Source organism: Aeromonas sp. 600282, from assembly GCF_049175755.1.
Classification (GTDB): Bacteria; Pseudomonadota; Gammaproteobacteria; order Enterobacterales; family Aeromonadaceae; genus Aeromonas; species Aeromonas veronii_A.
Genome location: NZ_JAAKVR010000019.1, coordinates 56,828 through 113,302, shown reverse-complemented (window position 1 = coordinate 113,302; position 56,475 = coordinate 56,828). Strand labels below are relative to the sequence as shown.

Below are 56,475 nucleotides of genomic sequence, written 5' to 3'. Positions count from 1 at the left end.
GCGCTGGACGATCCCGCTCAGGTGCTATGGGCCGACTGGCCCAACAAGGAAGGGGTTGTATTCAACGAGTTGGGGCAGGTCGCCTGCAAGGTCTACAAGACCATGCCAGCCCGCAAGCTGTGGAATGTCATCATGACCTCCACCTATGACTATGCAGAGCCCGGCTTCATCCTGATCGACAAGGTCAACCAGATGAACAACAACTGGTTCTGTGAAGAGATCCGCGCGACCAACCCCTGTGGCGAGCAGCCGTTGCCACCCTACGGTGCCTGTCTGCTGGGTTCGGTCAATCTGACCAAGTTTGTGCGCGACCCTTTTACTGAAAACGCTGCGTTCGATTGGCAGGCGTTTCGCAAGGTGGTAGCCATCTTTACCCGCATGCTCGACAATGTGGTAGAGATCAACCAACTGCCACTGGCCAAACAGCGCGAGGAGATCACAGCCAAGCGCCGGCATGGCATGGGTTTCCTGGGTCTTGGTTCGACCCTCACCATGCTGCAGATCAAGTACGGCTCTGCGGCATCCGTAGCCTTTACCGAGCAGGTATCCCAGGAGCTGGCGATGGCCGGCTGGCAGGAGTCCCTGCGTCTTGCCAGGGAGAAGGGCCCAGCCCCCATCATGGAGCAGGAGTTCGAAGTGACCGGCAAGATGCTGCGTCTGCGCCCGGAAATGGCGGCTGATGGCATCAAGGTAGGCGACAAGGTGAAGGGCAAGGTTCTGCACGCACGCTATAGCCGCTACATGCAACAGGTTGCCGAAGTGGATCCTGCGCTGGTCGCCGAGCTGGCCGAAGTGGGTGGGCGTTTCACTCACCACAGCAGTATTGCGCCCACCGGCACCATCTCGCTGTCACTGGCCAACAACGCCAGCAACGGCATCGAGCCGAGCTTTGCTCACCACTACAGCCGCAACGTCATCAAGCCGGGCAAGAAGAGCAAGGAGAGCGTGGATGTCTACTCCTTCGAGCTGCTGGCCTATCGCGAGCTGGTGAATCCGGCCGCCATGCCCTATGCCGATGATGAAGCGAGCCGTCTGCCGGACTATTTCATTACTGCCGATGACATCAGCCCGGCGCAGCATGTGGACATTCAGGCGGCGGCCCAGCGCTGGATTGACTCCTCCATCTCCAAGACCGCCAATGTGCCGACCGATTTCCCGTTCGAGCAGTTCAAGGACATCTACATGTATGCCTCGGACTCTGGTCTCAAGGGCTGCACCACCTTCCGCTTCAACCCGGAGGCCTTCCAGGGCGTGCTGGTGAAGGAGAAGGATCTGGAGAACACCCTGTACGATTTCACCCTGGAGGATGGCTCCGTCATCTCCGTCAAGGGGAACGAAGAGATCGAATACGATGGTGAGCTGCACACTGCCGCCAACCTCTACGACGCCTTGAAAGAAGGCTATTACGGTAAATTCTGAGAACGACATTATGGTCAAAAAGATCGACAAAAAAATCGTCGCCTACAAGGTGCGTACCAAGGATGAGCCGCAAGAAGATCTCTCTGCGCAGGATGACGTGGTGCACATGCACGAAACCGTGCTGCGCCCGGAGCGGCTGATGGGCACCACCTACAAACTGAAGACGCCGGAGCATGTCTCCGAGCACTCGCTGTTCATCACCATCAACGACATTATTCTCAACGAGGGCACGGTTCACGAAACTCGCCGTCCGTTCGAGATTTTCATCAACTCCAAGAGTCTGGAGCACTACCAGTGGATCGTGGCGCTGACCCGCATCATCTCGGCGGTATTCCGCAAGGGGGGGGATGTCACCTTCCTGGTCGAGGAGCTGCGTTCCGTATTCGATCCCAAGGGCGGCTACTGGAACAAGGGCAAGTATGTGCCGTCGCTGATCGCCGAAATTGGCAACGTGATCGAGAGCCATCTCACCGAGATCGGCATGCTCAAGGCGCCGGGGTTGGATGAGCATCAGCAGGCGTTTCTGGCCGAGAAACAGGCCGAGTTTAAAGCCGCTCAGGAGGCCGAAGAGCAGCAGGCTGGCAGTGGTTTCCCGGCCAATGCCGCGCTCTGCTACAAGTGCCACACCAAGGCGCTGGTGCTGAAGGATGGCTGCATGACCTGCCTCAACTGTGGCGACTCCAAGTGCGGCTGACAGACATGCCCAAGTAGTTGAACGATAGAAAAAAGACCGGCCACAGTGCCGGTCTTTGGATTGCTGTTTTTATGCGCAATCAAATCAGGCGGCCAAGTGATTTGTTGCGCGATAGTAAAATCGGGCGTAGCGTTGAGGGTAATAAAACTGTCACGGCCGTGTGGTTTCAATGACATCTGAGATTCACACACGTGGCCCTTCAGTGCCAAGGAGGATGCTTATGGACAATACGGACCGAAAGCTGTTTATCCTGGATACCAACGTTCTGCTTCACGAACCCCTCGCTATCTACTCCTTCAAAGAGCACGACGTGCTCATCCCCATGACGGTGCTGGAAGAGCTCGATAACATCAAGGATCGCAACAAGGATGTCAGCCGCGACGCGCGGGTCGCCATCCGTGCGCTGGAAGATGTGTTCCGCGATGCAACCCCGGATCAGATCACTCAGGGCGTTCCGCTGGCTGGCGAAGCGAGCGGCAATATCAGCATCTTCAGCGATCACCATCTGCCGCAGGATGCCGAGGTCTTTACCGACAAGGAGGCCGACAACCGCATCATCAACGCGGCCCTCTATCTGCAAAAGCACGAGTTGAAGCGTCAGGTGGTGCTGGTCACCAAAGACATCAATATGCGCCTCAAGGCTAAAGGGGCAGGGCTTGCTCACGTTGAAGATTACCGCAGTGACCAGCTGATCGATGATATCCGCCTGCTGGCCAAGGGCTTTCAGGTGGTGCCCGGCAGCTTCTGGGAGCGGGTTGGCGAGTGCGAGAGCGAGACCCATGGCCGCGATACCATCCATGTGATCGATGCCAATCTGCTGGAAGGGGTTCACGTAAACCAGTATCTGGTGGATGAAGAGAATTTCTTCGCAGCCCGGGTGCTCAGCAACGATGGCAGCAAGATCCGCATCAAGGATCTGGGCCGTGAGCGACTGATGTCCCGCAAGGCGTGGGGTGTCCATCCCAAGAATGTCTATCAGGGGATGGCGCTGGATGCACTGCTCGATCCGCACATCGATCTGGTGATCCTGACCGGCCCGGCCGGTTGCGGTAAAACCTTGCTGGCAATGGCGGCGGCCTTGGAGCTGGTGATTGAGAAGGGCATTTACGAGAAGGTGATCGTCACCCGGAATACCCCGGAAATTGCCGAAAGCATCGGCTTCCTGCCCGGCACCGAGGAGGAGAAGATGATGCCCTGGCTGGCGGCGGTGACTGACACCCTGGAGGTGCTGCACAAGCAGGACGAGAACATGAGCGGCTCGCTCAGCTACATCATGGAGAAGGCCAACATCCAGTTCAAATCGGTCAACTTTATGCGCGGGCGCAGCATCCAGAACACCTTCGTGCTGCTGGATGAGTGCCAGAACCTGACCGCATCCCAGATCAAGACCATCATCACCCGCTGCGGCGAGGGCACCAAGATCGTCTGCTCCGGTAACCTGGCCCAGATCGACTCCAACTACCTGAGCCCGGTGACCTCGGGTCTCACCTACATCGTCGAGCGTTTCAAGGATTTCGACGGCAGTGCCAACATCTTCCTCAATGGCGTGGTGCGCAGCCGACTGGCTTCGTTCGCCGAGGAAAATCTCTGATTTAGCTGACTATCTTCATATGAAAAAGGGAAGCCACTTGGCTTCCCTTTTTTGATCCCGTCACCAGTTCAGTGTCCTTGGGTCACTGTCCAAGGTAGCGCAGCAGCCCCGGGTGGTTGCTGTGTTGCAGAATATCCGGCTTTCCCTGCAGGGCGATGCGCCCCTCGTCCACAAAGAGCACCTGATCGGCGATAAGCTGGGCATCCTCAGGATTGTGGGAGACCATCAGTACGGTAATGCCTTGCTCGCAGGCTAGCCTCGCCACTTCCGCCAGCATCTCCCGGCGCAGGGCCGGATCGAGGGCAGAGAAGGGCTCATCCAGCAGCAGCAGCGGTTTGCCGCGCACCAGCGCGCGAGCCAGCCCGACCCGCTGCTGCTGGCCGCCGGAGAGCTGTTCAGGCTGGCGGTCTAACATCTCACCAAGGCCAACCCGCCCGGCTGCATCGATCACCTGTGCCCGTTGGGCGGCACTCAGGCGCAGGCCCGGGTGCAAGCCGATGGCGATATTGTCGAACACCGACAGATGGAGGAACAGGTTGTGATCCTGAAACAGGGTGGTGATCGGTCGCTCGGCGGGGCCCAGTGGCAGCAGGTCTTCACCATCGAAACTGAGGCGGCCTGATTCCACCGGCACGAAGCCGGCGATCATCCCGAGCAGGGTCGACTTGCCCGCGCCGCTTGGGCCAATCAGCGCGGTGATCTCCCCCTTGGGCAGGGTCGCGCTGAAGCTGACGCGCCAGTCGGGGTAGCTGGTCGCAAGCGTATCAATGTTCAGCATGTTTTCCTCCTCAAAGGGTCCGTTCCACCAGCCGGAACAGCCGCAGAAACGCTGGCACAGGGGCGCAAGGCGTTTAGTATCTCAATGTTGCTCGCCATTTTTTCCTCCAAGTCCCCGCTCCACCAGCCAGAACAGGGAGAAACAGAGTGTCAGCAACAGCAGAGCGGTGGCGGCTGCCTCGGTCAATCGATAGCTGCCAAGCTGTTGATAGAGCAGCCAGGGCAGGGTGGTGAGCTCCTGACTGCCAAACATGGCGATGGCGCCGAGATCCCCCAGCGAGAGGATCATCGACAGCGCCATCGCCAGTGCCAGCGGGCGGCGCAGCAGCGGCCACTCCACCAGTCGCAGGCGATGCAGGCCGCGTACCCCCAGACTATCCGCCAGCCGGTCGTATTGGCGCACCACCAGCTGCATGGGGGCGGAGAGGGTGCGCAGCACGTAGGGTAGCGCCATCAGGGCGTTGACCAGCACCACCAGCCAGGGGCCGAGGGCGAACACATCGGCGAACGGCATAAACAGGATGAAGAGACCGGTGGAGAGCACCACCGCCGGGATCATCAGGATCATCGAGCCGCTGGCCTCCCACAGGGCCGCAGCCCGCCGCTGGCGGGTGCGCACCTTGAGGTGACGGCTGGTGAGCAGCAGGCCGCTGCCGAGCAGGGTCGCCAGGGTGCCTGCCGCCAGCGCAATCAGCAGCGACTGGCCGCTCGCCTGCCACAGTTTGCTGGAGGTGAGAGCCGTCAGCAGGCCGGGGTGAAGGCCGGCGACGACGATGGCCAGCAGTGGTGGCAGAAAGATGGCGAGCCCGATACCGAGCGAGAGCAGGTCCACCACGGCCGTGCCCGGCTGATGACGGTCCGGTCGCAGGCAGGGACGACGGGGGGTCACCCGACTGGCCGGGGTGCTCTGCAGCTTGTGTTGCAGGGCGAGCAGGGCGGCGGTCAGGATCAGCTGCACCAGCGCCAATCCGCCCGCGGTGGCGAGATCGAAGTCAAAGCGCAGCGCCTGATAGACGGCCACCTCCAGGGTGGTGGATTTCGGCCCGCCCCCCAGTGCCAGCACGGTAGTGAAGCTGGTGAAGCAGAGCATAAAGATGAGGCTGGCCAGCCCGGGCAATATGCCGCGAATAAGCGGCCACTCCAGCAGCCGGAAGATGTGGGATGAGCGCATGCCGAGCTGGCTGGCGAGGCGCCAGCTCGATTCGGGGATGCTCTCTATACTCTGCAGCATCAGGCGGGCCGCCAGCGGCATGTTGAAGAAGACGTGGGCCAGCAGGATGCCGAACAGGCCGTAGAGGTAGTTGCCGGGATCCAGCCCCAGTGACCGTAGCAGTTGCGGTAGCCACCCCTGTTTGCCGTGTACCGCCACGATACCGAAGATGGCGATGATGACCGGTAGTACCAGCGAGAGGCCAAACAACTTGATCAGCAGGGTTCGGCCAATGAAGCGCCGCCGTGCCAGCGCGCGAGCCATCGGAATGGCGAGCCCCAGGCTCAGCAGGGTGGAGAGCAGTGCCTGCCCCAGACTGAAGCCCAGCACATGGCGCAGATAGGGGTCTGCCAGCAAAGTGCGCGGGGCCAGCGAACCGGCCTGCCACAACAGTGCCACCAGCGGCCCGAGGGATAACAGCAGGATCAACAGGGTGGCTGCACTGCCCGGCAACCACCAGAGGGGACGAGCCTGTGGTTTCAGATGAAGGCTCACTGGGTGACGGCTTGCAGCCACTCGCGGATCCATCCTTTGCGATTGGCTGCCACCTCATCGCTGCTGAAGGCGAGCGGCTTGGCTACGGTGATCATCTGCTCGAAGCCCTTGGGTAGCGGCGTGTCGATCACCGGATACATCCAGTTGCCGGTCGGGATTTCCTGCTGGAAGGCGGGGCTCACCATAAATTGCAGGAACTGGTCAGCCAGCTTCTCCTGTTTGGCGCTCTTCAGCTTGGCAGCCACTTCTACCTGACGGTAGTGACCCTCCTCAAACGCCGCAGCCTGATACTGGGGCTTGTTCTCGGCTATCAGGTGATAGGCCGGAGAGGTGGTGTAGGAGAGCACCATGTCCGCTTCGCCATCGAGGAACATGCCATAAGCCTCGGACCACCCCTTGGTGACGGTGACCGTCTTCCTGGCCAGCTTGGCCCAGGCTTCAGGAGCCTTGTCACCGTAGACAGACTTCATCCACAGCATCAACCCCTGCCCCGGGGTAGAGGTGCGGGGATCCTGATAGATCACCTTGAGATCGGGACGCTCCACCAGCTCTTTCAGGCTTTTTGGCGGCTGCTTGAGTTTGTCTTTGTCATAAACAAAGGCAAAGTAGCCGTAGTCGTAGGGGACGAAGGTGTCATCCTGCCAGCCCCCCGGCACCTTGATGCCATCCAGCTTGGCGGGGTGGGGGGCGAACAGGCCGCTCTGCTTGGCTTCGCTGATGAGGGCATCGTCGAGCCCCAGCACCAGATCGGCCTTGCTGTGGTTGCCCTCCAGTCGCAGCCGATTGAGGATGGCGACCCCATCTTCGAGGGGAACCAGATTGAGGGTGCAGTCGCACGCTTTCTCGAAGGCCTGTTTGATCTTGGGCCCCGGACCCCACTCGGCAGTGAAGGAGCTGTAGGTGTAGACGGTGAGAGCATCGGCGGCGAACACATTGGCCGACAGCAGGCCGGTGGTGACCAGCAGCAGGGTCTTCATGGGTGGCATTCCCTATTACTTGTTAATAACGAGGTGCCAGCGGGTGAGGGCGCAAAAAATGAGCGCCATGCCTCAAATTCCTCCGCCAGCATTATCTGGATCAGGTACACGGGTATAATCTCAGCGGTAAACCGCACCCCGTTTGAGAAACGAACCGCATTGTATTAACGTTCTTTTGGGTAGACCAGCACAATTGTGCAATACCCATGAGATGACGCCCACCCAACAGAGGATGTTCGCGTGCTTACCAATACCAAGGAAAGGCGTGCCTTTGCGCGCATGGTCATCAATGCTCCGGTCACCGTCTATCAGCAGCAGCTGGTGCTGGAGGGGATCTGCCGGGATCTCAGTGCCAACGGCATGGGAATTGCGGTCTCTGAACACCAGCTCGACATCAATCAGCCCATCCGGATCAGTCTTGCCACCAACAACAACCTGTTGCCTCCCTTTGAAGCTCATGCCCGTATTATCCGGGTGCTGGAGGAGGAGAGCGGGTTGCTGCTGGCGGTGGAGTTTCTGCCTCAGGGTTAATCCTCTCTCCTCATCGGCAGAGGGAGGGGGTTAGCCTTTTTCCTGAACCGGTTGCAAACTCAACTGCTTGCTATCGACCAGCGTTTTGCTGGTCGAAGCTATTTGGCCCGCAGGCAAGGTGGCGGGGCCTGTGGGTTCGAGCAGCAGGTAGTTTTGCCCCTGCCAGTTGAGGGTCGCATCCCCCGGCTTGGCGGGCAGGTCAACAGCCAGCAGGGCATGGCCGGGGACGAACACCATGGCCTGTTTCAGCTCGGGAAAGAGCTGGGCCAGCATGGCGGCCATCAGGGTTACCTTGCTGTCGCAATCACCCCGGTTCTGTTCCAGTACCTGACGGGGCGGGAGGAAGCCCTTGCCCTGTCTTCCATTCAGGCTGTCGAGCTGCTGATAGGGGATGCTCTGGATAAAGGTGAGCATATGGGCCACGGTTTTCTGGCGCGCTTCTGTTTCGGTACTGCCCTGCTGTTTGAGCTGATCCGCCAGCGGAGCCAGCCCGCTGCGACTCTCCAGCGCGATGCGCACATGATCTTGCTTCACCGCCAGCTGCCCGTCGGGGGTGTTGAAGTACTGGAAGTAGTGTTTGGTCAGCCACGCCTGCTCCTCTTTGCTCCGCTTGGACTGCAGAAAGGCCATCGCCTCGCGCGCCTTGTCCTGATTGCGGCTTTTCAGATGCAGCTCCAGCGAGGGGCGGGAGAGGGTGAACTGCACCTCGGGGTAGTTCTGGCGCACCTCCCGCAGCAATACCTGCAATACCTCCTCCTGCATTCTGGCCGGGCGATAGGCGATAAGGGGCGGTAACTTGCCCTGTTCGAGCCGGTAGGTGAGCTGTTGGGATTTGCCTTCGCTATCCTGCCAGCCGACGCTGATCTGGCCGAGGCTGTTGTTGAAGCTGGTTTGGCTGGCCCCCGCAGGCAGGGCAAGCAGCAGGGCACAGAGCAGAGGAATTGCCGTCGGTCTCTTCATCATCCTTTCCTGTGGCACGGGCCAGTTCCGGTGGTCCAAAGTGGGAAGCGTCGCGGACAGTAAAACAGGGAGCCGAAGCTCCCTGTTGATTCTACTCGTTTTTTGCAACTGGCTGATTAAATCCAGCTCGGCTGCTTTGCCTCAAAGGCGCTGATGGCGGCCTCGTGCTGCAGGGTCAGGCCGATGGCATCCAAGCCGTTGAGCAGGCAATAACGGCGGAATTCGTCGATCTCGAAACCGAAGCTGAGGCTACCTGCACGTACCTGATTCGCTTCCAGATCCACTTCGATCTGGATGCCCGGCTGGGCGGCGACCAGCTGGAACAGGGCGTCGACCTCCTCCTCCTTCAGACGCACCGGCACCATGCCGTTGTTGATAGCGTTGCCGTAGAAAATATCGGCAAAGCTCGGGGCAATGATGGTTTTGAAGCCGTAGTCCGCCAGCGCCCAAGGGGCGTGCTCGCGGCTCGAGCCGCAGCCGAAGTTCTCGCGGGCCAGCAGAATGCTGGCACCGGCGAATTGCGGTTGGTTGAGCACGAACTCGGGGTTGGGCTGCTGGCCGGCATCGTCCAGGAAGCGCCAGTCGTGGAACAGGTGCTTGCCAAAACCGATGCGGTTTACTTTTTGCAAAAACTGTTTGGGAATGATGGCGTCGGTGTCGACGTTGGCGCTGTCGAGGGGGACGACGATCCCTTTATGCTGTTTGAATCCTGTCATCATTGGTTCCTCTTACAGTGCACGAATGTCGGCGAAGCGGCCGGTGACGGCGGCGGCGGCGGCCATGGCCGGGCTCACCAGATGGGTGCGGCCGGCGCGGCCCTGACGTCCTTCGAAGTTGCGGTTGCTGGTGGAGGCGCAGCGCTCCCCCGGTTGCAGCCGGTCGTTGTTCATTGCCAGACACATGGAGCAGCCGGGCAGGCGCCACTCAAAACCGGCCTCGATGAAGATCTTGTCGAGCCCCTCGGCTTCGGCTTGTGCCTTCACCTGCTCGGAGCCAGGCACCACCAGCGCCTGCACGCCAGCGGCCACCTTGCGACCGCGGGCGATGGCGGCGGCAGCACGCAGATCCTCGATGCGGCTGTTGGTGCACGATCCGATAAACACCTTGTTGATGGCGACGTCGGAGAGCTTCTGACCAGGCTGCAGATCCATGTAGGCGAGTGCCTTGCGGGCGGATTGCTGCTCCATCAGGTCGCTGAAGGATTCCGGCGCCGGAATGGGTTCATTGACGGCGATCACCTGACCCGGATTGGTGCCCCAGGTGACCTGCGGGGCGATGTCGGCGGCGTCGAGCACTACCTCGGCATCGAAGTGGGCACCTTCGTCGCTCTTGAGGCTCTGCCAGTAGGCGATGGCCTGTTCCAGCGCCTCGCCCTTGGGAGCGAACTCCTTGCCACGGATGTAGTCGATGGTGGTCTGGTCGGGGGCGATCATGCCGGCCTTGGCGCCAAGCTCGATGGCCATGTTGCACACCGTCATCCGCCCTTCCATGGTGAGGCCTTCGATGGCCTCGCCAGCGAATTCCACCACATAGCCGGTACCGCCGGCGTGGCCGACCCGGCCTATAATGGCCAGCACCACGTCCTTGGCGCTGATGCCCTCGGCCAGTTTGCCGTTAACCGAAATGCGCATGGTCTTGGCGCGGCCCTGTTTCAGGGTCTGGGTGGCCATCACATGCTCCACCTCGGAGGTGCCGATGCCGAACGCCAGCGAGCCGAAGGCGCCGTGGGTGGCAGTGTGGGAGTCACCGCAGACGATGGTAGTGCCGGGCAGGGTAATGCCGAGCTCGGGGCCCATCACATGGACGATCCCCTGATATTTGTGGTTGAGATCGTAGAGGCGAACCCCGAACTCTTTACAGTTGTCGGCCAGCGTCTCCATCTGGATGCGGGCCATCTCGCCGGAGGCGGCGATGTCCTTGGTGGTGGTGGAGACGTTGTGATCCATGGTAGCCCAAGTCAGATCCGGGCGGCGCAGCTGGCGATTCATGGCGCGCAGGCCGTCGAATGCCTGCGGGCTGGTCACTTCATGCACCAGATGGCGGTCGATGTAGATGAGGGGGGTCTCCCCTTCCACTTCCCGTACCACGTGGGCGTCGAATACTTTCTGATAGAGGGTCTTGGCCATTGCTTCTCTCTTCCTTGTTCTCTGTTATGCGGCTCAGATCCGGGCGGCGATCTGGCTACCCATCTCGGACGTGCTCTGCACCGGATGGCGGGCGCTGGCCTGATGCAGGTCGGCGGTGAAGTAACCCTCGGCCAGGGTCTGGGCCACGGCCTGCTCAATGGACTGGGCGGCAGCCTCTTGACCCAGGCTGTAGCGCAGCATCAGGGCGGCGGAGAGGATCTGGGCGATGGGGTTGGCAATCCCTTTGCCGGCGATATCCGGGGCCGAACCACCGGCCGGTTCGAACAGGCCGAAACCCGATTCGTTGAGGCTGGCGGAGGGGAGAAGTCCCATGGAGCCGGTGATCATGGCGCACTCGTCGGAGAGGATGTCACCGAACAGGTTGGAGCAGAGCAGCACGTCGAACTGGGACGGATCCTTGATGAGCTGCATAGTGGCGTTGTCGATATACATATGGTTCAGTTCGACATCGGGATAATCCTTGGCAACTTGCGTCACCACCTCACGCCACAGAATGGAGGAGGCGAGCACGTTGGCCTTGTCGATGGAGGTGACCTTGGCCTTGCGCACGCGGGCGGATTCGAAGGCTATCTTGGCGATGCGCTCGATCTCGAAGCGATGGTATACCTCGGTGTCGAATGCCTTCTCGGTGGGGCCTTCCCCTTCACGCCCCTTGGGCTGACCGAAGTAGATGCCGCCGGTCAGCTCGCGCACGCAGGCGATGTCAAAACCGCGATCGGAGATGTCGGCACGCAGCGGGGAGAACTGTTCCAGACCGGTATAGATACGGGCCGGACGCAGGTTGCAGAACAGCTTGAAGTGGGCGCGCAGGGGCAGCAGGGCGCCACGCTCAGGCTGATCGTTGGGGGGCAGATGTTCCCATTTCGGGCCGCCCACCGAGCCGAACAGCACGGCGTCGGCCGCTTCACAGCCAGCGATGGTGCTCTGCGGCAGCGGGGTGCCGTGGTTGTCGATGGCGATGCCGCCCACGTCGTGGCGATCATATTCGAAGGCAAAGCCGAACCTGGCCTGCACCTTTTCCAGCACCTTGACGGCCTCGGCCATCACTTCCGGGCCAATGCCGTCACCCGGCAATACTGCGATCCGATAACTGCTCATACTGTCTCCGTCTTGATAGTGTTATTTCGTTCCATCTGTTCGGCCACCTGATCGGCGCGCCAGATGCTGTTGATCACATGGAGCAGGGCGTGGGCCGAGGATTCGATGATGTCGGTGGCCAGCCCCATGCCGTGGAATTTGCGCCCCTTGTACTCGGCGACGATATCGACCTGACCGAGGGCATCTTCCCCTTCGCCCTTGCTCTTGAGGGCATATTTGTCGATGCGGATCTCATAGCCGGTGATGCGGTTGATGCACTGGTAGACCGCATCCACCGGGCCATTGCCGGTGGCCGCTTCGCAGATCAGATCCTGCCCCACTTTCAATTTGACCGAGGCGGTGGCCAGCACCGAGCTGCCGCTCTGGACCCCGAGGTACTCCAGCTTGAAGTGCTCGGGCTCTTCGTGGATCTGGCTGAAGAAGGCCAGCGCTTCGAGGTCGTAGTCGAACACCTGCCCCTTCTTGTCGGCCAGGGTCAGGAACTTGCCGTAGAGGTGGTCGAGGTCGTAGCTGCTCTCGGCGTAGCCCATGGACTCCATCCGGTGCTTGATGACGTGACGGCCGGAGCGGGAGGTCATGTTGAGGTTGTTCTGGGTCAGGCCAATGCTCTCGGGAGTGATGATTTCGTAGGTATTTTTCGCCTTGAGCACCCCATCCTGATGGATGCCGGAGCTGTGGGAGAAAGCGTTGGCCCCGACGATCGCCTTGTTGGGTTGCACCGGCATGTTGCAGAGCTGGCTGACCAGCGTGCTGGTGCGATGAATTTCGCTGTGGCGGATATTGGTTTGTACCCCGAGCAGGTCGGCGCGGGTTTTGAGGATCATCGCCACCTCTTCCAGCGAGCAGTTGCCCGCCCGTTCGCCGATGCCGTTGATGGTGCACTCGATCTGGCGGGCCCCCATCTGCACCGCGCCGATGGAGTTAGCCACCGAGAGCCCCAGATCGTCGTGGCAGTGGACCGAGATGATGGCCTTGTCGATGTTGGGCACCCGGTTGAACAGGGTGTGGATGATGCCGGAGAACTCGGTCGGTACCGTGTAGCCGACGGTGTCCGGGATATTGATGGTGCGGGCCCCCGCCTTGATGGCGGCCTCCACCATGCGGCAGAGATTATCGATCGGCGTGCGGCCCGCATCCTCGCAGGAGAACTCCACATCATCGGTGTAGCGCAGGGCGTGCTTGATGGCGCCGACCCCCATCTCCAGCACATCCTCAAAGCTCTTTTTCAGCTTGCTCTCCACATGGATGGAGGAGGTGGAGATAAAGGTGTGGATGCGAAACGCCTCGGCGACCCGCAAGGCTTCACCGGCGGCATCGATATCCTTGGGCAGGGCGCGGGCGAGGGCGCAGACCCGGCTGTTTTTGATGTGGCGGGCGATGGTTTGCACCGATTGAAAATCGCCGGGAGAAGAGACCGGGAAGCCCACCTCCATGACGTCGACACCGAGCCGCTCCAGCGCCTGGGCTATCTGCAGCTTCTCCTTGACTGTCAAACTGGCCGCCAGGGCCTGCTCACCATCACGCAAGGTGGTGTCGAATATGATGACCCGATCTGACATGTGACTTCCCTCTTCCTAAGTTCGGTAACGTGCATCCTGCGGCGGCATAAAAAAACCCGTGCAGGGTGCACGGGTTTTTGTAAATTCCGGCTATGCCTTAGCCCGGCTACAAGGATCCCGCGCGAGTTAACGCGATTAGGGAGATTAGTAGTAGCGGGGTGGCGATACGCATGACGTTGTTATTCCTTCCAGTCGATAACGCTTTTACCAATATCGAGATTTTTATGCTGTGTCAACACGGAAGGTCAGGGGCAATCTGCTGACGTATTTAATCGGATTGTAAAGGATTGCAAATTTCCTTGTCCCATATTCGGCCCATGACCGATTATCTGGTCATTCCTGCTGTGCTCTATTCTCTGCACAACCAGATCGACTTATCAGCATTGGCTGAATTATCTGAGGTGTTAAATGGAAAAACGTAGACCTGGTCGTCCGGTCGGACGTTCTGACATTCGTGACAAGTTGCTTGCTGCCGCCCGTGAGCGTTTTCTCAATACTCCCTATAGCAAGGTGACTACACGCGAAATCGCGGAGCTTGCTGGCTCCAATCTGGCAATGATCCACTACTACTTCGGCAGTAAAGAGGGTCTTTACAAAGCGGTGCTGGGCGATGTCGCCGAGCCCCTCGACCATGCCTGGCAAGATGAACACAGCAATCACAGCCTCAACGAGCTGCTCAACACCTACTATCAGGTGATGGCGCCCAACAGCGAGCTGACCTCTGCCATCTCCAGCGCATTGTCGACCGAGAAGAGCCCGGGCCGGGATTTTGTGCTGAACCGCCTGCTGGAACGTCAGTTGCCGCAGTTCGATGCCCTGCTGGAAACCATGAAGTCCAACGGTGAGCTGGGTGACAACCTGGATCCCGACATGCTGAAGATCTCCTTCCTCAGCATGATGTGGCAGCCATTCGTGATGAAAGATCTCTACGAGCAGGTGTTTGGTCTGAAAGTGGATGAGCACTTCATGGCCCGTCTGGCGGACCACAACTGCCGTCTGATGGAGACCGGTCTGCGCGGCAGCCACTGATTTTGCCGCAACATCGAGATTAAAAAGGGCCATTCGGCCCTTTTTTCATAAATCTGTTATCCCTTGTTCAACGTAACGTCATCCCGCCTTCTTACTCTGCAAGCAGAATTCAGGGAAGGAGGGGATATGAACAAGATCCAGCAATGGGACCTGCAGGTGTGCCGGGTCTGCCTGCTTCACGGCTACAACCGGCAGCAGGCGAGGGTGAGTCGTCTCATTTCCCGCACCGGTGATGGTCCGCTTTACGCCGTGCTGGCCGCCCTGCTCTGGTGGCAGGGGGAGGCAGAGCGGGAGCTGGTGCGACTGGCGCTGCTAGCCTTTGCCATCGAATTGCCCCTCTATCTGCTGCTGAAAAACAGCCTGAAACGGCAACGGCCGGTCGGCTTGCCGGTCTTTATCACTCCTTCCGATCGTTACAGTCTCCCCTCCGGCCACACCGCCGCCGCTTTTCTGATGGCCACCATACTGGCCACCGGCTTTCCGCTCTGGGCGCCCCTGCTGTTTGGCTGGGCGGCGCTGGTGGGGGCATCCCGGTTGCTGCTCGGGGTGCACTACCTGAGTGATCTGGTAGCCGGTGCCCTGCTGGGTGGCGGGTGCGCCGTGCTGGCGCTCGGCTGGAGCCACTCATGAGGATACTGTTCGGGGTGCAAGGCACCGGCAACGGCCATATCAGTCGCAGTCGCACCCTGGCTCGGGCGCTGCGCACGGCAGGGGTCGAGGTGGATTATCTCTTTAGCGGCCGCCCCGCCGACCGCTACTTCGACATGGAAGAGTTTGGCGCCTACCGCGCCTTTCCCGGCCTCACTTTTGTCAGTCACGAGGGGCGAGTTTCTCCATGGCGTACCCTGCAAGCCGCCTCGCCGCTCACCTTCTGGCGGGATCTGCGGGCTCTCGATTGCAGCGAATACGATCTGGTGGTGAGCGATTTTGAGCCGCTAACCGCCCACGCCGCCCGCCGCTATGGCAAGCCGAGCCTCACCGTCAGCCATCAGGCCAGCTTCAACTGGCCCATTCCGCGCTGGGGGGAGGATGGGGTAAGCCGTCAGCTGATGCGCCACTTTGCTCCTGTGGATCAGCCGCTCGGGCTGCACTGGTTTCACTTTGGTCACCCCTTGTTGCCGCCGGTGATCGACCCTATCGCCGCTGCGCCGGATAACGGCGAGATCCTGGTCTATCTACCGTTCGAGCAGACCGAGGCGATCGCCGCCCTGTTGTCGCGTTTTGGTCAGCAGCGCTTCGTCTGCTTTCACCCCGCCATTCGCACCCCCAGCCAATGGCGCAACCTGCGCTTCGAACCGCCGTCGCGCCACGGGTTTATCGCCGTGCTGGCCGGTTGTCGCGGCGTGATATCCAACGCGGGTTTCGAGCTGGCTTCCGAGGCGCTCACCCTCGGCAAGAAGCTGTTGGTCAAGCCCCTCGGCGGCCAGTTCGAGCAGCTGACCAATGGCAAGACCCTCGAGATGATGGGGCTGGCGACTCTGATGGATGTGCTCGATGCCAATCTGGTGCGTACCTGGCTCGACAGCGCTTCGCCAGGGGCGGTTTGCTACCCCGATGTAGCGGGGGAGCTTGCCCGCTGGCTGGCGGCGGGCGCTGACGAGAGCGTGGCCTCTCTGTCGCGGCGGCTCTGGGCGCGCACCCTGTTTCCGGAGGAGGTGAGTGATCGTCTGAGCGAGCTGGATGGCGGCGACTGTTTATCCAGTTGCTGGTTATCGCAAGTGAGCGTTGTTGACTAGACTGAAAGGCGATCCCACCAAGGAGAGGACGGAGCAAATGCGCTTTACCAATGAAAACGGCGAAGTCATGAACCTGGCTGACAATCTCACCCTGCACGAGTTGCTCGATATGGGGGTCAGCATCTCGGTCAGTGAAGAGACCGATCCGGATCAGCAGATCTGGCTGGCGGAGCCGGATCAGGAGAGCTGAGTCATCATTCGGCATCAAGCCCACCGCTGAGCGGTGGGCTTTTTTGTGGCTGTTTTTCCCCTCTGCGGAATGATCCGCTGGCCATTCCCCGACTTCCTTCCCTTTTGTCTCATGGTCGCTGCGGCAAGTCATTGAATGTTAATAGCCGGTTGAAATGTATGACTGTTATGGTCAGATAAAGCCGTGGACAAGCGTTATGAAGCGGGTTAAGTTGGTTTTTCACCCTATTTTCGGGTGAATGACGGAAAAATCCTTTTTTTCTACTGTCGACGGGGCTGAATTGGGCCGATCTGCATTCAGATAACAACAAGAAACGGATCGGGCCGTGCCGGGAAGCACGGCATCGTCGGCGGGATTCGCTAAACGGAGCAAAGCCTGGAGGGCTTTATCATGGAGATGTTATCAGGCGCCCAGATGGTGGTTAGAGCGCTGGAAGATCAGGGAGTTGAGCACGTCTTCGGCTACCCTGGTGGCTCAGTGCTCGACATCTATGACGCTCTCTTCGAAAACGGCAAGATGGAGCATGTCTTGGTGCGGCACGAGCAAGCCGCGGTTCACATGGCTGACGGTTACGCCCGTTCCACCGGCAAGGTGGGGACTGTGCTGGTAACGTCGGGCCCGGGAGCGACCAACTGCATTACCGGTATTGCCACCGCCTATATGGATTCCATTCCGCTGGTGATCCTCTCCGGCCAGGTGCCGACCAGCATGATCGGTGAGGATGCGTTCCAGGAGACCGACATGATCGGTATCTCCCGCCCGGTGGTGAAGCACAGCTTCCTGTGCAAGAAGGCGAGCGATATTCCCGAGGCCATCAAGAAGGCCTACTACATTGCCGCCAGCGGCCGCCCGGGGCCGGTGGTGGTGGATCTGCCCAAAGATGTGCAGAACCCGAAAGAGAAATTCCCCTACCAGTATCCCGAGACGGTCTCCCTGCGCTCCTACAACCCGACCAAGTCTGGCCATAAAGGGCAGATCAAGCGGGCAGCCAAGCTGTTGGTAGAAGCCCAGCGCCCGGTGATGTATGTGGGCGGTGGCGCCATCAACGCCAATGCGGACCATCTGGTGACCAAGCTGGCGGAGCTGCTGAATCTGCCGGTGACCACCACCCTGATGGGGCTGGGGGCCTTCTCCGGCGTCCATCCGCAATTTATCGGCATGCTGGGGATGCACGGCACCTTCGAAGCCAACAAGACCATGCACAACGCGGATCTCATCTTCGCCGTCGGTGCCCGCTTCGATGACCGCGTCACCAACAACGTGGCCAAGTTCTGCCCCAATGCGACCGTGGTTCATATCGATATCGACCCCACCTCCATCTCCAAGACGGTGCAGGCCCATGTGCCCATCGTCGGCTCGGTGGAAACCGTGCTGGAGCAGATGCTGGAAGTGATCCGCGAGTGTGGCTTCGATAACGACAAGGAGGCGCTGGCGGACTGGTGGAGCCAGATCAATCAGTGGCGCGCCCGTCACTGTCTGGCCTACGAAAAGTCGGCCACCCAGATCAAGCCGCAACAGGTTATCGAGACCCTCTACAAGGTGACTCAGGGTCAGGCGTTCGTCGCCTCCGACGTCGGCCAGCACCAGATGTTTGCCGCCCTCTACTACCCGTTTGCCAAACCGCGCCAGTGGATTAACTCCGGTGGCCTCGGCACCATGGGCTTTGGCATTCCGGCCGCCATGGGGGCCCAGTTTGCCAACCCGGATGCGGTGGTCTGCTGCGTCACCGGCGATGGCTCGGTGCAGATGAACATTCAGGAGCTCTCTACCTGCATGCAGTACGGGGTGCCCATCAAGATCATCTCCATCAACAACCGTGCGCTGGGCATGGTCAAGCAGTGGCAGAAGATGTTCTACGGCGGTCGTCACAGCCACTCCTACATGGAGTCTCTGCCGGACTTCGTCAAACTGGCGGAAGCCTACGGCCACGTCGGTATTGCGGTGAGCGATCCGGCCGAGCTGGAGAGCGCCATGGAGAAAGCCTTCGCCATGAAGGATCGGCTGGTGTTCATGGATATCTCGGTCGACCCGGATGAGCACGTCTATCCGATGCAGATCAAGTTTGGCGCCATGGACGAGATGTGGCTGAGCAAGACGGAGAGGACCTGACGATGGAGCATATTATTTCGGTCGTGCTCAAGGAGCTCAAGTTTGGTTCCATCAAAGACGAGATGTGGCTGAGCAAGGCGGGAGAAATATCATGAGGCATATCATTTCGGTACTGCTGGAGAACGAATCTGGCGCCCTGAGCCGGGTGGTGGGCCTCTTCTCCCAGCGCGGCTACAACATCGAGACCCTGACGGTGGCACCGACCGAGGATCCCACTCTGTCGCGCATGACCATAGTCACCATGGGTGACGAGCGGGTGCTGGAGCAGATCCAGAAGCAACTGCACAAGCTGGTGGATGTGCTCAAAGTGTGCGATTTGAGCGAAGGGGAGCATATCGAGCGGGAGATCGCGCTAGTCAAGGCGCGCGCCGCCGGTGGGGCCCGTGACGAGCTGAAACGGCTGGCGGATATCTTCCGTGGCCAGATCGTCGACGTCACCCCCGAGCAGTACACGGTGCAGCTGGTGGGCACCAGCGAGAAGCTGGATGCCTTTATTAAGACTGCCGCCCAGACCAACGAGATCATCGAAGTGGTGCGCTCCGGCGTCTGCGGCATCTCGCGGGCGGACAAGGCGCTGCGGCCCTGATGGCTGGCGGGACAGCTGATGATGCGTCAGCTGCCGCAGAGTGAAAGGAAAGAGGGCTCTGCGGAGCCCTTTTTGTTTGGTTTTTCTTTACGAGGGGAGGGATGATGTTCGGTATTCATGATCTTGCACTGTTTATGGTCTCGGGGTTGCTGCTCAATATCATGCCGGGACCCGACTCCCTGCTGGTCATGCTGCGCAGCGGCTCGCAAGGGTGGCGTGCCGGTTCGGTCGCGACGTTGGGCATCGGCACCGGTGTCATGGTGCATGTGCTGGCGGCGGCCCTCGGTCTGTCGGCCCTGCTTAGCGCGTCGGCCGAACTGTTTGCCCTCATCAAGCTGGCTGGTGCCATCTACCTCATCTATCTGGGGTTCTCCCTGCTGCGCCAGCAGGCTACGGGTGCAATGGAGAGAGGGGCCACCCTGCCTGCCCTCTCATATGGCCAGATTTACCGGCAGGGAGTGCTGACCAATGTGCTCAACCCCAAGGTGGCGCTCTTTTTCCTCGCCTTCGTGCCCCAGTTCATCGCACCGGATGCCCCCGACAAGGCGTTCGCTTTTATCCTGCTCGGCTGCATCTTCAACCTGGGCGGTATCATCTGGTGTCACCTGCTGGTCTTTACCACCGTCTATGCCAGCCACAGGGTACGCTTGTCACAGCGTCTCGGCCGCTGGCTCAACCGGGGCATCGGCACCCTGTTTGTCGGACTCGGGATCAAGCTCGCCTGCGACTAGCGCGCGGCTTTCTGACCTGGGGCAGATTATCGTGCGCCGTGCTGTGGTATGGTCGGCAGTCAGCTGCGGGGCCAGCCCCGCTCTCTCTTTTTCAGGTCAGGCCCACTGGCCGCAGCAGCGAGATCCCTTGCCCAGATGAACATCGCCCGGCTCAAGAACTTTACCGAGATAGTGAAGAACAACTTCAACATCTCGGCGACGGCGGAGAAGCTCTACACCTCCCAGCCAACCCTCAGCAAGCAGATGAAGATGCTGGAAGATGAGCTGGGGCTCGCCCTCTTTACCCGCAAGGGGAAGAATCTGGTCGGCTTGACCAGCGCAGGCGAGCAGGTGATGGAGTTGGCCAAGGGGGTCGTGGCGCAGGTGGAGCAGATCAACCAGTTGTCGCTGGGGGAGCAGCTGGCCACCAGCGGGGTGCTGCGTATCGCCACCACCCACACCCAGGCTCGCTACAAGCTGCCAGCGGTGATTACCGAGTTCAGCCGTCGTTATCCCGATGTGGCGATCCAGCTCCATCAGGGGGCACCTGCCCAACTGGCCCAGATGGTGCAAAGCGGCGATGTGGATATGGCGATCGCCACCGAGTCCATGTATCTGTTCGACGAGCTGGCCGCGGTGCCCTGCTATCGTTGGGGGCGCAGCGTGGTGGTACCCCACGGTCATCCGCTGCTCGACTGCCAGCCGCTGTCGATGGCGGATCTGGCTCGCTATCCCCTCATCACCTATGTATTCGGCTTTACCGGCCGATCCAAGATGGACAAGGCCTTCAGCCGCCACGGCCTCTCGCCGAAAACCGTGCTGACCGCCACCGATACCGATGTGATCAAGCACTACGTCCGGCTCGGGATGGGGGTCGGGGTGATTGCCAGCGTGGCCTTCGACGAGGGGGATCGGGAGGATCTGGTGAGTCTCAATATCGACCACCTGATCGCCTCGAGCGCGACCCACATCTGCCTGCGCAAACATGCCCACCTGCGTGACTACATGTACGACTTTATCCACCTCTACGCCCCCCATATCAGCCGGGAGACGGTGCAGCTGCACCTTATCAACCAGCCGCCCGCTGCCAATATGGCGGAGTTGCCATGGCTCTAGCCGCGGGGTGTCTGCCGCGTACAGAGCAAAAATACAGAGACAAAAAAAGAGAGGCCTTGGCCTCTCTTCTGGTTTTATCGGTATGCGGGATTAAGCGCTGCGGGTCGCCAGATTGATAAAGATCTGGGCTCCGACCAGCAGGCAATCGTCATCGAGGTAGTAGGGATTCGCATGCAGGTAGTTGCAGATCCCCTTGGCCTGACAGCCGCTGCCGAGGAAGAACATGGCCCCCTTGCGGCCACGGCAGGCGTTGACCATGTAGCTGAAATCTTCGCTGCCGGTCATCGGCTGCCCCTGAGCGTTGATCCCCTCAGAGGGCAATACATCGGCGGCCGCTTGCAGCAGACGGGCGCAGGCATCGGCGTGGTTCTCGACAGCCGGATACCCGGCATAGACCATCTTGGTCTTGAAGCCGCGCAGTTCGCTCTGGGCCACAATCTCCTTGAAGCTGTTCTTCAGGATCTGGTCGGTCTCGGCATCCATGGCGCGGATGGTGCCGCGCGCCTGCACATGGTCGGCGATGGCATTGGGAATGGTGCCGCCGTTGATCATGCCGCAGCCGAATACCGCCGGACTGAACGGACTGGTGCGCTTGGCGACGATGTAGTCCATGTCCTCGATGATCCGCACCGCTTCACGGATGGCATCCAGCCCCTTGTGGGGGGTCGAGCCGTGGGCGGAGATACCGTGCACATCCAGTGTCCAGGCGGAGCCCCAGGAGGACATCACACCGTGGTTGAACTTGATGGTGCCGGTCTCCATGGCGCCGTCGTTATGGAGGGCATAGACCTCGTCCACCCCCTTCATACAGCCCAGTTCGACCATCTTCTCGGCGCCCGGCACCCGCATGTCCTCTTCCGCCATCTGGAAGATAAAGCGGACGTTGTAATGCAGGCGATCGCGGTTGGCGGCCAGAAACTTGGCTGCGGTCAAGGCGATCGCCATATGGGAGTCGTGACCGCAGTTGTGAGCCATTCCCTCGTGGGTTGACTTGAACGCAACGTCGCTCATGTCGTGCATCTCGAGGCCATCCATGTCGGCACGGAAGGCGATGGTCGGCAGCACAGGATCAACCACCAGATCGCCGTGGAAACCGGTGAAGCCCGGGTAGTCGGTGAGACGGTAGCCGAAGTTTGCCATCAGCTCGCGGCAGTAGGCCGAGGTCTTGAACTCGACACCGGAGGCCTCCGGAATGGTGTGCAGATGGTGGCGTACTTCGTGGCTGAAGTCGCGCAGGGCCAGCAGGGCCGGTTCAATGTGGATGTTGTTCATCAGATGATCCCTTGAATGGAGAAGCCGAGTTGGGCCACCAGCGAGGCGCCGAAGAAGCAGCAGGTGGAGACGATCATGAAGATCAGGATCACTTTCCAGGACATCTTCTTCAGCTCTTCCAGCTGACCGCCCACCGAGAGACCGGCGAAGGCCAGCAGCGGTACGCAGCAGGAGAGGAAGGAGATCTTGGCAACGGCGTCGATAAAGAGACCGCGCACCGGGGTCTCCGGCAGGCAGATCAGAATGCCGATGATGGTGGCATAGGCAAATGCCGGCAGGGAGGAGGGCAGGTAGCGCTTGGCAATCAGCGAGGCGAACACCACCAGCGACATGGCGATAAAGCTGTCACCCATCAGCCAGAGCGGAGTGCCGGTGGTCAGGGTCTGGGTAAACATGGCCAGCAGGATCGCCAGAAAGACGAACCGCATATCCATTACGATGCTTTTCATGCTTTCTCTCCTTTGGCAGTCAGGGCATAGATTTTTTCAGCGAGCGGCAGACCCAGATAGGTAAGGGAGAGGGCGCCGAGGGCAGACGAGAGCAGGTTCGAGGCTGCCGCGATACTCAGCACCTGCTGAGCCAGCGCTTCGTCGAGACCGTTGATCAGGGCGCCGGAGGCGGCACTCAGCATGGAGCCTGAGCCCACGCCGGAGCCGGCAGCCAGCGCCAGCGGGTGCAGGCCGGTGAGCGGGGCGATACTGCCCAGTACGCTGAACCAGAGGGTGCCGATAACGGAGCCGCACAGGTAGATAGCCAGCACGCCGATGTACTCCTGAGAGCCGGTGCCGAACTTGCCCTGAATTACCGCGACTGACGGCTCACGGCTGATGGAGGAGCAGGCCCCGATGGCGCGGCGGCCAAAGCCGAACTTCACAGCCAGCGGGATGGCGATCAGGATCGGCAGCAGGTTGCCAATCTCCTGCAGGAACAGCGGTACGCCGACGCTCAGGATCATCTTCAGGTTGGGGATGATCATCCCCGCGTACTGGGTACCCAGGATCAGCAGGCTGAAGCCCACCATCTTGCCGCAGAAGCCCTCTTCTTTCTCGGTGAAGAGACTCTTCCAGCCGGGGATGCGATCCTTGACCGGCTTGGCGGAGACAATCATGCCGATGATGACGGCAAAGAGCATCGGCAGGATCGGAATGATGGCGATGCCTATCTTGATCTCCTGCTTGCCTATCAGGTACTGGGCCACAAAGATCAGCATGGCGGTTGCCAATATGCTGACCGTGACCGTCTTGAGGGGGCTGGTTTGCTGCATAGTCTTTTCTCTTGTTATTCCCATGTGTGGCCATCGTCAGGATTGTCCAGACCGATGATGGGGGAATCATAGGGAGCGAAGAGGGGCAGGAATGTGACCTTCATCAAGCTGGCCATATGGCATTTTTTCATGGGGTATGCCCTTTAACCCTATGGATACCAAGGGTTAAATGTCGTTAACAGAGCGTCAGCATTGGCAGGACAAGATAAGCAAACAGGAGGGAAATGGTGACACCGCCCCGCAGGGCGGTGACGCGGATCAGACGGGCGTTTTGAGCCGTGCACTGCGCAGCAGCAGGGGAAGCTGGTAGAGCACCAGAGCGCCGAGCACCAGTCCGGCACCGGCCAGTTTGGCTCCGCCGAGCGGCTCGCTATAGAAGAGGGTGCTCAGGATCAGCGTCCAGACCGGTTCCAGCAGCATCATCAGGGCGGCATGGGCGGTGGTCATCTTGCTCAACGCATGGGTGAGCAGCCAGTAGCGCAGGGTGGTGGCGATCAAGACGCTCACCGCAAACCAGCCCCAGATGCCGTGGCTGACTCCAGCCTCGGGCCACTGTTCGGTCAGCAGGGAGAGCAGGGTGCCGAGCAGGCCGGTCATCGCCAGCTGGATGCAGGTGAGCCAGGTGGGGGCAATGGATTGGGCGAAGTGGCGATGGACGGCAAGCTGGATACCGAGGGTGGTGGCCGCCGCCAGAAACCAGAACAGCGAGAGCGACACGCCCCAGTGGGTACTGCTGGAGAGCAGCAGCAAACCGGCGATGGCGATGGGTAGGGTGAGCCAGTAGTGGCGGCCGGGTTTGGCCTGAAAGGCTCCCCAGGCGGCCAGCGGTGCCATCAGGGTCGCGACGCTCATGATAAAGGCGCCGCTGCCCAGCGCATCGCTCTGGCTGATGGCGGTGACCCACAGCAACAGGCTGGCGCCGAGCAATGTGCCGCAGCCGGCGGCGCGCAGCAGTTGGGCGCGAGTCGGCGGTGGCTCGCGCAACCAGGCCAAGGGCAGCAAAAGCAGCGCCGCCAGCAGAAAACGGCTGCCGATAAAGGCGGCAGTGGGCAGTTCGCGGATCGCCTCTTTCGAGAAGAGCCAGCCAGCTGCGGCCAGCAGGGTGACCAGTACCATCAGCAGCAGGGGAGTGCGGTTCATCGGGGTCGTCATGGTGAAATGGAGGGGAGAGCATAAAGGAAAGGCGCCAGGTATTGCTACCTGACGCCTTTCGCATCTGCCTTGAACCGCCGTCGCGGCTCGCGGCCAGCAATCAGTTCATGCCGTAACGCTTGAGCTTCTTGCGCAGGGTGCCACGGTTGATACCCATCATCACGGCAGCGCGAGTCTGGTTACCACGGGTGTACTGCATGATCACGTCCAGCATCGGCGCTTCGACTTCGGAGAGAACCATATCGTACAGATCAATCACTTCCTGACCGTTCAACTGGGCCAGGTAGTTACGCAGGGCCTGTTGCACAGAGTCACGCAGGGGGCGCTGGGTCGGCTCGGCAGCGTGATTGTGAGTAGTTGTTACCAATGCATCAGAAGTCAGGGTTTGTTCGAACATATTCGGTCGGCTCTTTAGTTATCTTGTTAACCTAATCCATCGAAATACGCTTCGAGTGCCTCAAGTTGCGCGTCTGCGCAATCCAGGGCATTGAAGTGCTTACGGAATTCTCGGCCCGTCTCTTCTTCATCCAGATACCAGCCCACGTGTTTACGGGCTATGCGCGCTCCCAGATATGCACCATAAAACCGGTGCAGGTTGGTTACATGCTCGTTCATCAGGGTGCGAACCTCTTCCCTCTCGGGAGGCGGCAGCTTGGTGCCCGTCTCAAGAAAATGACGGATTTCCCGGAAAATCCAGGGTCGTCCTTGCGCAGCTCGGCCGATCATCACGGCGTCTACACCGGTATAGTCGAGGACATACCGGGCTTTCTCCGGGCTGTTGATGTCACCATTGGCGACAACAGGAATCGATACGGCCTGCTTAATCGCCCTGATCGTGTCGTACTCCGCTTCGCCCTTGTAGAGGCATGCACGGGTACGACCATGCACGGCAAGGGCCGCGATACCGCAATCTTCGGCGATTCGGGCGATCTCCACGCCATTGCGGTTATCCGGATCCCATCCTGTGCGGATCTTCAAGGTGACAGGCACCTCCACTGCATCCACCACGGCCCGGCAAATTGCTTTGACCTGATCGGGGGCACGCAGCAGGGCAGAACCTGCCAACTTCTTATTCACTTTTTTTGCCGGACATCCCATGTTGATGTCGACGATCTGTGCGCCCTGCTCCACGTTGTAGCGGGCAGCAAACGCCATCATCTCGGGGTCGGCTCCGGCAATCTGGACCGATCGCAATCCGCCTTCTGCAGAGTGATCCATCCTCATCCGGGTTTTCTGGGTATCCCAGACATCCGGGTTGGCCAGCAGCATCTCGGAAACGGCCATGCCAGCCCCCAATCGCAAACAAAGTTCACGGAATGGTCGGTCAGTTACACCGGCCATGGGAGCCACAATCAAGGGAGTTTCAAGCGTGTGGGGACCTATCTGCATTCCACGGTTACCATCGGCTTAGGGCGGCGTATATTACGCATTTTTTAGGCAGGAGAAAAGGTTAGTATTTGAGCGTCAGCCATTTTTTTCTGAAAAAAACGTCGCGCCAAGGCTTGCAAATTCTGGAGTTATTGAAAAACGGCCAGATTGCCGGAGAGTGAGCGCTGTACCATTCGGGTCGGACGCCTGCATAATTGTCAGTCCACTTGCAGGCCCGCTTTGCGTTATGATAGCTGGCTTAAATCGAGCAAATGCTCCAAACATTTATGCAACAAAAGCGGATTGGGGATCTATGACGTCAAGGTTCATTAAATCACTCTGGCCGTGTCTGATGGGGGCCGTGCTGGGGTCGGCGCAGGCGCAAACCATCAGTTTTGGCGAAGCCTGGACCCGGGTCATCCAGCAGGATGAAGGGCTGGCTGCCGAGCAGGCCGGGGTCGATCGGGCCAAGCAGCTGCGCGAGGCGGCCAAGGATATGTATCTGCCCAAGGTGGATCTGGGGGCCAGCTATACCCATCTTGATCAGCCGATTGAACTTGATGCCCTCGATCTCAATCCGCTGGCCAAGCAGAAAGATCTGATCCTGGCACTCGGCAGCCTGTTCGGGGTCGGAGCCAACGCATTTGTCACCCCCCTGACCAAACAGAATGTGGTGACCAGCTCGGTCAAGATGCTCTGGCCGCTGTTTGCCGGTGGTCGCATCGATGCGGCGCAGGATATCCGCCAGGCGCAGGTGAGCGAGGCGCAACAGCTGCTGGTGCTCAAGGAGCAGTCCACTTTCGAGAGCCTCTCCCAGACCTATTTCGGCGTGGTGCTGGCTGCTCAGGTGGTGCAGACCAAACAGGAGATCGAAGAGGGGCTGGCCCACCATCTGGATCATGCCAAGAAGCTAGAAGCGCAGGGCCAGATAGCCAGGGTGGAGCGTCTCTCCGCCCAGTCGGCCTATGACAGAGCGCGCATCGATACCCAGAAGGCGCGCCGCAGCCTCGAGATCGCCGAACTGGCCCTCGGCCGCATGCTGAAGTTGCCAAATGCCCAGCCGGGCAGCGGCCTGTTCGTCAACAAGGAGCTGCCGCGCCTCGAGGGGTTGGTGAGCCAGACCCTGGAGGTGCACCCCGGTCTCAAGCTGCTCATTGCCAAGAAGGAGCAGGCCAAGGGGATGATCCGGGTCGAGCAGGGCAAATATGCCCCCGAGGTGTTCCTGTTCGGCAACTACAACCTCTATGAAGATGATTCGCTCGCCTCCAAGACCGCGCCGGACTGGCTGGTGGGGGTGGGTGTCAGCATGCCGCTGGTGAGTCGCGATGGCCGTTCCGAGACGGTGCAGGCAGCCAAGAGCGCCGAGCTGCAGGTCAATCTGCTGCAGGCCAAGACTCGCGATGATCTGAAGCTGCTGGTGGAGAAGACCTGGCGCGAAGCAGCGCAGGGGCTGGAGGAGTATCAATCCCTCTCTTCCACCCAGGCGTTGGCAGAGGAGAACGTGCTACTGCGGGACAAGGCCTTCGGGCAGGGACTCTCTACCTCCCTTGATGTGGTGGATGCCCAGAACCAGCTGGCAGGAGTCAAGACCCAACGTGCGGCGGCGGCTTATCAATATGTGGTGTCGCTGGCTCGCCTGCTGGCGCTCTCCGGCCAGATGAACAGTTTCAATCAATATCAGCACGGTCAGGTGATCGAGGTGAACTCATGATCGCACTCCAGTCCGTTCCTTTTTCTATTTCTGTTTCGACCGCCAAGGGTCGCCCGTTTGTCGAGGTGAAGTGATGAGCCATCCCCCCATCAAAAAGAAGATGAGCCAGGGTAAACCGCTGTTGTTGCCGCTGGCGCTGGTGATCCTGGTGGTCTGGCTCGGCTGGCGCTTTTGGCTCGCTTATCAGCCGGAGCCGGTGCATCTGCAAGGGCAGATTGAAGCGCAACAATATTCGGTCTCCTCCAAGGTGCCGGGCCGCATCGACGAGGTGCTGGTGAAAAAGGGTGATCAGCTGACCAAGGATCAGCTGGTCTTTACCCTGGCGAGCCCCGAGATTGAAGCCAAGCTGAGCCAGGCCAAGGCCGGTGAGGCCGCTGCGGGGGCGCTGGCGCAAGAGGCAGAGAAAGGGGCCCGAGCCCAACAGATCGCTGCCGCCAAGGATCAGTGGCAAAAAGCCAAGGCTGCCGCCCAACTGCGTGGCAAGACCTATGAGCGGGTCGCCAGCCTGCACCGCGACGGCGTAATGCCGCTGCAAAAACGCGACGAGGCCTGGACTGCCTGGCAAGCCGCCCGCTACAGCGAAGGGATGGCGTGGCAGCAGTACCAGATGGCGTTGGAAGGGGCGCGGGAAGAGACCAAGATCGCCGCTCGCGAGAAGGCCAAGATGGCGGCGGGTTCTGTTGCCGAGGTTGAGGCCTATCTGGCCGACACCCGCATCACCAGCCCCCACAGTGGTGAAGTGAGTCAGGTGCTGCTGCGTAGCGGCGAGCTGGCGCCGCAAGGCTTCCCGGTGGTGACCCTGCTCGACATGAACGATGCCTGGGCCCAGTTCCACGTTCGCGAGGATCTGCTGCCCCGTTTCCCGGTCGGTACCGAGTTTGATACCCGCATCCCGGGCCTTGGCGATCAGATGGTGCGCTTCAAGGTGACCCATGTGGCCGTGATGGGGGATTTTGCCACCTGGCGCGCCACCGATACCCGTCAGGGTTTCGATATGAAGAGCTTCCAGGTGGAGGCTCGCCCGCTGCAACCGGTTGAGGGGCTGCGGGTTGGCATGAGTGTGCTGGTTGAACTCTGATGGGACGTGAATTTCGGCTGCTGTGGCAGGATCCGTTCAGCCGTGCCCTGATGAGCTGGGTGCCGCTGCTGCTGATGGGGATCCTCTGCTGGATCTTCTCGGCTGGATTGGCCCGCGACCTCAAGGTGGGGCTGGTGGATCTCGACCACAGCGTGCTGTCGCGCCAGCTCGCTTTCTCGCTGGATGGCTCGGCCGGGCTCAAGGTGGTGCAACAGTTTGACTCCATCGATGCCGGAGCCCGAGCCCTGCGCGGTGGCGATATCTATGCGCTGGTGGTGATCCCCAACCATCTGGAGCGGGATGCCCGTCAGGGCACCCAGCCGCAGGTGACGGTGTTCAACAACGGCCAGTTTATCCTCATCGCCAAGCTGGTCAACTCTGCGCTGGCACAGGTGGTAGGTACCCTCAATGGTCAGGTAGGCGTGCTGGAGGCGATGGCCGATGGCAAGGCGCTGCCCGGTGCGCTCGGGCAGTCGGTGCCCATCAGCAGTCAGGTCACTGCGCTCTACAACCTCAACTCCAGCTACGCCCAGTTTCTGCTGAGCGCCATTCTGCCCGCGGTGTGGCAGATCCTGGTGGTGCTGTTCGGCCTCAATGCGCTGGCCCGTACCGATCGGCTGGGGCTGGACTGGACCACTCGCGGCGTCTGGTTTGGCCTCTGGCGCACCCTGCTGCCCCACGTGCTGATTGGCTGGGGCTGGGGGATTGTCTGGACGCTGCTGCTGTTCAAGGGCTTCTCCTATCCCATGCACGGTAGCTGGTTGGTATTGCTGGTGGGGCTGGGGCTCGCCTCGGCCGCCTGCGTCACCATGGGGGCTTTTTTCTACGGCATTATCCGGGATCCGGCCCGCGCTCTGTCGCTGGCGGGGGCTTACACTGCGCCCGGTTTTGCCTTTATGGGAGTCACCTTTCCGGTGAGTGCCATGGGGGATTTCGCCCGCTTCTGGCGCAGCCTGCTGCCGGTCTCTCACTATGTCGAGCTGCAGATTGGTCAGAGCAACTACGGTCTGCCCCTCGCATCGGCGCTGCCGCAACTGGGGGCTCAGCTGCTGTTCCTGCTCCCCTTGCTGCTGGTGGTGCGCCGTTACAAGCAGCAGGCCGAGCTGGCACGTCAATCAGCCGCAGTGGCAGTCGCTGAAAAGGAGCCTGAGTGATGCTGGGATTTGTCGATCTGTTGCGCCTAGAGCTGCGCACCCTGCTGGCGGATCGCGCCATCATGCTGACCCTGTTTGGCGGGGTGATCTTCTACTCGTTTCTCTATCCCCAGCCCTATCTGCATCAGCTGCCACGGGAAGAGGCGGTAGTGGTGGTCAACGACGATGGCAGTCAGTTGTCCCGTCAGCTGGAGTTTATGGCCGATGCCACGCCGCAGGTGAAGCTGGTTGCGCGGGCCAATTCGCTGGCCGAGGCGCGCCAGCTGATGATGGCCGGGGAGGCGAGCGGGATCCTGCACATCCCCAACCACTTCTATCGGGACCTGATGCTGGGCAAGAGCGTCACCCTGAGCTATGCCGGTGATGCCTCCTACTTTCTGGTCTACGGCACCATTGCCGAAGGACTGGCGCAGGCCGGTGGCACTCTCGCCGCGCAGGTGAAGGTGGCGCGGCTGCTGAGCCACGGCGAGGCGCTGCCACAAGCGGCCATGGGCTGGAATGCGGTGGCCCTCAACGTGGTGCCGGTGTTCAACCCCACAATGGGTTATGTGAACTACGTGGTGCCGGCGGTGTTCGTGCTGATCCTCCATCAGGTGTTGCTGATGGGGGCGGGGATCCTGGGGGCGACCCAGAACCAGCGCAGTTGTCGCGGTGAGCATGGTTACTGGCAAAGCGCGCCGGTGTTGCCGCTGCTGCTGGCCAGAACTCTTGTGCTGGCTGGGTTGTTCCTGCTGCCGGTGAGCTACTTCCTCGGCTTCTGCTTCGATCACTACAATATCGCTCGTCATGCAGATCCGGTGCAGCTTTGGCTGTTTGCCCTGCCGTTCCTGCTGGCCACATGTTGGTTCGGGATTGTGTTGGGTGCCCTCTTTACCCGGCGCGATCTGCCCACTCAGGTGGTGCTCCTCTCCTCCCTGCCGCTGGTCTTTCTGGCGGGCTTTATCTGGCCGCTGGAGCTGATCCCGGCCCCCCTCAACTGGCTGGCTCAGTGGGTGCCCACTATCCCCGCCATCGAGGGTTTTCTGCGCCTTAACCAGATGGGGGCCGACTTTGCGCAGGTTTCCCGTTACTGGTGGCAACTATGGGGTCTGGCGCTGCTCTACGGCGCGCTGGCCTGCCTGCTGCTGCGTTGGCGGCAGCAGTCATTGCCGGTGGCCAGCCAGCCGATCGTGCAGAGTGAGACGACCGCCGGTTAAGCGGGATAGGGCAAGCGCCCGTGAGATAGCGTGTGCGGTAAAGCGAAAACGGTCAGCCCTTGGGCTGACCGTTTTGTTATGTGGTGGGGTTAAGCGGTTTACTGCTGCTTTAGCCACGCTGGAGTTCGGGATCCCCGATGGCGTAGATCTGCCCCACCGCCGTCTCATCCGCCAGCAGGCGCAGCCCTTGGGCGGCCACATCGGCGCGGCGCACCAGTCCGTGTACCTCCTTGCCCTGACTCAGTTCGGCGCGGCCGGTGGCGTCGCCATCCTGAAGGCCCGCCGGGCGCAGAATGGTCCATGCGAGGGCGCTGGTCTGCAGCCAGCTCTCCGCCAGACTCTTGAGGCGCACCTCGTGACCGAAGGCGGCGCGGGCCCGCTCCGGCAGATACTGCCAGCTGTCGCCACAGCCGAGGGAGGTGACCAGCAGCAGCCGTTGCAGGCCTGCCTGCTCCATGGCATCGATCACATGTCGGTTGCCCTGATAGTCCACCGGCGCGGCCTGACGGAAGCTGCCGAGGGTGGAGACGACCTGTGTATCTTGCCCCGCACGGGCACATGCCTGCTGCACCGCAGCCGGATCCAGCGCATCCCCTTCGATGACTTCGACCCCCAGCGCACATAGTTCTGTGGCCATCTCGGGGTTGCGTACCAGCGCAACGACCCGGTGACCCTGGCTCAGGGCGTGATGAGTAAAGGCGCGGCCCAGCCCGCGGCTGGCTCCGAAAATCAGTGTGGTTGGCATAGCTGAGCTCCCTTGGCAAAAGGGGCTAGCCTAGTGGCTTGTTCGCCTGCTGTAAATGAGAGTTGTTTCTATTTGTGAGGCAGCAAGGAGGAGAAGGTGCGAGCCGTCAGCGACTCGCACTCTTTGAGAGGCATCAGCCGTTGTAGTTGCCGATGCTGGGGCGACGGCTGGGGCCGCTCAGGTGGATATCCACCGGATTGAATGCCTTGATCGCCTCATAGCTGAAATCACCGATCGCCTGATGCAGGCTCTGGGGCGTGTGGTTGGTGATGATGATGACGCTCTTTGACAGGTTGCGACGGCGGCGCAGCAGGTGGCCGAGGAAGCTGGACTGGCTCTCCGCCATTTTGGCGCGGTTGGCCGATACCTCATCGATGATCAGCAGATCCACCTCTTCCAGCGCGCGGCGGTACTGGTTGCGCTCGTCCTGATCGGGGATGACGTTGAAGAACAGCCGATCGACGATGGAGGCCCACTGCTGGAAGATCACCGATTTCTGGTGACGGGCGATCAGCTCATGCGCTACCGCTCCCGCCAGGGTCGACTTGCCGGTGCCGTAGTCGCCGTAGATCAGCATGCAGCCGCCACCGCTCTTCTCCCAGTGCTCGAAACCGCTGATAAAGTAACGGGCGGTTTCGATGGGGTATTGCAGCGCCGGATCTGTGGCATCCATCTTGTCAAATACCCAGTCGGGGTTGAGGTCGGCTTGGGCGATCAGCTTCTGGATCCGCTCCTGACGGGCCGCCTTCTGCAGCTCGCGCACCTCGGCGTTGGCCTTGGCGTCGTACTCCTTGCGCAGGGTCTCGTAGTCATACTGGCCGCCACCGGTCTCTTGTTGCAGGCGACGAATGCGCTCCAGCAGGCCACCCACATGGCGGCTCAATTCCGGGTCGTGAATGCGGTGATCCTGCTTGGCCTTGGCGATCTTCTGGCGCTTGGCTTCGATCTCTTCCAGCTCCTGGCGCAGGGGATCTTGCGGGTCAGTCATGGAATGCTCCTTCTGCTCGATCAGGGATGGGTAGACAAGGGGTTGATTCTGCCTGCAGGCGGGGGCCGCTATCAATCATTATCCGGCTCCTGCTGCGCAGCGGGTTCTTGCGTCTGCTGTTGGGCCAGTCGCTTGGCCTCTTCAATCATCTGTTGGGCCCGTTTGCTGGGGCCCGACTCTGCCGGGGCCGGCGTCACCTGTTGGTAGCCCTGCACCTCCATCGGCTTGCGACGGGTATAGCGGCGGGTCTTGAGGGCGCGAATAAACTTGAGCATCCATTGATGCTGGGAGTCGAACACCTCGGGGCGCCCCAGCCAGTAGGCGATAAATTCTCCCAGATCCTCTTCGCTATAGCTGGCATCGATCACTCCGCACAGGCGGGCGAGGGCGGGCAGCTCCTCGTCCGGTCGCCATTGCAGATGCATCTGGAAGGGGCGCTCCGGCAGCGGGCTGCGCAACTTCTGGGTCAGCAATGGCAATTGGAACGGGCACTGATGGTAGTGCTCACTCTCGGGCTGGGTCTCGACTTGCAGCAGGCCCGCCTCCATCAGTTCATCGAACAGTTCGGTGAGCTGGCGGGCATTGACCTGAAACGAAAAGCCGCAGGGATCACCCGGATCGACCACTGCCAGCGCCCGACCCAGCTCGGGATAGTTGAGCCGGGCCGCCTGATTTTCCAGCACCAGTCGGCGCAGCTGCAGGGTATAGAGACTGCGAGCCGGATGGGACAATCTTGGGTGGGCAAGGGCGCTGTATTCGGCTGGGGTCATGGTCTTCTTCACGAGCTGGAGTGGGGGGCATTATCCCCTATGGTGCTCTCCTGCACAATTCGTCACACTGCAAGTGAGTGCCCTGCATGGTCGGGTGGTGAAAATTGAGCGTACCGCGGAGCGTTGAGCAGGGAGAGCGGGATTGTGTCGATAATCCAGCAGCTTGCACTATTTTGGTATGCAGATTAGCCAATCCGGCTATTTGTGACGCAAGGCACGCGGCATTTCTGCTGATTTAGACTAGTCTTATTACTTAAATAAACAATTGACTCATAAGGTTTTTGTCAACATGCCAAAACCCGGACTGCGGATCCTGGTGGTGGAAGACGAAGCAGTTTTTCGCCATTCGTTAGTGAGTTACCTCGCGCGGGACGGGGCAACGGTGTTTCAGGCTGAGGATGGAATTGAAGGGTTGTCAGCTGCAGCGATTTATCATCCCGACGTGGTACTGTGCGATCTCAATATGCCCAATATGGATGGCCGCGAGGTAATCGCCTGTCTCTCTGCGCGCTATCCCCATATTCCGGTTATCGTCATTTCGGCCCAGAGCTCCATGGAGGCGGTCGCCAGTGCCTTGCGTGCCGGTGCTCGGGACTACCTGCTCAAGCCCCTCGAGAACTTCGCACTGGTCGATCGCAGTATCGACCAGTGCCTGAATGGGAGTTCCACGCGAGCTCAGCAGCTCGAATTGATGGCGCATATGGATTACTTCAGTGCGCATGATCGGGCTGCCAGCCGTTTGCTCGCCGGGCTGAAGCCACCGGGATTGCAGGAGTGGGGCCCCTGGCAGGTCACGTTCAAGGGGCTTGGGCACCTCTTCATTCCCGATACCTTCAAGGTGGAAGACAAGCTGCTGGTGCTGGTGATGGAGATGCCCATCATGGGGACGGATGCAGGATTTTGCGGGGCGCTGGTGCGCTCTCTGATGAACGTGCCCTATCGCCAGTTTCAGCAGAACGAGAGCCGTTTGCTGAGCCAACCGCACCGGTTGCTCGACTACCTAAACCATCAGTTGATGGAGTCCGGGTTGCGCCACGCTTTTGCCATGGCTGCTCTGCTGTTTGATCAGCACGATGGGCTGGTATTTGCCAATGCCGGGCTCACTTCCCCCCACTGGTTGATGCGCTCGGGTGGATTACCGCTTGGTCTGATGCGCAACAGCCACTACGCTCTGCACAAACGCAGCTGGCATGAACCATTCGATCTGCAGTTTCGCAGCGACAGCGGTAGTGCGCTCAATGTGCAGGTGCGTCATCACTGAGGCTGCTTGACTAGAGACCAAAACAGACAAGGCGCCCGATGGGCGCCCTGTCTGTTGTCTACAATCCTGACCGTTTAGACGGTGGCGGAGTGTAGTTTCTTCTCTTGAGCTTGCGGCTCTTTGGCCGGGCCTTCGGCACCGTGCATCCAGTAAACCAGACGATTAGCCATGGTCAGCAGCAACAGGGCGCTCAGCACCGCAGCCAGGGCGATGCCACCGAAGATGGCGATCGGGCCGGCTTCACCAACAATGGAGCCGATAAAGCCCGCAGCATAGTTGGCGATGGCGATAAAGCCCATCCAGGCACCCATCATGAGGGAAGCCAGACGCAGCGGAGCCAGTTTGGTCACCATGGAGAGGCCGATCGGGGAGAGGCAGAGCTCGCCCAGGGTGTGGAACAGGTATGCGCCAACCAGCCAGAACATGGAGGTCTTGACGGTGTTGTCACCACCCTGCTGTAGCACGGCACCCACCATGAACAGGAAGCCGATAGCCAGGAACAGCAGACCCATGGCGAATTTCACCGGAGAGTTCGGCTCTTTCTTGCCGAGCTTGATCCAGATGGCCGCAACGACCGGTGCCAGAGTGATGATGAAGAAGGGGTTCAGGGACTGGAACCAGGCAGTCGGCACTTCGAAGCTGCCGATCATGCGGTCGGTATACTCCTGGGTGTAGAGGTTCATCAGACCACCGGCCTGCTCGAAGCCGGCCCAGAAGATGATGGTGAACAGACCCAGTACCAGAATAACCTTGATGCGATCCACTTCCTGCTTGGTCAGCGGTGCTTTCTGCTCGGTAGTACGCAGGGCGGCTGCGCGCTGGGCGGCAGTGACACGACCGATGTCACCCAGGAAACGTTGGGCCATGGTGGCCTGGATCACCAGAGAGAGCAGCATGCCGATACCGGCGCCGACGAAGGCTGCTTGCCAGCCGTAGGCGGTGGCGGCAGCACCACAGATCACACCTGCCAGCAGGGAACCCAGGTTGATGCCCATGTAGAAGATGGTGAAAGCACCATCACGGCGGTGATCGCCCTCTTCATAGAGGTCACCCACCATGGTGGAGATGTTCGGTTTGAACAGGCCGTTACCCACGATCAGCAACGCGAGGCCCGTGTAGAACATGGTGTTGACCATATCCGGGAACATGGCGTGGGGCAGTGCCAGAGTGAACTGACCTGCGGCCATCAGCACGGCACCGATCAGGATGGCGCGACGTTGACCCAGGAAGGTGTCAGCCAGCCAGCCGCCGATCAGCGGAGTGATATAAACCAGACCGGTATAGATACCGTAGAGTTTGAGGGCATCTGCCTGACTCCAGCCCAGACCGCCGTTGGCAGTCAGGTCGGTCAGATAGAGCACCAGTACGGCACGCATGCCGTAATAGGAGAATCTCTCCCACAGTTCGGTACTAAAGAGCAAAAAAAGCCCTTTAGGGTGACCTAAAAAGGTCCCTTTTGACGGGTTATTCATTGGAACTTCCACCTGTGTCTTATATTTTTTTGAGTTTTTTATGCAAGGGCGAGAAACACGCCTCAACCCTTATAGAACATGCGTGAATAAATTACAACATTATGATTTGCTGAGAGTTTATTTACTCTTGATTGATTTTTTGTTGCGCAAATGAAAAAGGAGCATCATTTGATGCTCCTCGAATACCTCTACAAAAAACAGATTTTTTAGCGATTACAACTGTTTGACGAACTGCTTCAGCCAACCGATGAACTCGCCGTTCAGCTCACGATGGCGTACGGCATATTCCACATTGGCTTTCATATAGCCGAGTTTGCTGCCGCAATCGTGGCTCTTGCCCTTCATGAAGTAGGCGTTGACCTGCTCCTGCTCCATCAGCATGGCGATGGCGTCAGTCAGCTGGATCTCGTCACCGGCACCGGCCGGGGTCTTCTCCAGCAGCGGCCAGATATTGGAGGAGAGGACGTAACGACCCACCACCGCCAGATTGGAGGGGGCTTCGTCACGGGGCGGCTTCTCGACAATGGCCTGCATTGGCAGGGACATCCCCTCGCTCAGGGCCTCGCCCTTGATGTCGGCGATGCCGTACTTGTCCACTTCGCTTTCGGGAACCGCTTCCACCATGATCTGGCTGATCTGGTTCTCTTCGAACATATGCACCATCTCGGCCAGGTTGTCTTTTTTCGGGTCGCTGGCCACTTCATCAATCAGCACATCAGGCAGCAGCACGGCGAAGGGGTTGTCACCGATCAGCGGGCGGGCACAGAGGACCGCGTGGCCCAGCCCTTTGGCCTCCCCTTGGCGGACGTGCATAATGGTGACGTCTTTCGGGCAGATCTGTTGCACCTCTTCCAGCAGCTGACGCTTGACTCGCTTCTCGAGGGTCGCTTCCAGTTCGAAACTCTTGTCGAAGTGGTTTTCGATGGAGTTCTTGCTCGAGTGGGTGACCAGCACGATCTCTTTGATACCGGCGGCGATGGCTTCGCGCACTACGTACTGGATCAGCGGTTTGTCGACCACCGGCAGCATCTCTTTCGGGATGGCCTTGGTGGCTGGCAGCATACGGGTACCCAGACCGGCTACCGGGAGCACGGCCTTGCGAACTGTCAGAGGAGTCTTTTTCATGGAAAACTATCCAGCGGGATTAAAGTGCGGCCATGATACTCCAAGAAAAATGGGGCAGCCACAGGCTACCCCATTCGTATATGCAGAGCTCGGACGTTATTTGACGATGATCATGTCACGGTTGGCTTCCAGCGTGGCAGGGCCAATTCCATTGACATCTGCCAGCTGATCGACCGAGGTGAACTTTCCCTGTTTCTCCCGATAGTCGACGATGGCTTGTGCCTTCTTGTCGCCAATCCCTTTCAGGCTGGTGAGTTCGGCAAGGGTGGCCGTATTGATATTCAGCTTGCCGGCTTCCTTGGCGACCTCGGCTGTGGTGGTTTGCTTCGGCGCTGCTTTATCAGCGGCCAACACAGGTTGGCTGAACAGGGGCAAGCAGGCTAACAGCATGATTGCAGAGAGCTTCTTCATCAGCATTTCCATTCCTCCATGATGTTGGATTTTGCCGAGTAGGCAGTTTGAGAAATAGCGTATCGAACGGGTCTTTTTCACTGCTATTTCTAACAGGTCAAATTCTCATGCCGATGGTGGCGGATTTGCTATAAGCGCTTAGCCATGAATGCCGCCGTATAGCCAACCTTATGATCTGGAATGTATTTCAGATGCATCTTTGATTTGACGAGCAAACTTCTCCGAGATGCTCTGCTCAAACCGTTGTGGAGGTGCCGGATGGAATTATTCTGCGCAACAAAGTGCGGATGGCATGTTTCACTGGTCTTCAAAGAGAGAACCAATAAAAAAGGCTGCTCACCTGGGGTGAGCAGCCTTTGTGATCGGTTTTTTCAGGCGGATGCTGATTAGGCTTGTTCGTCAGCCTGAGCAGCCTGGATACCGGTCAGGGCGATGGTGTAGACGATGTCGTCAACCAGGGCACCACGGGAGAGGTCGTTGACCGGCTTGCGCATGCCTTGCAGCATCGGGCCGATGGAGACCAGGTCAGCAGAACGCTGCACCGCTTTGTAAGTGGTGTTACCTGTGTTCAGGTCAGGGAAGACGAACACGGTAGCTTTACCGGCAACCGGTGAGTTCGGTGCCTTGGACTTGGCTACGTTCTCCATGATGGCCGCATCGTACTGCAGCGGGCCGTCGATGATGAGGTCGGGGCGCTTGGCCTTGGCCAGCTCGGTCGCTTCACGCACTTTCTCTACATCGGCACCGGCGCCGGAGGTGCCGGTAGAGTAGGAGATCATGGCGACGCGCGGCTCGATGCCGAACGCGGCTGCGGAGTCGGCGGACTGGATGGCGATCTCGGCCAGCTGCTCGGCAGTCGGGTCCGGGTTGATCGCGCAGTCACCGTAGACCAGCACCTGGTCAGGCAGCAGCATGAAGAAGATGGAGGAGATCAGTGAAGAGCCCGGAGCGGTCTTGATGATCTGCATTGGCGGACGGATGGTGTTGGCAGTGGTGTGCACCGCGCCGGATACCAGGCCGTCAACTTCATTGCGCTCCAGCATCATGGTACCCAGTACCACGTTGTCTTCAAGCTGCTCGCGGGCAACCACTTCGGTCATGCCCTTGTTCTTGCGCAGCTCGACCAGACGCGGCACATAGCGCTCGCGCACAACGGCCGGATCGATGATTTCGACGCGATCGGTCAGTACCACACCCTGCTGTTCGGCAACGCGACGGATCTCTTCCGGGTTACCCAGCAGCACCGGACGGGCAATGCCACGCTCGGCACAGATGGCGGCAGCCTTGATGGTGCGCGGCTCGTCACCTTCCGGCAGCACGACACGCTTGTTGGCCTGACGGGCCAGCTCGGTCAGCTGATAACGGAATGCCGGCGGGCTCAGACGACGGGAACGGGTAGAGCTGACGGTCAGTGACTCGATCCAGTGTTTGTCGATGTGGCCAGCGACGTAGTCCTGTACCAGCTCGATACGCTCGCGGTCATCTTCCGGAATATCGACGTTGAAGTTCTGCAGGCTTACGGCGGTCTGCCAGGTGTTGGTACCGGTCATCATGATCGGCAGGCCGGTGGCCATGGCCTGTTGGCACAGCGCCATTACCTGCGGCTCCGGATGATAGTTACCGGTCAGCAGCAGGGCGCCCAGCTTGACGCCGTTCATGGCGGAGAGGCAGGCGGAGACGATGACGTCAGAGCGGTCGCCGGAGGTCACCAGCAGGCTGCCCGGACGGAAGTGCTCAACCATGTTGTGGATGGAGCGGGCACAGAAGGTCACGGTCTGCAAACGGCGGCTGTCCAGCTCGCCTTTGTGCAGGATCTTGGCGGCCAGATGCTTGGCAAGATCCTTGGCGCGCGGGGCGATCAGCTGGGTGTTCCAGGGGATGCAACCCAGGATGCGCAGCGGGCTCTTGCCAAACACTTGCAGCACTTCCAGGTTGTGAGCCGCGTCAGAAGCGTGGTGATGGGCCTCGAACATCTCGGTCAGGTCAGGGCGGGTTACGCCATGCTCGTCAACCGGCGCGCCCACCTTGTTGATCACGCAACCAACGATGCGGGGGTTGTTGACACCACCGAAGTTGGAGCAGGCCAGCTCAATGCGCTCTTTCAGCTTCTGGCTGGAGTCATGGCCCGGGTGGGTCACGAATACCATGTCAGCGTCCAGCGCCTTGGCGACGTCGTAGTTCAGCTTGTTGGCAAAGGGCTGCTTGTCGGTCGGCACCATACCTTCGACAACCAGCACTTCGGCACCACTGGATTTCACGTGCTCTTCGAAGCGGGCAACGATCTCTTCCAGCAGGATATCGGTGTTGCTGGAGCTGATCATGTTCTCGGCGTAGGAGAGGGTGAAGGGCTCGGGCGGGTTGATGTTGGCAGCTGCGCGGATAACGGCGGTTGAGCGCTCTGCGCCGGTTTCACCCGGACGCGGCTGGGCAACCGGTTTGAAGAAGCTGACATTGACACCGTGACGCTCCATGGCGCGAACAACGCCAAGACTCACGGAAGTTACGCCGACACCAGTGCCGACCGGGATAAGCATAATAGTGCGTGCCACTTTATACCCCTTGTTCATTTTTTGGGATCAGGAAAAGGCCGCCCTGTGGGCGGCCTCGAGTTACTGCGTCAATTAAGCGCCGACCAGTTCCAGCGCGTCGTGGGCGATAACCCACTCTTCGTTGGTCGGGATAACCAGGGCCTTGGTAGAACCAGCCTTGGTGATCTCGCCACCCTTGCCGAAACGAGCCTTCAGGTTGGCGTCGTGATCGACGTCAAAGCCCAGCAGACCCAGCTTGTTCAGGGTGATTTCACGGATCGGGGCGGAGTTTTCACCGATACCACCGGTGAAAACAACGGCGTCCAGACGACCGTCCATGGCGGCAGCGTAGGCGCCGATGTACTTGGCCAGGCGATAGCAGTAAACGTCCATAGCACGCTTGGCTTCTTCTTTGCTGTCGTAGTTGTCTTCAACAAAACGGCAGTCGGAGGTCACTTCAGTCAGACCCTGCAGGCCGGACTCTTTGGTCAGCATGGTGTTGATATCGGCCACGCTCATGCCAAGCTTGTCGTGCAGGAAGAAGATGATGGCCGGGTCCAGATCGCCGGAGCGGGTACCCATAACAAGGCCTTCCAGCGGGGTCAGACCCATGGAGGTATCAACGGATTTGCCGTTCTTGATGGCGCAGACGGAACCGCCGTTGCCCAGGTGGCAGTTGATGATGTTCAGCTCTTCAACCGGCTTGTTCAGCTGCTTGGCAGCTTCCAGGCTGATATAGTAGTGGCTGGTGCCGTGAGCGCCGTAGCGACGGATGCCGTTCTCTTTGTAGAGCTTGTACGGCAGGGCGTACAGGAAGGCTTCTTCCGGCATGGTCTGGTGGAACGCGGTATCGAATACGGCCACGTTCTTGTCAGCCAGCGCCGGGAATACGCGGCGAGCTTCACGGATACCGATCAGGTGAGCCGGGTTGTGCAGCGGTGCGTACGGAACGGCGGCTTCGATGCCGTCGATCACGTCGTCACAGATAACGACGGAAGAGGTGAAGCGCTCGCCGCCGTGAACAACACGGTGACCGATGGCGATCAGGTTCTTGGACAGTTCCGGATTGAGCGGCAGGATCTTGTTGACGATGAAGTCCAGCGCTTCCTGGTGAGCGGCACCCGCACCCAGATCGGCACTGCCCTTCTCGCCATTCAGTTTCCACTTGATGCGGGCGTCGTCGAGGTTGAAGCACTCGGCCAGGCCGGACAGCAGGTCATCACCGGTGGTTGCGTCAATGACGGCAAACTTCAGGGAAGAGCTGCCACAGTTAAGAACAAGAACCAGCTTACTCATGAATAAATCCTATCGCAGATTGGGTTGTGTAGGCGGATGCGTTGGACGCGGTGCGGCCAAAAACTTTCAACTTATCCTTATGAGGGTTGGCAATCTGTTGCTTGCCCCTTGTATAGTGATACAAGACCCGAAATCCAGACGTCCCTGACAGGTCAATAGCAAGAAGCTTTTGACGCAAAAATGGGCGTACAAAGGATAACCCGATTGTTGAAAAATAACAAAGTCATCCTCAACCTTTGTTACTTTGCATCAAATTTTGTCGAGGTTTTGCCGTTAGTACGTTCAAAAAGCGCTCGGAGGTAGTATGAGCATGAACATTTTTGGAACTAAGTTACAGCAAGGCCGCCATTATATGACGCTTTGGCCGCGCCGTCCCGAGCTCAATTCGATGTTTCCTGAAAATCGGGTGATCAAGGCGACCGAGTTCGCCCTCAAGGTGATCCCCGCACTGGCGGTGTTGAGCGTGATGCTGCAGTTCCAGTTTGGCGAGCTGCACTACTGGCCTTCTGTCATCACTTCCGTGCTGTTTCTGCTCAGTTTGCCGCTGCAGGGCTACTACTGGCTCGGCCAGCGTGCCGATACCCGATTGCCCCCGTCGCTGGCGAGCTGGTATCGGGAGATCAACGGCAAGATGAACGAGCAGGGTGGCCGCCGCCAGCTGGTTTCCCAGCCGCGCTATGAAGAGCTGGCCGATACCCTCAAGGCCGCCTTCCAGCAGCTCGATAAATCCTTTCTCTACGAATAACCCGTTTCAGATGCAAAAAGGCGCCAGTGGCGCCTTTTTTGTTGCGGTTGGTATGCGGATCAGGCCGCCAGCACCTTGCGGATCTCCTGGATGGAGAGCTTGTACTGACGTGGACACTGACGCCACACCTGCAGCATCCGCTGGTATTTGTCGCGCATGGCGATGTCGCTGGAGAGCTCGTCGCACGGGCACTTGAGCTCGGGGAAGCGCTTGTCCACCTCCAGCAGGAAGCAGACGTAGTCAGCCAGCTCACGCTCTTGGCTGCGGCTGTAGCCGTTGAACTCCAGCCGACTGGCGTTGATCTCGCCCTGATCGGCTACATCCAGATTGCCCCATGAGATGGCCAGTGCGTGGTGCAGCTCCAGGGTGTCGATTACCTCTTGGCAGGTCGCCAGATCCAGATGGCCGAAGCTCTTCTCCAGCTCGAGGATCTGCAGGCAGTAGCCGCGCTCGATGATGGTGCTTGCGCGCTGGTAGGCGTCCGCTTTCTCCGGATTGAGTTTCGCCAGAATTTCGTACTGGTTGCTCAGGATCAAACGCTCAGTGTTGCTCATGTTCATGGGATATCTCGCTGGAATATGATTCTTGGGTCACGTTAACCCATATATAAAATGAATTTTTTGATCTGGGCGGGGGAGTTGGTGAGAAAAATCCGTTGGCAAGGGGCGGCTGACCAGACAAAAAAGGCCTGCATGGCAGGCCTTTCAATGACGCAGGGGAGGGTTATCCCTTGAGGAAATCCAGTACCACCTGATGGTGATCGCTGGTTTTGAACTTGTCGAAGTGGTGGGCAATCTTGCCCTCTTCATCGATCAGGAAGCTCTGACGGTGAATGCCGTCATACTCTTTGCCCATGAATTTCTTCGGGCCCCAGACGCCAAAAGCATCGGCGACGGCGTGGTCTTCATCGGCCAGCAGGGTGAAGTTGAGCTGGTCCCGCTCTTCGAACTTTTTCAGCCGTTTGGCCGGATCCGGGCTGATGCCAAGCACCACCACATTGAGGGCGGCCAGCTCGGCGTTCACATCGCGCAGGCCGCAGGCCTGGGTGGTGCAGCCGGGGGTCATTGCCTTGGGATAGAAATAGACCAGCACCTTCCTGCCGCGCAGGCCAGCGAGGCTGACCTGATTACCATTCTGGTCGGGCAGGGAGAAATCGGGGGCGGGGCTGCCAGCTTGTAGTGGTTGCATGGGGTCTCCTCGGGTAAAACGCCCTCAGGCGTGTTTGCGATTGACGATAAACTCGAACGATTCGGCACCCAGTTGACGACAGAATTCGGCGAAGGCGGTTTGCGAACCTTCCACTTCACCCTCTCTGGCCAGATTGAGCTGAAAACTGATCTTCAGCAGGTTGAATGGCTGCTGCTCCAGGGTCATGGATTGCATCGCCTGAATGTTCCAGCCATGTTCGCTGAAGAACTGGGTGCACTGGCTTACGATGCCGGGCTCGTCGCGGATCAACAGGTCGGCACTGGCGCGGACGTCATACTGCAGGGACTGGTGGCGCTCGGTGCGTTTCATCATGGTGATGAGATCCCACTCCTGGCTACGCAGAGGCAGGCTGATTTCGAGTTGCATCATGCTGTTCCAGTCGCCCGAGAGCAGCATGATAAAGGTAAATTCATTGCCGAAGATGCCAAGGCGGCTGTCCACAATGTTGCAACCACAGCCACTGACGTGGCGGGTCACTTCATTGACGATGCCAGGCCTGTCCGTGCCGATGGCCGTTACGACCAGGTAGTGAGTCATAAATCTTCTCTCGTCCGTTATTTCGTTGCGAAAGCCGCGCTGGCAAGCCAACCCTCCGGCCCTGATGACCACTCCCTGAGGGACGCTGCCGACTTTCGTCCATTACTTTTTGTTCCGGATGGTATCACGGCTTGCCCCCTCTCTCCCTTGTTTTTCAAAGGGGTCAGCTTTACCATTACGCCCCTGAAAATCGGGAGAAAAGTCCATGTTACGCGGTAGTATTGTTGCGCTCGTTACCCCCATGCTGGCTTCAGGTGAAGTCGATTGGGCCAGTCTGGCCAAACTGGTCGACTATCATGTCAGCGCCGGGACCTGCGCCATTGTTGCGGTGGGTACCACAGGGGAATCGGTGACCCTGAGCGAGCAGGAGCATATCGCCGTCGTTGAAAAGACCGTTGAGTATGCCGCCGGACGCATTCCCGTCATCGCCGGTTGCGGCTCCAACAATACTGCCCATGCCATTGAATTGGCAAAGCGACTGGCCAAAACCGGCGTGGTGGCGGGTCTCTCGGTGACTCCTTACTACAACAAGCCCACTCAGGAAGGTCTCTATCGCCACTATTGTGCGATCGCCGAGGCTAGTGGTCTGCCCCAAATTCTTTATAATGTGCCCGGTCGCACCTGTTGCGATCTCAAACCGGAGACCGTGGCCCGTCTGGCCAAGGTTCCCGGCATTATCGGTTTGAAAGAGGCAACCGGCGATTTGAGCCGCACCCCGCTGCTGCGCGAGCTGTGCGGGCCGGAGTTTGCTCTCTACAGTGGCGACGATGCCACTGGTTGTGATTTTATGCTGCAAGGTGGCGATGGCGTGATTTCGGTCACCACCAATATTGCAGCGGCCCAGATGGCCGACATGTGTCGTGCTGCGCTGGCCGGTGATGCCGGGCAGGCGCATGACATCAACAATCTCTTGATGCCGTTGCACAAGACTCTGTTCTGCGAACCGAGCCCCACCCCGGTGAAATGGGCCTGTGCCCAACTGGGGTTGATTGCAACAGCCACCTTGCGCCTGCCGCTGGTTGACCTCACCCCCGAGGGCGAGCAGCTGATGGCGCGAGCACTGACCACAGCGGAGTTGATGGCGAGTGTTTAAATCTAATGGAAAGGGAAATAGAGCCCGTCTGGTGCTGAGCGTTGCGACTGTGGCCGTCTTGGCCGGTTGCAGCACCCCCCAGGATCGCAAAATGGCCAACCGCGACTTCGGTTATGAAGATGCCCGCCTCGAGGGCCGCGCGTTCTTGATCCCCGCAGGATTGAGTGCCCCCACCTTCAACAGCCAGTACGACATCCCGCCGCTGCCCGAGAGCAGCCGTGAAGGTGCCCTCGGCGCCCAGGTCGATGTGCGTCCACCCGCCCAGCTGCTGACCGTGGTACCGGGCAGTCAGGTGGTGCAGAGTGCAACCGAACCGACCGTTGCCTTCTATGCCCTGAGCACCAGCCAGAGCGTGGAGCGCGATACCTGGTCGTTCCTGATGAACTTCCTGGCCAAATACAAGGTCACCACCGAGAAGCTGGATCAGCAGGATGGCGTATTGCAGACCGGCTGGTTTGACAACACTGTTGCCCTCGATGGCTGGGGTGAAGATGACGAAGACTTCAAAATCCGTCAGCGTTACCAGTTCACCGTGCGCAACGATGCCCAGCGCCACGCCGTCAATATGTCGGTCCGGGTACTGGATCACGAAGAGACCATCGACGGCGAGACCAGCAACAAGCTGACCCCTGCCGATGCCCAGCGCTATGCCGCGCGAGTGCTGAACCAGTTCTCTCTCTATTACGACAGCCAGCTGAAAGCCCGCGAGCAGCACAAGTCCAACGATGGCATGGGTCTGCAACTGGGTCTGGACAACAACGAGCTGAGCGCCTGGATTGCCGAAGGTTCCTTTGATCAGGTGTGGCGTCGCCTTAATCAGGTACTGCCTGCTTACGGTTTCACCATCAAGGATACCCAGCAGTCTCTGGGCTGGATCGACGTCGAGTACGAAGAGCCGGGTGCCGAGTTCTGGAAGGCGAAAGGGAGCGAGCCGTTCAAACTGGAGGAGGAGAAATACCGCTTCCAGCTTGGCGAAATGGCGGGAGGCAAGACCTCCATCACCCTGTTCGACAAGGACAAGAAGCCGGTATCGTCCGGGGTTATCTCCCAGATGTATATCAGCCTGTCCGAGGCGTTCGCCAAGGGGCTGGCCGATCAGGCAGCAGCAAAAGCAGAATAAATACAGGGGCCTTGTGCCCCTGTTTTGTTATCAAAATCCCCCTGAAAACGCGGGGATTCCGAGCGGTTTTCGATGATGCGAGCCCCCTTGCCAGTCCGTTGCAAACAGAGCGCGCGGGTGAGGGACTCGCGATGTTTACCCCCCACAAACAGGAAGTGTTATTAGCCATGAGTCTTGCAGATCAAGTATTGGCGGTGAATGACGATTTGCCGATCCGTACCGATAAACCTGTCCATTCCGGCAAAGTGCGCAGCGTCTACTGGTTGACCCCCGAAGACAGTGCCCGGCTCATAAAAGAGAAAGGCTATGATGTGCCGGCCGATGCGCCCCTCGCCCTCATGGTGATCAGCGATCGCATCTCGGCCTTCGATTGCATCTGGCAAGGTGTGGATGGCCTGAACGGCGTGCCGGGCAAGGGCGCGGCGCTCAATGCTATCTCCAGCCACTGGTTCAAGCTGTTCAAGGAGAAGGGACTGGCCGACAGCCACATTCTGGATATTCCGCACCCCTTCGTCTGGATTGTGCAAAAAGCCCGTCCGGTGATGATCGAGGCGATTGCCCGCCAATACATCACCGGCTCCATGTGGCGTGCCTACAAGGATGGCGAGCGCGAGTTCTGCGGCATTACCCTGCCAGAAGGGCTCAAAAAGGATCAGAAACTGCCGGAGATCCTCATCACCCCTTCCACCAAGGGCGTGCTGACTGGGCTGGATGGCGTGCCGGAAGCTGATGACGTCAACGTCTCCCGTGCCGATATCGAGCGCCATTATAAGGGCTTCAACTTCAGCAAGCCGGCTGACATCGACCGCTACGAAGTGCTGCTCAAAGAGGGCTTCAACGTTATCAGCGACGCGCTGGCCGGGCTGGATCAGATCTTCGTCGATACCAAGTTCGAGTTTGGTTACGTCCACGATGCCGCCGGCAACGAGAAGCTGATCTACATGGATGAAGTGGGCACCCCCGACAGCTCCCGTATCTGGGATGGCGCGGCCCTGCGCGACGGTCAGATTGTCGAGAAGTCCAAAGAGGGTTTCCGTCAGTGGCTGCTCAACCACTTCCCGGATCCGGACATCCTGCTCAACAAGAACCGCATGCCGGAACGTTTTGCCCTGGCCCGCGACAACAAGCTGCCGACCGAAGTGATGATGGATATCTCCAACACCTATGTCGGGATCGCCGAGAAGATCATCGGCCACAAGCTGGCGCGTTCTGCCAATCCCAAGCTGGAGATCATCGAGGTGCTGCGCGATCAGTACGGTCTGATCGACTAAGGGTTGCGCTCTTTTTTGTCGCCTAGAAACAAACGTTTACCGGTGGCGATGGAGAGAGGCAGAGAAACAGACGGGCCCCGCTATGGGGCCCGTTTTTATTGCTGGTCTGGCGGCAAGCGAGCGGCGATCAGCCGTTGACCCTGAACACCTGACCTGTCTGGATGCCCAGCACCGACTTCTTGTAAGCCTGCGCCACCTTGGCGGCGGGCACCGGCACGAACCCCGGGAAGAAGTCGGCGTATTTGTCCATCGACTCCGCCAGCACGGTGGGGCTCACCACGTTGATGCGAAGGCCCCTTGGCAGCTCGCAGGCGGCCGCTTTCACAAAGTGATCGATGGCGCCATTGACTGTGCTGGCGCTCACGCCCCAGTTGATCGGCTCCTCGCTCAGAATACCGCTGATCAAAGTGATGGAACCCTTGTCAGTCAGATAGGGAATGGCGGCTCGGGTCAGGTTGATCTGGCCCATCAGCTTGCTCTCCAGTCCCACCTGCCACTGTTCGTCGGTCATCTCGGTCAGGCCGTTGAAGGCCACGCTGCCGCTGGCGACAACCAGTGCATCAAACTGGCCCACTTGGGCAAACAGCGCCTTGATGGAGGCGGGATCGCACATGTCGACCGTGGCATCACCACGGCTGTGGCCGACCCGGATCACCTGATGATCTTTGGCAAGCAGTTCACTGACCGCGGAGCCGACGGTGCCGGAGGCACCCACAATCACAATTTTCATCTGCATCACTCCTGGTTGGGATGTATCGATTCTAGCGCAACAGAAAATGCGAAAAAGCGCGTAAAATAAACCCATTGTTTCCATATTGGAGCTAATGATGGATATCGCCCATCTGGCCAGCTTTTACGAGGTGGTGCTGCGCGGCAGTTTCTCGGCTGCGGCCGATACGCTTGGGGTCAGCAAGGGGATGCTGAGCCGCCATGTCAGCGCGCTGGAGTCCTCCCTCAATGCGCAACTGTTGCAGCGCACCACCCGCCGGCTCAGTCTGACCGAGGCGGGGAAGACCCTCTATCAGCAGGCGGGGGAGATCTTCGCGCTGGCTCGGCAGGCGGAGCAGGATATTCAGGCGCTGACCGAAGAGGATTGCGGACGACTGCGTTTTACCTGCCCGGTCAGCACCGGCGATCGGATGGTGAGCGAGCTGCTGACCAGCTTTGCCGCGCTCTGCCCGGGAGTGGAGGTGGAGCTCAACTTCACCAACCAGATGGTCGACATGAGTCAGGGAGAGAACGACATCGCCCTGCGCGCCATGAGCGAAGTGCCGGATAATCTGGTGGCCCTGCCGCTGGGGCGGCTCAAGGATGTGGTGGTGGCGAGCCCCGCACTGGTGGCGCGAGAGGGGCGTCCCGCCACTCCCTATGAGCTGAGCGGGCGCAGCTGCCTGTTGCAGGGGCACAATCCGGCCTGGGAGCAGTGGCACTTTATCCATGAGGGGGAAGAGGCACACATTCTGGTGCAGGGCAAGGTGCGGGCCAACCACTACAGCACAGTGTTGCAACTGGCGCGCGCTGGTATGGGCTATGCCAAGTGCCCGCTGATGCTGGTGGAATCGCTGCTGATGGCGGGGGAGCTGGTGACCGTGCTTGACGAGTGGCAGAGCGGTCTGCATCAGCTTCATGTGCTGCATGCCCAGCAGCGGCGGGTACCGCGCAAGATCCGGCTGTTCAAGCAAGTGCTGGCCCAGTGGTTTGCCGAGCGACCCAACTACCTGCTCTGAGCGGCGTTATTTTTCTGTCATCTTCGGCTGCTACCCTGCGCCCATCATCGGCATCAGGAAGATCAGCGGGAATGAAGAGCAATAGAGGGTTGACCGGGTTTGTGCTGCTCTGTGCAGGCTTGGGGGCTGGCAGTGCGCAGGCCATGGTGGAAGTGAAGGTGCCGGAGAATTTCCGCATCCTCGCGGTGAGCAACGGCACCTTGCAGGATGAGCAGCATGCCACCCTGGCGGATGGCGAACAGCAACTGTTGGTGCGCTTCGAGGGGGTGATCCCCAGTCGCAGCAGCAGCGAGAATGATCGGCAGGTACGCTCCGAGCCACAGGTGGTGCGCTATAAGGGCAGCAATCAGCATTTGCAGCTGACGGCCAGCGTACCGGCCGATGAGCGGGGGATGCAGGCGTATGCAAAGGCTCCTGTGGTGGCGTTGCAGGAGAATGGTCGCGCGCTGGCTATCCAGCAGGATGCGCTGGTGACCAGTGGTATGCTGCTTGGGGTGGATTGGAATGGCAAACTGGCTGAATACAACCGCAGCGGTGGCAAGGCGGCGCTGACGGCAGTCGCTGTTGCTGCGCCGCCAGTGGCTATGCCCGCCAGCGGGGCGCAACCCGGTGTGGCTGCCAGCGAGCTGGAAGGGCAGTTGCAGCAGTTGTTCCTCCGGGCCGATCCGGCTTTGCGCAAGCGCTTTATCGGTTGGGCCGTGCCACAGCTTTAAGTTTTTCGCCCGTTGCAGTAACGTGGGCCCTCCCTTTTGGATGCCCTCTTCATCTTACTCAACGAGGTGTTCATGTTTGAACTGCATTCACGCCTGCAGGCGGATACCTGCTGGCTTGGCGATCTACCGCTCTGTCGCGCCCTGCTGGCCAAAGACAGTCAATACCCCTGGCTGATTCTGGTGCCGCGAGTGGCCAACCTGCGCGAGATCCACCATCTGGCACCGGAGCAGCAGCAACAGCTGATGCAGGAGTCCTGCGCCGTCGCCGCCCTGATGGAGCAGGCCCTCAGTCCGGACAAGATCAACATAGGGGCGCTGGGCAATCTGGTGCCACAGCTGCACATTCACCATGTCGCACGTTTCGCCACCGATGCTGCCTGGCCCGGCCCCATCTGGGGGGCTCATCCGATCGTGCCTTATGAGCCACAGGTGCTGGCGCAGCAGGCCGACAGATGGCGTGACCGGCTCGCCAAGCTGAGCGGTTTTACCCCTGCGGCTGCTGATAACGGCGTCAACTGAGAGGCGTGTCGCTATTTCAGTCTTCGGGCCGCGCCATCTGTTAGAGTTATGGTATAGATAAGCCCATTCTCGATGTTCAGGAAGGTCCCATGATAGTGACAAGAGCCGATGATGACGTCGTGTTGACGACTGAGGATGTACTGCTCAGCCTGTGCAACTCGGTGACCGATGTGTTGAGTGCCGCGACCATGAGTCAGGTGCGGTTTTCCGGCATGGTGCAGCGGATCAGCAAGACCTGCCTCAAGCCGGATATCGGCTGCTTCGTGCTGTTCGATGGCGGTTTTTCCGGTCTGGTGGTGATCAACTTCTCCGCCGCTGCCGCCATGGAGTTGTACGAGAGCTACATGCTGAGCATGGGGCTCTCCAAGGAGGATCTCGCCATCTCCCATACCTCTGACGAGGTGAGCAACGTGATGGGCGAACTGATGAACCAGATCGTTGGCAGCTTTACCGTCAAGGTGGGCCGGGATTTGCAGACTCACATTACCCAGAACCAGCCGAAGATGCTGGCCCTCAACAAGCAGGTGATGCTGAGCGTCGATACCAATCTTGACAGTCCGGAGTCCCGCCGCGTCACTTTCTTCACCGCCCGCAACAACATCTTCTATCTGGAGCTGGCGATGGACAAGACCGAGTTTATTCGCATTCACAATGAGGGAATGGAGCACGAGGAGCTGGATCCTGACGCCCTGATCGCCCAGGCCAAGCAGGATGCCGCCAAGCCGGCCCCGGCAGCCGCTGCGCCAGCCAGTAATGATCACGATGATCTGCTCGACTCTTTGGGTATTTGAGGCAAATGCCGGATAGCAACAAGGCCACCTTCGGGTGGCCTTGTTGTATCGGTGCTCACAACCGTTATTAGAAGTTGTAGAGCAGGCCGGTGTTGAACATCACCGATTCAGAATCGTAGAAGTTGATGTCGGAATCGGACTTGGCGTAGCCAGCGGTAAAGGTTGCCGAGAGCGGTGCAATACCGAACAGGCGGTGCCAGAAGAAGGTACCGGTCAGGGCAAACTCGTCGGAGTCGGCTTTTTTGTTACCAAAGTCAGGGATTGGGTTGGCTTCATCATATTTGGTCTGACCCAGATAGAGGTTGCTGACGAAGGACCACTGGGATGCCCGCTTGCCGTAGGTCAACTGGAGGCCGTTGCTCTTGTAGCTCTGGGCGCTGCCGTCCAGGTCAGCCTGACGGTGGATGAAAGCCGGCTCCAGCACCTGACCGGCTGCCAGCTGCCATTTGTAGGAGAGGTCGAGGGCGTGGATCTTGCCGTTGCGATCCAGCTTGGCCGCCGTGTCGGCACCATACTGGCTGCCACTGCGCTCTTCATCGACTTCGATGTTGCGGGTGGTCAGGCTGCCGAAGAAGTTGCTGCCCCAGATATTGTCCCAGGCGAAGCGCACCCCTTTTGACTTGATATCGGTCGACTGGCGATCGACGCTTACGGCGAAGGGATCGCTCCACTGCTCGGTTGGCATGGCATTGAAGACCACGGAGCCGGCCACTGTGCCCTTGTTGCTCATCTCCTGGCGGATACCGAGTTGCTGGGTGAAGTCGAAACGGATGGCATCCTGGATCAGGTTACCGAGGAAGACCTGGGTGCGGGTATCGGCAAAGGTGTAACGGATATCTGCGTTGAGCAGCGGGGCGACGGCGGAGCTGCTCTCTGCACTGCCCAGTCCGCTCAGTCGACGATTTTCGTCGTCACCGCTGTAAAAGTTGGATTCGTAATTGATGACGTTGACGCCGCCAAGCAGGAAACCGGACCAGCCCGATTCGTTGGGAATGGTTCCCAAATCCGCATATGCACTATTTGCGACCAGCAGGCCCAGACCAAGCAGGGTAGTGTTGCGCATCAGATAACTCCTAAATTAAACGCGTTTAAATTACCAGGTGGGCGATTATAGGGGGCCACCCTTAATGGCAACTGACAGAATTTCATCAAATATCCTAACTCACTCATTTCACTAGGCGAATCGTTAATTAATTGTGCGAGATAAGAAGAGTTCAATTCTCTGTGCTGGTATTCTGTTCGCGGATATGGGGGAGAAAATAACAAGATGAAGCAGATTAAATCCTGGGCACAATATTACGTCGATCTGATGACCAAGCTGGGACTGGTGCGCTTCAGCATGTTTCTGGCGGCTGGCATCATAGTGCTGGCTGTCGCCATCCAGATGGGGGTGACCCTGTTCCTGCGCGGCAATATTGATGTGATCGACTTCGTGCGCTCGGTCTTCTTTGGCCTGCTGGTGACCCCCTGGGCGGTCTATTTTCTCTCCATCGTGGTGGATCAGCTGGAGGATTCCCGTCAGCGATTGAGCCGGATGGTGCGCAAGCTGCAGGATATGCGCGAGCGGGATCTGGAGCTCAACAGTCAGTTGCAGGAGAACATCAGTCGCCTCAATGCCCAGATTGCCGAGACCAACCGGGCCGAGGCACTGCGTCTGCAGGCCATCGAGGATCTCGAGAACGAGGTGTTCCAGCGGGAGAAAGCCCAGCTTCATCTGGGGGAGCGTACCGCTCTGCTGCGCTCCTTTATCGACTGTTCCCCGGATCTGGTCTACTACCGCAATGAGGATGAGCAGTTCTCCGGTTGCAACCGCGCCATGGAGGAGCTGACCGGCAAGGCGGAGAGCGAGCTGATTGGCCTCACACCTTTCGATGTCTACAAGCAGGAGATCGCCAACAAGGTGGTGGAGACCGACAAGCAGGTCTTTGCCAGCAACGAGCCGCTCACCTACGAGCAGTGGCTGGAGTATCCCGATGGCCGTAAAGCCTACTTCGAGCTGCGCAAGGTGCCCTTCTTCGACCGCTTCGGCAAGCGACTCGGCCTGCTCGGTTTTGGCCGCGACATCACCGAGCGCAAGCAGTATCAGGACAAGCTGGAGAAGGCGAGCCGCGACAAGACCACCTTTATCTCCACCATCAGCCACGAGTTGCGCACCCCGCTCAACGGCATTGTAGGGTTGAGCCGGATGCTGATGGATACCCCGCTCGACCCGAGCCAGCGCCAGCAGCTCAAGACCATTCACTTAAGTGCGGTCACCCTCGGCAACATCTTCAACGACATCATCGATCTCGACAAACTCGATCGGCGTCGGCTTGAGATCGCACCAACCCGGATCGACCTGCCTGCCTTCCTCGACGAGCTGGAGACGCTGTCGCGTATTCAGGCGGAGCAGAAGGGGCTCTATCTGCACTTTGATCGCGATGGCGACATGCCGCAGTTCGTGATGGCGGATGGCACCCGACTGCGTCAGGTGCTGTGGAATCTGGTGGGCAATGCGGTCAAGTTTACCGATGAGGGGGGGGTCACCGTGCGTTGCCTCTCCCATCCTGCCGACGAGCCGGGCAAGCTGGCCCTGCACTTTGAGGTGGAGGATACCGGCATCGGTATCCCGCGCGCCCAGCAGGAGAAGATCTTCGCCATGTACTATCAGGTGCAGGGCAAGAAGCACGCCACCGGCACCGGCATTGGCCTCGCGGTCTCCCGTCAGCTGGTGCAGGCGATGGGCGGCCAGCTCTATGTGGACAGCGATCCGGGCGAAGGTTCCTGCTTCACTGCCGAATTGGAAGTGGCTTGCGCCGAGCCTGTGTTGCCAGAGCAGGAGGAGGAGATGCCTTCCCTCGATATCCTGCTGGTGGAGGATGTGGAGCTTAACGTGACGGTGGCCTGCGCCTTGCTCAACAAGCTGGGTCATCAGGTGCAGGTGGCACGGGACGGCACCCAGGCGTTGGCGATGGCCAACCCGGATGATTTCGACCTCATTTTGCTCGATATCCAGCTGCCGGACATGACCGGCTTCGATGTGGCGAAAACCCTGCTGGAGCGTTATGGCGACAGCCTGCCACCCATGGTGGCACTCACCGCCAACTCAACCGGCGATCGCCAGTACTACCGGGATCACGGCATGCAGGATGTCATTAACAAGCCGCTTGGCTCCAAAGCGGTGCGGGAGGTGATTGGTCACCTGTTTGCCGATCTGGCCGAGGATGAAGCGGACGAGCAAGCTGATGCGGGCAATCAGGATGCCCTGCTGGATATTCCCTTCCTCACTGATTATGCCGATACGGTGGGCAAGCCGGTGCTGCTCTCCAGCGTCGAGCTGTTCGAGAAGATGATGCCGGACTACATGGCGGTGCTCGACTCCAACATGATCGCCCGGGATCAGGCGGGGGTGGTGGAGGAGGCACACAAGATAAAAGGGGCGGCAGGCTCCATTGGCCTGCGCCGATTGCAGCAGACGGCCCAGCTGATCCAGAGCCCGGATCATCCCGCCTGGTGGGAAAACGTGGAAGACTGGATTGAGACGCTGCGCCGCGAATATCCGGGCGATATCGCCCGTCTGCGGCGCTGGTTGCTGTCTTGAGTCTGATGGAAGTTGCTGGCAAGGAGCTGCGAGATGTATAGCCGTTTGATTACCCCCGCGCGCATCCACCCTTGGGGGAATGAGGAGCTGCTGGAGGCGACCGAGCAGGATCGCGCCCGTATCGTGCAGGCCGCGCCGGTGCGTCGGTTGCAGCAGAAGACCCAGGTCTTTCCGCTCGATGTGAAGGCCTCGGTGCGCAGCCGTCTCACCCACTCGCTGGAGGTGCAGGAGACCGGCCGCCAGATCAGCCGCCGCATTCTGGCTGCCTTGCCAGCAGGCACGGTCTGCGAAGGGGCTTTTATCAATCTGGTGGAGATGTCCTGCCTGCTTCATGACGTGGGCAACCCGCCGTTTGGCCACTTTGGCGAGCAGGTGATGAGCCAGTGGCTCGGCGAGATGCTCGATCCCCTCTATCAGCAGGCGCTGGCGCAGCCACCTTCGGCCCAGTGGGCTGAATTGCGTCAGGATCTGCAACTGTTTGATGGCAACGCCCAGAGTCTGCGGCTGGTGCACAGCTTGCACGAGCTCAACCTGACACTCGGACAACTGGCGGCGCTCTGCAAATACCCGCAGCAGCCGCAACCCGGGGTGAGCTATGGCCAGCATCATGGCTGGAGCAGCAAGCGGGGCATCTTCTTCAGTGAGCAGCCGCTCTACCGCGCCCTCGGTCAGAGCCTGGGTCTGGCCCCCGGCTGCCGTCATCCGCTGGTTTACATCATGGAGGCGGCCGATGACATCTCCTACTGCATCGCCGATCTGGAAGATGCGGTAGATCGGCGGATCCTGACTCAGGGTGAACTGCTGGCGGCGCTGCGAGCTGCTGACCAGAGTGACTACATGGGCACCTTGCTGGATGAGGCGCTGGCTTCTGGTCGGGGCTTTTTCCCCCATTTTCGCCAGCAGCTGACCCGGGATCTGGTGGCGTTGGCGGCGCAGAGCTATGTCAGCGAACATCAGGCCATTTTGCAGGGATCCTATCCGCAAGCGCTGCTGCACGGTCAGGCGCCGGCGGCGCGGGTGCTCGATATCCTCAAGCGGGTGGCCCGTGAGCTGGTCTTTATGCGCCCCGAGGTGGAAGCGCTTGAGCTGGAGGGGTATGCGGCGCTGCGCGGGGTGCTGACCAGTTATGCCTGCCTGTTGTCGCTGCCAGCGCCACAGTTTGCCCGTCTGCTGGCCGGGGAGGGGAGTCAGACGCTTTTCTTTGCGCGCCGCCTCTATCACCGTCTCTCGGCCCGCCATCTCAAGGCCTATCGATTGGCGATCGCCACCCCGGATCCGCGCTTTGCCTGCCAGAACGAGCAGGAGTGGTATTACCGGGTGCGGCTGCTGCTCGATTATGTCAGCGGCATGACGGATACCTATGTACTGGAAGAGTACCGGCTACTCTCGGGGATCTGATGCCCCAGGCTCCCTGTCGGGCAGCATAAAATGCCGTAAAAACGTTT

At 59.7% G+C, this 56,475-nt stretch carries 54 protein-coding genes and 1 riboswitch (1 of these 55 running past the window's edge); of the genes, 27 read left to right on the top strand and 27 right to left on the bottom strand.

Features of this window, described 5'->3' with window-relative positions; translation table 11 throughout:
• From G5137_RS17365 to G5137_RS17355, 3 genes are all read left to right on the top strand, one after another.
• Positions 1-1,419, top strand: partial view of an adenosylcobalamin-dependent ribonucleoside-diphosphate reductase gene (locus G5137_RS17365; RefSeq protein ID WP_421255719.1) — the 3' portion only. It extends 729 nt beyond the left edge of the window; only the last 1,419 of its 2,148 coding nucleotides appear in the window; the start codon falls outside the window, past its left edge; it ends in the stop codon at positions 1,417-1,419.
• 10 nt (positions 1,420-1,429) lie between these two features.
• Positions 1,430-2,113, top strand: coding sequence for an NrdJb (locus G5137_RS17360; protein ID WP_421255718.1), 684 nt, complete (start codon positions 1,430-1,432; stop codon positions 2,111-2,113).
• Positions 2,114-2,333: 220 nt separating this feature from the next.
• Positions 2,334-3,704, top strand: a complete 1,371-nt coding sequence (locus G5137_RS17355) for a PhoH family protein (RefSeq protein ID WP_421255717.1) — start codon at positions 2,334-2,336, stop codon at positions 3,702-3,704.
• Positions 3,705-3,786: 82 nt separating this feature from the next.
• Here the strand turns inward: G5137_RS17355 and thiQ are convergent, their stop codons facing one another.
• From thiQ to thiB, 3 genes are all read right to left on the bottom strand, one after another.
• On the bottom strand, positions 3,787-4,482 hold the full coding sequence (gene thiQ / locus G5137_RS17350) for a thiamine ABC transporter ATP-binding protein (RefSeq protein ID WP_421255716.1): 696 nt from the start codon (positions 4,480-4,482) through the stop codon (positions 3,787-3,789).
• 81 nt (positions 4,483-4,563) lie between these two features.
• Positions 4,564-6,219 (bottom strand): thiamine/thiamine pyrophosphate ABC transporter permease, encoded by a 1,656-nt coding sequence (gene thiP, locus G5137_RS17345; protein ID WP_421255715.1) that lies wholly within the window; start codon positions 6,217-6,219, stop codon positions 4,564-4,566.
• Complete coding sequence (gene thiB, locus G5137_RS17340; RefSeq protein WP_421255714.1) at positions 6,183-7,163, bottom strand: thiamine ABC transporter substrate binding subunit; 981 nt, start codon at positions 7,161-7,163, stop codon at positions 6,183-6,185. Before thiB ends, thiP begins: the two co-directional genes overlap by 37 nt.
• A 60-nt stretch (positions 7,164-7,223) precedes the next feature.
• Positions 7,224-7,314: riboswitch (TPP riboswitch) on the bottom strand.
• An 89-nt stretch (positions 7,315-7,403) separates the two neighbouring features.
• Here thiB and G5137_RS17335 point away from each other — a divergent pair.
• On the top strand, positions 7,404-7,694 hold the full coding sequence (locus G5137_RS17335; RefSeq protein ID WP_005339160.1) for a PilZ domain-containing protein: 291 nt from the start codon (positions 7,404-7,406) through the stop codon (positions 7,692-7,694).
• Between the two features lie 30 nt (positions 7,695-7,724).
• Here G5137_RS17335 and G5137_RS17330 read toward each other — a convergent pair whose 3' ends face one another.
• From G5137_RS17330 to leuA, 5 genes are all read right to left on the bottom strand, one after another.
• Positions 7,725-8,654, bottom strand: a complete 930-nt coding sequence (locus G5137_RS17330) for a transglutaminase domain-containing protein (protein ID WP_421255713.1) — start codon at positions 8,652-8,654, stop codon at positions 7,725-7,727.
• 116 nt (positions 8,655-8,770) lie between these two features.
• Positions 8,771-9,370, bottom strand: a complete 600-nt coding sequence (gene leuD / locus G5137_RS17325; protein WP_021231980.1) for a 3-isopropylmalate dehydratase small subunit — start codon at positions 9,368-9,370, stop codon at positions 8,771-8,773.
• A gap of 12 nt (positions 9,371-9,382) precedes the next feature.
• Positions 9,383-10,780, bottom strand: coding sequence for a 3-isopropylmalate dehydratase large subunit (leuC, locus tag G5137_RS17320; protein ID WP_421255712.1), 1,398 nt, complete (start codon positions 10,778-10,780; stop codon positions 9,383-9,385).
• A 33-nt stretch (positions 10,781-10,813) separates the two neighbouring features.
• The gene (gene leuB / locus G5137_RS17315; RefSeq protein ID WP_421255711.1) at positions 10,814-11,899 is read right to left on the bottom strand and encodes a 3-isopropylmalate dehydrogenase; all 1,086 of its coding nucleotides are present in this window, start codon (positions 11,897-11,899) and stop codon (positions 10,814-10,816) included.
• On the bottom strand, positions 11,896-13,458 hold the full coding sequence (gene leuA, locus G5137_RS17310) for a 2-isopropylmalate synthase (protein ID WP_005339151.1): 1,563 nt from the start codon (positions 13,456-13,458) through the stop codon (positions 11,896-11,898). Before leuA ends, leuB begins: the two co-directional genes overlap by 4 nt.
• Before the next feature lie 408 nt (positions 13,459-13,866).
• Here leuA and G5137_RS17305 point away from each other — a divergent pair, with 408 nt between their 5' ends.
• From G5137_RS17305 to G5137_RS17270, 8 genes are all read left to right on the top strand, one after another.
• Complete coding sequence (locus tag G5137_RS17305; protein ID WP_005349170.1) at positions 13,867-14,487, top strand: TetR/AcrR family transcriptional regulator; 621 nt, start codon at positions 13,867-13,869, stop codon at positions 14,485-14,487.
• Positions 14,488-14,613: 126 nt separating this feature from the next.
• On the top strand, positions 14,614-15,117 hold the full coding sequence (locus G5137_RS17300) for a phosphatase PAP2 family protein (RefSeq protein ID WP_005339149.1): 504 nt from the start codon (positions 14,614-14,616) through the stop codon (positions 15,115-15,117).
• Positions 15,114-16,223: an MJ1255/VC2487 family glycosyltransferase gene (locus tag G5137_RS17295; protein WP_005358199.1), complete on the top strand. Its 1,110-nt coding sequence runs from the start codon at positions 15,114-15,116 to the stop codon at positions 16,221-16,223. The genes G5137_RS17300 and G5137_RS17295 overlap by 4 nt, the downstream gene beginning before the upstream one ends.
• 37 nt (positions 16,224-16,260) lie before the next feature.
• Entirely contained in the window at positions 16,261-16,413 is a 153-nt protein-coding gene (locus G5137_RS17290) for a hypothetical protein (protein WP_201952724.1), read from the top strand.
• A gap of 390 nt (positions 16,414-16,803) precedes the next feature.
• On the top strand, positions 16,804-18,522 hold the full coding sequence (locus G5137_RS17285; protein WP_268012578.1) for an acetolactate synthase 3 large subunit: 1,719 nt from the start codon (positions 16,804-16,806) through the stop codon (positions 18,520-18,522).
• 91 nt (positions 18,523-18,613) lie between these two features.
• Positions 18,614-19,108: an acetolactate synthase small subunit gene (gene ilvN / locus G5137_RS17280; protein WP_005311605.1), complete on the top strand. Its 495-nt coding sequence runs from the start codon at positions 18,614-18,616 to the stop codon at positions 19,106-19,108.
• Between the two features lie 104 nt (positions 19,109-19,212).
• Positions 19,213-19,839, top strand: coding sequence for a LysE family translocator (locus G5137_RS17275; RefSeq protein ID WP_421255721.1), 627 nt, complete (start codon positions 19,213-19,215; stop codon positions 19,837-19,839).
• 135 nt (positions 19,840-19,974) lie between these two features.
• Entirely contained in the window at positions 19,975-20,934 is a 960-nt protein-coding gene (locus tag G5137_RS17270; RefSeq protein WP_421255710.1) for a LysR substrate-binding domain-containing protein, read from the top strand.
• A 90-nt stretch (positions 20,935-21,024) separates the two neighbouring features.
• Here the strand turns inward: G5137_RS17270 and G5137_RS17265 are convergent, their stop codons facing one another.
• From G5137_RS17265 to dusB, 6 genes are all read right to left on the bottom strand, one after another.
• Entirely contained in the window at positions 21,025-22,206 is a 1,182-nt protein-coding gene (locus tag G5137_RS17265; protein ID WP_421203467.1) for a M20 metallopeptidase family protein, read from the bottom strand.
• Positions 22,206-22,655 carry a hypothetical protein gene (locus G5137_RS17260; RefSeq protein ID WP_033114935.1) on the bottom strand — a complete coding sequence of 150 codons (450 nt, stop codon included), beginning with the start codon at positions 22,653-22,655 and terminating at the stop codon, positions 22,206-22,208. Before G5137_RS17260 ends, G5137_RS17265 begins: the two co-directional genes overlap by 1 nt.
• Complete coding sequence (locus G5137_RS17255; RefSeq protein WP_005358215.1) at positions 22,652-23,470, bottom strand: DUF3100 domain-containing protein; 819 nt, start codon at positions 23,468-23,470, stop codon at positions 22,652-22,654. Before G5137_RS17255 ends, G5137_RS17260 begins: the two co-directional genes overlap by 4 nt.
• Before the next feature lie 258 nt (positions 23,471-23,728).
• A complete protein-coding gene (locus tag G5137_RS17250) occupies positions 23,729-24,610 on the bottom strand; it encodes a DMT family transporter (protein ID WP_421255709.1) in 882 nt (293 codons plus the stop codon).
• A gap of 112 nt (positions 24,611-24,722) precedes the next feature.
• Positions 24,723-25,019, bottom strand: a complete 297-nt coding sequence (gene fis / locus G5137_RS17245) for a DNA-binding transcriptional regulator Fis (RefSeq protein WP_005309538.1) — start codon at positions 25,017-25,019, stop codon at positions 24,723-24,725.
• A 26-nt stretch (positions 25,020-25,045) separates the two neighbouring features.
• Positions 25,046-26,011: a tRNA dihydrouridine synthase DusB gene (gene dusB / locus G5137_RS17240; protein WP_019445016.1), complete on the bottom strand. Its 966-nt coding sequence runs from the start codon at positions 26,009-26,011 to the stop codon at positions 25,046-25,048.
• A gap of 292 nt (positions 26,012-26,303) precedes the next feature.
• Here dusB and G5137_RS17235 point away from each other — a divergent pair, with 292 nt between their 5' ends.
• The 4 genes from G5137_RS17235 (at position 26,304) to G5137_RS17220 (ending at position 31,129) form a co-directional block, all read left to right on the top strand.
• Entirely contained in the window at positions 26,304-27,701 is a 1,398-nt protein-coding gene (locus tag G5137_RS17235; protein WP_368176298.1) for a TolC family protein, read from the top strand.
• A gap of 73 nt (positions 27,702-27,774) precedes the next feature.
• The gene (locus G5137_RS17230) at positions 27,775-28,779 is read left to right on the top strand and encodes an HlyD family secretion protein (RefSeq protein ID WP_421255708.1); all 1,005 of its coding nucleotides are present in this window, start codon (positions 27,775-27,777) and stop codon (positions 28,777-28,779) included.
• Positions 28,779-29,933 carry an ABC transporter permease gene (locus G5137_RS17225; RefSeq protein WP_421255707.1) on the top strand — a complete coding sequence of 385 codons (1,155 nt, stop codon included), beginning with the start codon at positions 28,779-28,781 and terminating at the stop codon, positions 29,931-29,933. Before G5137_RS17230 ends, G5137_RS17225 begins: the two co-directional genes overlap by 1 nt.
• Entirely contained in the window at positions 29,933-31,129 is a 1,197-nt protein-coding gene (locus G5137_RS17220) for an ABC transporter permease (RefSeq protein ID WP_421255706.1), read from the top strand. Before G5137_RS17225 ends, G5137_RS17220 begins: the two co-directional genes overlap by 1 nt.
• 109 nt (positions 31,130-31,238) lie before the next feature.
• Here G5137_RS17220 and G5137_RS17215 read toward each other — a convergent pair whose 3' ends face one another.
• The 3 genes from G5137_RS17215 to G5137_RS17205 all read right to left on the bottom strand — a co-directional run bounded on the left by G5137_RS17215 (position 31,239) and on the right by G5137_RS17205 (position 33,632).
• On the bottom strand, positions 31,239-31,874 hold the full coding sequence (locus G5137_RS17215) for an SDR family oxidoreductase (protein ID WP_421255705.1): 636 nt from the start codon (positions 31,872-31,874) through the stop codon (positions 31,239-31,241).
• 133 nt (positions 31,875-32,007) lie between these two features.
• Positions 32,008-32,862 carry a DnaA ATPase domain-containing protein gene (locus G5137_RS17210; RefSeq protein WP_042010405.1) on the bottom strand — a complete coding sequence of 285 codons (855 nt, stop codon included), beginning with the start codon at positions 32,860-32,862 and terminating at the stop codon, positions 32,008-32,010.
• A gap of 71 nt (positions 32,863-32,933) precedes the next feature.
• Complete coding sequence (locus G5137_RS17205; protein ID WP_421206037.1) at positions 32,934-33,632, bottom strand: DnaT-like ssDNA-binding domain-containing protein; 699 nt, start codon at positions 33,630-33,632, stop codon at positions 32,934-32,936.
• 289 nt (positions 33,633-33,921) lie between these two features.
• Here G5137_RS17205 and G5137_RS17200 point away from each other — a divergent pair, with 289 nt between their 5' ends.
• Positions 33,922-34,893, top strand: a complete 972-nt coding sequence (locus G5137_RS17200) for a response regulator (RefSeq protein WP_421206036.1) — start codon at positions 33,922-33,924, stop codon at positions 34,891-34,893.
• Positions 34,894-34,967: 74 nt separating this feature from the next.
• Here the strand turns inward: G5137_RS17200 and G5137_RS17195 are convergent, their stop codons facing one another.
• The 5 genes from G5137_RS17195 to G5137_RS17175 form a co-directional block, all read right to left on the bottom strand.
• Complete coding sequence (locus G5137_RS17195) at positions 34,968-36,365, bottom strand: peptide MFS transporter (RefSeq protein ID WP_227341975.1); 1,398 nt, start codon at positions 36,363-36,365, stop codon at positions 34,968-34,970.
• 213 nt (positions 36,366-36,578) lie between these two features.
• Positions 36,579-37,490 carry a UTP--glucose-1-phosphate uridylyltransferase GalU gene (gene galU, locus G5137_RS17190; protein ID WP_227341976.1) on the bottom strand — a complete coding sequence of 304 codons (912 nt, stop codon included), beginning with the start codon at positions 37,488-37,490 and terminating at the stop codon, positions 36,579-36,581.
• Between the two features lie 96 nt (positions 37,491-37,586).
• Positions 37,587-37,907, bottom strand: coding sequence for a ComEA family DNA-binding protein (locus G5137_RS17185; protein ID WP_021231962.1), 321 nt, complete (start codon positions 37,905-37,907; stop codon positions 37,587-37,589).
• Between the two features lie 380 nt (positions 37,908-38,287).
• The gene (pta, locus tag G5137_RS17180; protein ID WP_005339119.1) at positions 38,288-40,468 is read right to left on the bottom strand and encodes a phosphate acetyltransferase; all 2,181 of its coding nucleotides are present in this window, start codon (positions 40,466-40,468) and stop codon (positions 38,288-38,290) included.
• 54 nt (positions 40,469-40,522) lie between these two features.
• Complete coding sequence (locus G5137_RS17175; RefSeq protein ID WP_421206035.1) at positions 40,523-41,725, bottom strand: acetate kinase; 1,203 nt, start codon at positions 41,723-41,725, stop codon at positions 40,523-40,525.
• A 304-nt stretch (positions 41,726-42,029) separates the two neighbouring features.
• Here G5137_RS17175 and yfbV point away from each other — a divergent pair, with 304 nt between their 5' ends.
• Positions 42,030-42,470, top strand: coding sequence for a terminus macrodomain insulation protein YfbV (yfbV, locus tag G5137_RS17170; protein WP_005339116.1), 441 nt, complete (start codon positions 42,030-42,032; stop codon positions 42,468-42,470).
• Between the two features lie 59 nt (positions 42,471-42,529).
• Here the strand turns inward: yfbV and G5137_RS17165 are convergent, their stop codons facing one another.
• The 3 genes from G5137_RS17165 to G5137_RS17155 all read right to left on the bottom strand — a co-directional run bounded on the left by G5137_RS17165 (position 42,530) and on the right by G5137_RS17155 (position 44,216).
• Positions 42,530-43,030, bottom strand: coding sequence for a YfbU family protein (locus G5137_RS17165; protein WP_421206034.1), 501 nt, complete (start codon positions 43,028-43,030; stop codon positions 42,530-42,532).
• A gap of 163 nt (positions 43,031-43,193) precedes the next feature.
• Positions 43,194-43,658, bottom strand: coding sequence for a thioredoxin-dependent thiol peroxidase (gene bcp / locus G5137_RS17160; RefSeq protein ID WP_421206033.1), 465 nt, complete (start codon positions 43,656-43,658; stop codon positions 43,194-43,196).
• 24 nt (positions 43,659-43,682) lie between these two features.
• Positions 43,683-44,216 (bottom strand): glycine cleavage system protein R, encoded by a 534-nt coding sequence (locus tag G5137_RS17155; RefSeq protein ID WP_005349229.1) that lies wholly within the window; start codon positions 44,214-44,216, stop codon positions 43,683-43,685.
• 205 nt (positions 44,217-44,421) lie between these two features.
• On the opposite strand from G5137_RS17155, the gene dapA reads away from it, so the two are divergent.
• The 3 genes from dapA to G5137_RS17140 all read left to right on the top strand — a co-directional run bounded on the left by dapA (position 44,422) and on the right by G5137_RS17140 (position 47,700).
• The gene (gene dapA, locus G5137_RS17150; protein ID WP_139410839.1) at positions 44,422-45,309 is read left to right on the top strand and encodes a 4-hydroxy-tetrahydrodipicolinate synthase; all 888 of its coding nucleotides are present in this window, start codon (positions 44,422-44,424) and stop codon (positions 45,307-45,309) included.
• On the top strand, positions 45,302-46,429 hold the full coding sequence (gene bamC, locus G5137_RS17145; RefSeq protein ID WP_005349235.1) for an outer membrane protein assembly factor BamC: 1,128 nt from the start codon (positions 45,302-45,304) through the stop codon (positions 46,427-46,429). Before dapA ends, bamC begins: the two co-directional genes overlap by 8 nt.
• Positions 46,430-46,596: 167 nt before the next feature.
• Entirely contained in the window at positions 46,597-47,700 is a 1,104-nt protein-coding gene (locus tag G5137_RS17140; protein WP_254204765.1) for a phosphoribosylaminoimidazolesuccinocarboxamide synthase, read from the top strand.
• 127 nt (positions 47,701-47,827) lie between these two features.
• Here G5137_RS17140 and G5137_RS17135 read toward each other — a convergent pair whose 3' ends face one another.
• Complete coding sequence (locus G5137_RS17135) at positions 47,828-48,430, bottom strand: short chain dehydrogenase (RefSeq protein WP_236372506.1); 603 nt, start codon at positions 48,428-48,430, stop codon at positions 47,828-47,830.
• 97 nt (positions 48,431-48,527) lie between these two features.
• On the opposite strand from G5137_RS17135, the gene G5137_RS17130 reads away from it, so the two are divergent.
• From G5137_RS17130 to G5137_RS17115, 4 genes are all read left to right on the top strand, one after another.
• Positions 48,528-49,427 (top strand): LysR family transcriptional regulator, encoded by a 900-nt coding sequence (locus tag G5137_RS17130; protein ID WP_421206030.1) that lies wholly within the window; start codon positions 48,528-48,530, stop codon positions 49,425-49,427.
• Between the two features lie 71 nt (positions 49,428-49,498).
• Positions 49,499-50,140, top strand: coding sequence for a DUF2057 domain-containing protein (locus G5137_RS17125; protein ID WP_421255704.1), 642 nt, complete (start codon positions 49,499-49,501; stop codon positions 50,138-50,140).
• Between the two features lie 72 nt (positions 50,141-50,212).
• On the top strand, positions 50,213-50,659 hold the full coding sequence (locus tag G5137_RS17120; RefSeq protein WP_216952913.1) for an HIT domain-containing protein: 447 nt from the start codon (positions 50,213-50,215) through the stop codon (positions 50,657-50,659).
• 89 nt (positions 50,660-50,748) lie between these two features.
• Positions 50,749-51,450, top strand: a complete 702-nt coding sequence (locus tag G5137_RS17115) for a DUF3334 family protein (RefSeq protein ID WP_227341980.1) — start codon at positions 50,749-50,751, stop codon at positions 51,448-51,450.
• A gap of 67 nt (positions 51,451-51,517) precedes the next feature.
• On the opposite strand, the gene G5137_RS17110 is transcribed toward G5137_RS17115, so the two are convergent.
• Entirely contained in the window at positions 51,518-52,513 is a 996-nt protein-coding gene (locus G5137_RS17110; RefSeq protein WP_216952915.1) for a DUF2860 family protein, read from the bottom strand.
• A gap of 204 nt (positions 52,514-52,717) precedes the next feature.
• Between G5137_RS17110 and arcB the strand changes: the two genes are divergently transcribed.
• Together arcB and dgt are read left to right on the top strand one after the other, a co-directional pair.
• The gene (gene arcB, locus G5137_RS17105; RefSeq protein ID WP_421206028.1) at positions 52,718-55,030 is read left to right on the top strand and encodes an aerobic respiration two-component sensor histidine kinase ArcB; all 2,313 of its coding nucleotides are present in this window, start codon (positions 52,718-52,720) and stop codon (positions 55,028-55,030) included.
• Positions 55,031-55,063: 33 nt separating this feature from the next.
• On the top strand, positions 55,064-56,428 hold the full coding sequence (dgt, locus tag G5137_RS17100; protein WP_421209990.1) for a dGTPase: 1,365 nt from the start codon (positions 55,064-55,066) through the stop codon (positions 56,426-56,428).
• Positions 56,429-56,475 lie beyond the last annotated feature (47 nt).

Coding starts and splice junctions, on each gene's coding strand:
- G5137_RS17270 (WP_421255710.1), top strand. CDS start 19,975: ATGAACATCGCCCGGCTCAAGAACTTTACCGAGATAGTGAAGAACAAC.
- G5137_RS17290 (WP_201952724.1), top strand. CDS start 16,261: ATGCGCTTTACCAATGAAAACGGCGAAGTCATGAACCTGGCTGACAAT.
- G5137_RS17250 (WP_421255709.1), bottom strand. CDS start 24,610: ATGAACCGCACTCCCCTGCTGCTGATGGTACTGGTCACCCTGCTGGCC.
- G5137_RS17225 (WP_421255707.1), top strand. CDS start 28,779: ATGGGACGTGAATTTCGGCTGCTGTGGCAGGATCCGTTCAGCCGTGCC.
- G5137_RS17285 (WP_268012578.1), top strand. CDS start 16,804: ATGGAGATGTTATCAGGCGCCCAGATGGTGGTTAGAGCGCTGGAAGAT.
- G5137_RS17135 (WP_236372506.1), bottom strand. CDS start 48,430: ATGAAAATTGTGATTGTGGGTGCCTCCGGCACCGTCGGCTCCGCGGTC.
- G5137_RS17165 (WP_421206034.1), bottom strand. CDS start 43,030: ATGAACATGAGCAACACTGAGCGTTTGATCCTGAGCAACCAGTACGAA.
- G5137_RS17330 (WP_421255713.1), bottom strand. CDS start 8,654: ATGAAGAGACCGACGGCAATTCCTCTGCTCTGTGCCCTGCTGCTTGCC.
- G5137_RS17140 (WP_254204765.1), top strand. CDS start 46,597: ATGAGTCTTGCAGATCAAGTATTGGCGGTGAATGACGATTTGCCGATC.
- G5137_RS17205 (WP_421206037.1), bottom strand. CDS start 33,632: ATGACCCCAGCCGAATACAGCGCCCTTGCCCACCCAAGATTGTCCCAT.
- G5137_RS17300 (WP_005339149.1), top strand. CDS start 14,614: ATGAACAAGATCCAGCAATGGGACCTGCAGGTGTGCCGGGTCTGCCTG.
- G5137_RS17255 (WP_005358215.1), bottom strand. CDS start 23,470: ATGCAGCAAACCAGCCCCCTCAAGACGGTCACGGTCAGCATATTGGCA.
- G5137_RS17130 (WP_421206030.1), top strand. CDS start 48,528: ATGGATATCGCCCATCTGGCCAGCTTTTACGAGGTGGTGCTGCGCGGC.
- G5137_RS17215 (WP_421255705.1), bottom strand. CDS start 31,874: ATGCCAACCACACTGATTTTCGGAGCCAGCCGCGGGCTGGGCCGCGCC.
- G5137_RS17155 (WP_005349229.1), bottom strand. CDS start 44,216: ATGACTCACTACCTGGTCGTAACGGCCATCGGCACGGACAGGCCTGGC.
- G5137_RS17305 (WP_005349170.1), top strand. CDS start 13,867: ATGGAAAAACGTAGACCTGGTCGTCCGGTCGGACGTTCTGACATTCGT.
- dgt (WP_421209990.1), top strand. CDS start 55,064: ATGTATAGCCGTTTGATTACCCCCGCGCGCATCCACCCTTGGGGGAAT.
- leuA (WP_005339151.1), bottom strand. CDS start 13,458: ATGTCAGATCGGGTCATCATATTCGACACCACCTTGCGTGATGGTGAG.
- G5137_RS17235 (WP_368176298.1), top strand. CDS start 26,304: ATGACGTCAAGGTTCATTAAATCACTCTGGCCGTGTCTGATGGGGGCC.
- dapA (WP_139410839.1), top strand. CDS start 44,422: ATGTTACGCGGTAGTATTGTTGCGCTCGTTACCCCCATGCTGGCTTCA.
- ilvN (WP_005311605.1), top strand. CDS start 18,614: ATGAGGCATATCATTTCGGTACTGCTGGAGAACGAATCTGGCGCCCTG.
- G5137_RS17200 (WP_421206036.1), top strand. CDS start 33,922: ATGCCAAAACCCGGACTGCGGATCCTGGTGGTGGAAGACGAAGCAGTT.
- G5137_RS17230 (WP_421255708.1), top strand. CDS start 27,775: ATGAGCCATCCCCCCATCAAAAAGAAGATGAGCCAGGGTAAACCGCTG.
- thiB (WP_421255714.1), bottom strand. CDS start 7,163: ATGAAGACCCTGCTGCTGGTCACCACCGGCCTGCTGTCGGCCAATGTG.
- leuB (WP_421255711.1), bottom strand. CDS start 11,899: ATGAGCAGTTATCGGATCGCAGTATTGCCGGGTGACGGCATTGGCCCG.
- yfbV (WP_005339116.1), top strand. CDS start 42,030: ATGAGCATGAACATTTTTGGAACTAAGTTACAGCAAGGCCGCCATTAT.
- leuD (WP_021231980.1), bottom strand. CDS start 9,370: ATGACAGGATTCAAACAGCATAAAGGGATCGTCGTCCCCCTCGACAGC.
- thiP (WP_421255715.1), bottom strand. CDS start 6,219: ATGGATCCGCGAGTGGCTGCAAGCCGTCACCCAGTGAGCCTTCATCTG.
- G5137_RS17260 (WP_033114935.1), bottom strand. CDS start 22,655: ATGAAAAGCATCGTAATGGATATGCGGTTCGTCTTTCTGGCGATCCTG.
- bcp (WP_421206033.1), bottom strand. CDS start 43,658: ATGCAACCACTACAAGCTGGCAGCCCCGCCCCCGATTTCTCCCTGCCC.
- dusB (WP_019445016.1), bottom strand. CDS start 26,011: ATGCAGATAGGTCCCCACACGCTTGAAACTCCCTTGATTGTGGCTCCC.
- G5137_RS17115 (WP_227341980.1), top strand. CDS start 50,749: ATGATAGTGACAAGAGCCGATGATGACGTCGTGTTGACGACTGAGGAT.
- G5137_RS17125 (WP_421255704.1), top strand. CDS start 49,499: ATGAAGAGCAATAGAGGGTTGACCGGGTTTGTGCTGCTCTGTGCAGGC.
- G5137_RS17120 (WP_216952913.1), top strand. CDS start 50,213: ATGTTTGAACTGCATTCACGCCTGCAGGCGGATACCTGCTGGCTTGGC.
- thiQ (WP_421255716.1), bottom strand. CDS start 4,482: ATGCTGAACATTGATACGCTTGCGACCAGCTACCCCGACTGGCGCGTC.
- G5137_RS17185 (WP_021231962.1), bottom strand. CDS start 37,907: ATGCTGATGAAGAAGCTCTCTGCAATCATGCTGTTAGCCTGCTTGCCC.
- G5137_RS17110 (WP_216952915.1), bottom strand. CDS start 52,513: ATGCGCAACACTACCCTGCTTGGTCTGGGCCTGCTGGTCGCAAATAGT.
- G5137_RS17355 (WP_421255717.1), top strand. CDS start 2,334: ATGGACAATACGGACCGAAAGCTGTTTATCCTGGATACCAACGTTCTG.
- G5137_RS17275 (WP_421255721.1), top strand. CDS start 19,213: ATGTTCGGTATTCATGATCTTGCACTGTTTATGGTCTCGGGGTTGCTG.
- fis (WP_005309538.1), bottom strand. CDS start 25,019: ATGTTCGAACAAACCCTGACTTCTGATGCATTGGTAACAACTACTCAC.
- G5137_RS17360 (WP_421255718.1), top strand. CDS start 1,430: ATGGTCAAAAAGATCGACAAAAAAATCGTCGCCTACAAGGTGCGTACC.
- G5137_RS17295 (WP_005358199.1), top strand. CDS start 15,114: ATGAGGATACTGTTCGGGGTGCAAGGCACCGGCAACGGCCATATCAGT.
- G5137_RS17220 (WP_421255706.1), top strand. CDS start 29,933: ATGCTGGGATTTGTCGATCTGTTGCGCCTAGAGCTGCGCACCCTGCTG.
- G5137_RS17210 (WP_042010405.1), bottom strand. CDS start 32,862: ATGACTGACCCGCAAGATCCCCTGCGCCAGGAGCTGGAAGAGATCGAA.
- leuC (WP_421255712.1), bottom strand. CDS start 10,780: ATGGCCAAGACCCTCTATCAGAAAGTATTCGACGCCCACGTGGTACGG.
- G5137_RS17265 (WP_421203467.1), bottom strand. CDS start 22,206: ATGAACAACATCCACATTGAACCGGCCCTGCTGGCCCTGCGCGACTTC.
- arcB (WP_421206028.1), top strand. CDS start 52,718: ATGAAGCAGATTAAATCCTGGGCACAATATTACGTCGATCTGATGACC.
- pta (WP_005339119.1), bottom strand. CDS start 40,468: ATGAACAAGGGGTATAAAGTGGCACGCACTATTATGCTTATCCCGGTC.
- G5137_RS17195 (WP_227341975.1), bottom strand. CDS start 36,365: ATGAATAACCCGTCAAAAGGGACCTTTTTAGGTCACCCTAAAGGGCTT.
- galU (WP_227341976.1), bottom strand. CDS start 37,490: ATGAAAAAGACTCCTCTGACAGTTCGCAAGGCCGTGCTCCCGGTAGCC.
- G5137_RS17175 (WP_421206035.1), bottom strand. CDS start 41,725: ATGAGTAAGCTGGTTCTTGTTCTTAACTGTGGCAGCTCTTCCCTGAAG.